This window comes from Paraburkholderia sp. BL9I2N2 (assembly GCF_004339745.1).
Taxonomy (GTDB): Bacteria; Pseudomonadota; Gammaproteobacteria; order Burkholderiales; family Burkholderiaceae; genus Paraburkholderia.
On the sequence record NZ_SMGP01000005.1, the window covers coordinates 402655 to 453078 of the forward strand.

At 61.7% G+C, this 50424-nt stretch carries 35 protein-coding genes, 2 tRNA genes, 3 rRNA genes and 1 riboswitch (1 of these 41 only partly in view); of the genes, 34 read left to right on the top strand and 6 right to left on the bottom strand.

What is annotated here, in order from left to right; all coding sequences use genetic code 11:
- The 3 genes from B0G74_RS43440 to B0G74_RS43450 all read left to right on the top strand — a co-directional run.
- Positions 1-151, top strand: the end of a protein-coding gene (locus B0G74_RS43440) for an MFS transporter (RefSeq protein ID WP_132383913.1). It extends 1208 nt beyond the left edge of the window; 151 of the gene's 1359 nt are visible here — the last part of the coding sequence; the start codon falls outside the window, past its left edge; it ends in the stop codon at positions 149-151.
- Positions 152-170: 19 nt separating this feature from the next.
- A complete protein-coding gene (locus B0G74_RS43445; RefSeq protein ID WP_132383915.1) occupies positions 171-1175 on the top strand; it encodes an alpha/beta hydrolase in 1005 nt (334 codons plus the stop codon).
- A 66-nt stretch (positions 1176-1241) separates the two neighbouring features.
- Positions 1242-1682 (top strand): hypothetical protein, encoded by a 441-nt coding sequence (locus tag B0G74_RS43450; protein WP_132383917.1) that lies wholly within the window; start codon positions 1242-1244, stop codon positions 1680-1682.
- Positions 1683-1700: 18 nt separating this feature from the next.
- Here B0G74_RS43450 and B0G74_RS43455 read toward each other — a convergent pair whose 3' ends face one another.
- Entirely contained in the window at positions 1701-2288 is a 588-nt protein-coding gene (locus B0G74_RS43455) for a histidine phosphatase family protein (RefSeq protein ID WP_132383919.1), read from the bottom strand.
- 63 nt (positions 2289-2351) lie between these two features.
- Positions 2352-2494, top strand: a riboswitch (cobalamin riboswitch).
- 38 nt (positions 2495-2532) lie between these two features.
- Here B0G74_RS43455 and B0G74_RS43460 point away from each other — a divergent pair.
- The 7 genes from B0G74_RS43460 to B0G74_RS43490 all read left to right on the top strand — a co-directional run bounded on the left by B0G74_RS43460 (position 2533) and on the right by B0G74_RS43490 (position 9782).
- Positions 2533-2754 (top strand): CbtB-domain containing protein, encoded by a 222-nt coding sequence (locus B0G74_RS43460; RefSeq protein ID WP_132383921.1) that lies wholly within the window; start codon positions 2533-2535, stop codon positions 2752-2754.
- 11 nt (positions 2755-2765) lie between these two features.
- Complete coding sequence (locus B0G74_RS43465; protein ID WP_132383923.1) at positions 2766-3506, top strand: CbtA family protein; 741 nt, start codon at positions 2766-2768, stop codon at positions 3504-3506.
- Between the two features lie 916 nt (positions 3507-4422).
- On the top strand, positions 4423-7908 hold the full coding sequence (tssI, locus tag B0G74_RS43470) for a type VI secretion system tip protein TssI/VgrG (RefSeq protein ID WP_132383925.1): 3486 nt from the start codon (positions 4423-4425) through the stop codon (positions 7906-7908).
- Positions 7889-8407, top strand: coding sequence for a hypothetical protein (locus B0G74_RS43475; protein WP_132383927.1), 519 nt, complete (start codon positions 7889-7891; stop codon positions 8405-8407). Before tssI ends, B0G74_RS43475 begins: the two co-directional genes overlap by 20 nt.
- A 104-nt stretch (positions 8408-8511) precedes the next feature.
- Complete coding sequence (locus B0G74_RS43480) at positions 8512-8868, top strand: hypothetical protein (protein ID WP_132383929.1); 357 nt, start codon at positions 8512-8514, stop codon at positions 8866-8868.
- A 90-nt stretch (positions 8869-8958) separates the two neighbouring features.
- Entirely contained in the window at positions 8959-9534 is a 576-nt protein-coding gene (locus tag B0G74_RS43485; protein ID WP_132383931.1) for a hypothetical protein, read from the top strand.
- On the top strand, positions 9531-9782 hold the full coding sequence (locus B0G74_RS43490; RefSeq protein WP_132383933.1) for a PAAR domain-containing protein: 252 nt from the start codon (positions 9531-9533) through the stop codon (positions 9780-9782). Before B0G74_RS43485 ends, B0G74_RS43490 begins: the two co-directional genes overlap by 4 nt.
- Positions 9783-9981: 199 nt before the next feature.
- Here the strand turns inward: B0G74_RS43490 and B0G74_RS43495 are convergent, their stop codons facing one another.
- Together B0G74_RS43495 and B0G74_RS43500 are read right to left on the bottom strand one after the other, a co-directional pair.
- The gene (locus tag B0G74_RS43495) at positions 9982-11901 is read right to left on the bottom strand and encodes an FUSC family protein (RefSeq protein WP_132383935.1); all 1920 of its coding nucleotides are present in this window, start codon (positions 11899-11901) and stop codon (positions 9982-9984) included.
- 314 nt (positions 11902-12215) lie between these two features.
- Positions 12216-13034: a 2OG-Fe(II) oxygenase gene (locus B0G74_RS43500; RefSeq protein WP_243658585.1), complete on the bottom strand. Its 819-nt coding sequence runs from the start codon at positions 13032-13034 to the stop codon at positions 12216-12218.
- A gap of 289 nt (positions 13035-13323) precedes the next feature.
- Between B0G74_RS43500 and B0G74_RS43505 the strand changes: the two genes are divergently transcribed.
- The 6 genes from B0G74_RS43505 (at position 13324) to B0G74_RS43530 (ending at position 20446) form a co-directional block, all read left to right on the top strand.
- The gene (locus B0G74_RS43505; protein ID WP_132383939.1) at positions 13324-14166 is read left to right on the top strand and encodes a MaoC family dehydratase N-terminal domain-containing protein; all 843 of its coding nucleotides are present in this window, start codon (positions 13324-13326) and stop codon (positions 14164-14166) included.
- Positions 14167-14196: 30 nt separating this feature from the next.
- Positions 14197-15360 (top strand): acyl-CoA dehydrogenase family protein, encoded by a 1164-nt coding sequence (locus B0G74_RS43510; RefSeq protein WP_132383941.1) that lies wholly within the window; start codon positions 14197-14199, stop codon positions 15358-15360.
- Positions 15361-15378: 18 nt separating this feature from the next.
- Positions 15379-16557 carry a CaiB/BaiF CoA-transferase family protein gene (locus tag B0G74_RS43515; RefSeq protein ID WP_132383943.1) on the top strand — a complete coding sequence of 393 codons (1179 nt, stop codon included), beginning with the start codon at positions 15379-15381 and terminating at the stop codon, positions 16555-16557.
- A 67-nt stretch (positions 16558-16624) separates the two neighbouring features.
- A complete protein-coding gene (locus tag B0G74_RS43520) occupies positions 16625-18013 on the top strand; it encodes an MmgE/PrpD family protein (protein ID WP_132383945.1) in 1389 nt (462 codons plus the stop codon).
- Positions 18010-18822: a CoA ester lyase gene (locus B0G74_RS43525; protein WP_132383947.1), complete on the top strand. Its 813-nt coding sequence runs from the start codon at positions 18010-18012 to the stop codon at positions 18820-18822. The genes B0G74_RS43520 and B0G74_RS43525 overlap by 4 nt, the downstream gene beginning before the upstream one ends.
- Before the next feature lie 244 nt (positions 18823-19066).
- Entirely contained in the window at positions 19067-20446 is a 1380-nt protein-coding gene (locus B0G74_RS43530; RefSeq protein ID WP_132383949.1) for an MFS transporter, read from the top strand.
- Positions 20447-20623: 177 nt separating this feature from the next.
- Here B0G74_RS43530 and B0G74_RS43535 read toward each other — a convergent pair whose 3' ends face one another.
- Positions 20624-20992 carry a response regulator gene (locus B0G74_RS43535; protein WP_132383951.1) on the bottom strand — a complete coding sequence of 123 codons (369 nt, stop codon included), beginning with the start codon at positions 20990-20992 and terminating at the stop codon, positions 20624-20626.
- 448 nt (positions 20993-21440) lie between these two features.
- On the opposite strand from B0G74_RS43535, the gene B0G74_RS43540 reads away from it, so the two are divergent.
- The 12 genes from B0G74_RS43540 to B0G74_RS43595 all read left to right on the top strand — a co-directional run bounded on the left by B0G74_RS43540 (position 21441) and on the right by B0G74_RS43595 (position 40589).
- Positions 21441-22328 carry a LysR family transcriptional regulator gene (locus tag B0G74_RS43540; protein WP_132383953.1) on the top strand — a complete coding sequence of 296 codons (888 nt, stop codon included), beginning with the start codon at positions 21441-21443 and terminating at the stop codon, positions 22326-22328.
- 332 nt (positions 22329-22660) lie between these two features.
- The gene (locus B0G74_RS43545; protein WP_132383955.1) at positions 22661-24160 is read left to right on the top strand and encodes an aldehyde dehydrogenase family protein; all 1500 of its coding nucleotides are present in this window, start codon (positions 22661-22663) and stop codon (positions 24158-24160) included.
- Positions 24161-24289: 129 nt separating this feature from the next.
- Positions 24290-25462, top strand: coding sequence for an FAD-binding oxidoreductase (locus B0G74_RS43550; RefSeq protein WP_132383957.1), 1173 nt, complete (start codon positions 24290-24292; stop codon positions 25460-25462).
- 122 nt (positions 25463-25584) lie between these two features.
- Positions 25585-26781: a PLP-dependent aminotransferase family protein gene (locus B0G74_RS43555; protein ID WP_132383959.1), complete on the top strand. Its 1197-nt coding sequence runs from the start codon at positions 25585-25587 to the stop codon at positions 26779-26781.
- A gap of 456 nt (positions 26782-27237) precedes the next feature.
- Positions 27238-29022: a DUF2138 domain-containing protein gene (locus B0G74_RS43560; protein ID WP_132383961.1), complete on the top strand. Its 1785-nt coding sequence runs from the start codon at positions 27238-27240 to the stop codon at positions 29020-29022.
- Positions 29023-29067: 45 nt separating this feature from the next.
- Positions 29068-29724: a DUF1175 family protein gene (locus B0G74_RS43565; protein WP_243658586.1), complete on the top strand. Its 657-nt coding sequence runs from the start codon at positions 29068-29070 to the stop codon at positions 29722-29724.
- Positions 29721-34538, top strand: a complete 4818-nt coding sequence (locus tag B0G74_RS43570) for an alpha-2-macroglobulin (protein ID WP_132383965.1) — start codon at positions 29721-29723, stop codon at positions 34536-34538. Before B0G74_RS43565 ends, B0G74_RS43570 begins: the two co-directional genes overlap by 4 nt.
- A 16-nt stretch (positions 34539-34554) precedes the next feature.
- Positions 34555-36330 (top strand): DUF2300 domain-containing protein, encoded by a 1776-nt coding sequence (locus B0G74_RS43575; protein ID WP_132383967.1) that lies wholly within the window; start codon positions 34555-34557, stop codon positions 36328-36330.
- The gene (locus B0G74_RS43580) at positions 36327-37217 is read left to right on the top strand and encodes a DUF2135 domain-containing protein (RefSeq protein WP_132383969.1); all 891 of its coding nucleotides are present in this window, start codon (positions 36327-36329) and stop codon (positions 37215-37217) included. The genes B0G74_RS43575 and B0G74_RS43580 overlap by 4 nt, the downstream gene beginning before the upstream one ends.
- A 22-nt stretch (positions 37218-37239) precedes the next feature.
- The gene (locus tag B0G74_RS43585; protein WP_132383971.1) at positions 37240-38055 is read left to right on the top strand and encodes a DUF2135 domain-containing protein; all 816 of its coding nucleotides are present in this window, start codon (positions 37240-37242) and stop codon (positions 38053-38055) included.
- A 292-nt stretch (positions 38056-38347) separates the two neighbouring features.
- Positions 38348-39454, top strand: a complete 1107-nt coding sequence (locus tag B0G74_RS43590; protein WP_132383973.1) for a YjgN family protein — start codon at positions 38348-38350, stop codon at positions 39452-39454.
- A gap of 13 nt (positions 39455-39467) precedes the next feature.
- Positions 39468-40589 (top strand): M48 family metallopeptidase, encoded by a 1122-nt coding sequence (locus tag B0G74_RS43595; RefSeq protein ID WP_132383975.1) that lies wholly within the window; start codon positions 39468-39470, stop codon positions 40587-40589.
- 185 nt (positions 40590-40774) lie between these two features.
- Here the strand turns inward: B0G74_RS43595 and B0G74_RS43600 are convergent, their stop codons facing one another.
- Positions 40775-41251 carry a PRC-barrel domain-containing protein gene (locus B0G74_RS43600; protein WP_132383977.1) on the bottom strand — a complete coding sequence of 159 codons (477 nt, stop codon included), beginning with the start codon at positions 41249-41251 and terminating at the stop codon, positions 40775-40777.
- 514 nt (positions 41252-41765) lie between these two features.
- Here B0G74_RS43600 and B0G74_RS43605 point away from each other — a divergent pair.
- Complete coding sequence (locus B0G74_RS43605; RefSeq protein WP_132383979.1) at positions 41766-42152, top strand: hypothetical protein; 387 nt, start codon at positions 41766-41768, stop codon at positions 42150-42152.
- 57 nt (positions 42153-42209) lie between these two features.
- On the opposite strand, the gene rpoD is transcribed toward B0G74_RS43605, so the two are convergent.
- The gene (rpoD, locus tag B0G74_RS43610; protein ID WP_132383981.1) at positions 42210-44207 is read right to left on the bottom strand and encodes an RNA polymerase sigma factor RpoD; all 1998 of its coding nucleotides are present in this window, start codon (positions 44205-44207) and stop codon (positions 42210-42212) included.
- Positions 44208-44988: 781 nt separating this feature from the next.
- Here rpoD and B0G74_RS43615 point away from each other — a divergent pair.
- From B0G74_RS43615 to rrf, 5 genes are all read left to right on the top strand, one after another.
- A 16S ribosomal RNA gene (locus B0G74_RS43615) occupies positions 44989-46520 on the top strand.
- Between the two features lie 67 nt (positions 46521-46587).
- Positions 46588-46664, top strand: a tRNA-Ile gene (locus B0G74_RS43620).
- A gap of 73 nt (positions 46665-46737) precedes the next feature.
- Positions 46738-46813, top strand: a tRNA-Ala gene (locus B0G74_RS43625).
- A gap of 341 nt (positions 46814-47154) precedes the next feature.
- A 23S ribosomal RNA gene (locus B0G74_RS43630) occupies positions 47155-50040 on the top strand.
- 203 nt (positions 50041-50243) lie between these two features.
- A 5S ribosomal RNA gene (rrf, locus tag B0G74_RS43635) occupies positions 50244-50356 on the top strand.
- The 16S, 23S and 5S rRNA genes sit together here with 2 tRNA genes alongside, the layout of an rRNA operon.
- Positions 50357-50424 lie beyond the last annotated feature (68 nt).

Below are 50424 nucleotides of genomic sequence, written 5' to 3' on the forward strand. Positions count from 1 at the left end.
CACCATCACCGGCTTGACGCGCGTGACCGGCAGCAGTCTCACGCCCGCCTTCTACCTGATTTTTGCCGGCTTCGTGTCGCTCGCGATGGTGTACTTCACGCGCGCCGGACGCATGTCGGGCGGCGCGGCGGCGAGGCCCGCCACCCATTGATCAACCACGAGCCTATTGCATGACCCAGCCTTTCATCACAGACGACGAACGCGCGCCGAATGAGCATCCGGTCGCTGTTGTCGCAAGCCGGCATCTGAGCGTCACGACGCAAGCCGGCAGCGGCACCGTGCCCGTGTTTTCGAACGGCGACTGGCTAGTGCCGACGCGCGAAGTCCAACGCGCCGTGATTCTGATTCATGGCCGCCTGCGCAACGGCGACACGTATTTCGAACTCGCGCAGCGTTCGTGCGCGCTCGCCGGCGGCACTGCGGCCGATACGCTGCTGATCGTGCCGCAGTTTCTCGCGACGGCGGATGTCGAGGCGCACGAGGTGCCGCCGTCCACGTTGCATTGGGACTGGACGAGCTGGATGGGCGGCGAGAACGCCGAAGGTCCCGCGCCGATCAGTTCGTTCGATGTGCTCGACGCCATTCTGCATACGCTTGCTTCGCGCGAGCAGTTCGCGTCGCTTGCCGAAGTGGTGATCGCGGGGCACTCGGGCGGCGCACAAGTCGTGCAGCGCTATGCGGTGGTGGCGCGCGACGAGGCGCCGCTCGCGGCGCGCGGCATCGCGCTGCGCTACGTGGTCGCGAATCCTTCGTCGTATGTGTACTTCGATGCGATGCGGCCGGTTGCGTCCGGCGAATTCGCGGCGTTCGATCGGGCGATGTGTCCGTCGTTCAATCGCTGGAAATATGGGCTCGAGGATTTGCCGGGCTATGCGGGCGACGCGGCTTCTGCCGCAGCGCTCGAAGCGCGTTACGCGCAGCGTGACGTCACCGTGCTGCTCGGCGGCGCGGATTGCGATCCGCAGCATCCGGCGCTCGACCGTTCATGCGCCGCGCTGACGCAAGGGGAACACCGGCTCGGGCGCGGGCTGGCTTATGCGCGCTATATGACGTTGCGGCATCCGGAAGGATTGGCGAAGCACCGGACGTATGTGATCGATGGTGTCGGGCACGATGCCAAGGGGATTTTTGCTTCGGCGCAAGGGCTGGCGGCTTTGTTTGGTACTGGGCTGTGAGTGCGCATGGGCACGAAGCGTGCTACCGCGCTAATACCTGTGAGTGACTTCAAGGACCGCGCCGACATGAACAGAACCCGATTACTTGTCACCTCGCTTGCCGCTGCATCGCTAGGCGCGTTGCCGACCGGCAGCGCATATGCCGACGATGCGCCTAGCCCGTGTACCTCGCTGAAACGGATCGTCGCGGCCGCCCCTAGCGGGCTCGCTTCATTGACGCCGGACGACGGCAAGGGCGTCGCGCAACCTTATGGCGACGACGCGCAATGTTCGGCGAGTCGCGGTGCGTATCAATGCAACTGGACGCCGCATCACGACGCCGGTTCGAATGCAGACGCGCTGCAAGCTGTCGCGGCGGACATCGCATCGTGTCTGCCGGACGCCACCCACGATCAGAATTCGCCGGGACGTCAGCACTTTTATCTGGGTGCGAAGGGCAAGCGGACCGACATCACGCTGACGCCGACCGGTTCGAACAAGCTGCGTCTGGTGGTGTCGGGTAAGTAAACCGCCGCACGAAGGTGGCTAGCGTGAGGCCGGCCACCATGTCCAGCCGCGCGACGAGCGCCGCAACTCGATTATCGAAAGCGGCGCGATTTCAATGCGCGGAAACACGGCGGGCGATGCCCCTAGCGCATGCACGATCGCTGCCCGGAGCACCGGCGCATGGGTGACGGCGATCACGTCGAGCGCATGGTTGGGTGCACGATCCTTCGCGCCGTTTTGCGCGTCGAGCCATTCTCCCACCCGTTTCACGAGTTGACTGAACGACTCGCCGCCGTGCGGCGCGGCATCGGGATCGCGCGCCCATGCGGCGAGGTCTTGCGGCGCTTCGGCAGCGAGGTCGGCCAACCGCCGCCCCTGCCATGCGCCGTAGTTCATATCCGCCAGACCGGCGTCGATCGATGCCGCGAGGCCCAGGGCGGCTGCCGTCTCGCGCGCGCAGACGGCCGGGCTGACGAAAGCGGCCGCGTCGTCCACTGTCGCGAGACGCGTGCGCGCCGCTTGGGCTTCGGCGAGGCCGCGGGCGTCGAGCGGGTCGTCGGCGGGAAAACGGCCTGCGCGCTGGGCGGCGGTCGATGCATGGCTGATCAGTAACAGCCGAGTGTCCATTCTGTTCATGTCCTGTGACGCCGCGCCCCGAAGCCGAACGCGAGCGGGATGAAGCGGATGTTTTGCGTTGCCGGGTGCCGAAGTTTAGCGCGTAGAATAGCGGGACTGCGAAGCGCGGAAGCCGGTGAGAGCCCGGCGCGGTCGCGCCACTGTAATCGGCAGCACAAGCCGAAAGCCAGACCTGAGCTTCGCACCAATCCTCTGCAATGACTATCGGGGCGCGTTACCCCAGGAGATGTCCATCATGAACGAAGCTATTTTCGATCCCGCCAACCAGCCCGTTGCGCAACCCACGCCGATTCCGCTGCGCGAGTTGTTGCCCTGGGTCGTGTTCGGCGGTCTGCTGTTGTTGCTCGCGCTTTACTTCGTGGGTGCGGAACAGGGCGCCACCTCGCTGGTGCCGGGCATGTATGTGCATGAGTTCGTGCACGACGGCCGCCATCTGCTCGGCTTTCCCTGCCACTAACGGAGTCGACCATGGTTGGTAAATTGTTGGTACGCGGGATGCTTGCAGGCATCGCCGCGGGACTGCTCACGTTCGGCTTTGCCCGGGTGGTGGGCGAGCCGCAGGTGAATCAGGCGATTTCATTCGAAGAAAAAGCCGACGCCGCGAAAGGCGAGGCCGCTGAACCCGAGATTGTGAGCCGCGATACGCAGCGGGGTATCGGCCTGTTGACTGGCGTGGTGACTTACGGCGCGGCATTCGGCGGGCTGTTCTCGCTGGTGTTCGCGTACGCCTATGGACGAGTGGGCGCATTGAGCCCGCGCGCGTTGTCCGCGTGGCTTGCGCTTGGCGCGTTCATTGCGCTGGCGGTGGTGCCGAATCTGAAGTATCCGGCGAACCCGCCTTCGGTCGGCGACCCTGAAACGATTGGGACGCGGACGGGTTTGTTCTTCCTGATGATTGCGATATCGCTGGCCGCGATGGTGTTTTCGCTCAAGGTGCGGCGCCGTGCAGCCATGAAGCTTGGCGCGTGGAATGGCTCGATTGTGGGGGCGGTGGTGTTCATCGTGATCATCGCCGCGGTGCAGTTGTCGATGCCCACGATCAACGAAGTGCCGGAGGCTTTCCCGGCGGTGCTGCTGTGGAAATTCCGCGTCGCGGCGCTGGGCATGCAGGCGATTATGTGGGCGACGATCGGGCTGCTGTTCGGGGCGCTGGTTGAGCGGAGTGCGTTTATGCGGGTGGGGCGAAGGTCGGCGGTGAAGTCGGTTTGATGGTTTGGAATTGGTGAGCGCAACCGGTTTGGTGGTTGCGCTCCGCGTCTTGCTCTCGCACTTCGCTCTCCGTGCTTTGCGCGCAGTGGTCAAGAAGGGTTCTGCGTCAAGGAGTTGGGGCGGTTGTGGGGTGGTTATCCACAGGCTTGCGAACAATTTCTGTTGATAACTTTGTGCGCGGGACACCGCGGCCAAATGAACACTTTCAACCAGATGGCGAGAGGATGCTGAACCGGCAGTTTGTCGCGGAGAGCACTTGACCACATCGCCGCCCGGCCGTGGCTCAACTGGACTTTCTTTCATCACGTCAGTAAGGGACGCGTTACACCCGGCACGCACTTGGATTGAAGTCCTTGAGCAGCGACCCACGGAAAATGTCCGCGCGACAGCGCTAGTACCCGCAACCGTATCGCGTGAACCTTCCGGGCGAATCCGGTCGCCCGTTTCTGTCTGCCAGTCACTTGTCTCTGAGGACTATCCAGCTCCCTCAGCAACCCCCGTCGTATCTGCGCGTTCCAAGCATGGCTGCCTTGGCCCGCCTCGTGCGAGTTTTTTTCTGCGCTGACTGGACAGAATATCGCTGGGTGTGATTTCCGGGGCACTGCATGAACCTTTGGGACAACCTGGATTGCCCTTTCCATAGTTGAAAAATTCTGCGTGGCGCACTCCACTCACCTAGCACGGAATCGTCCTCGCCTACCTCAAAAAAAGTTGCCCAAATTTCTGCTTTCCACTAAGCATTTTCCTGGGTTATGCGAAGTACCTATCTATTTTTTTGTTTTGACCAGATTTTACAGTCGTCTTATATACGCCTCATAAAAGTCACTTTGATAATGGAGAACGTGAATTTTTGAACTGGGGCGGCGTATGAAGTCATGCGGAAGCCGGTTGTATCAGGTCAGTCCAGGGAGGGGCCATGTATAGCCCCAGCCAGTCACGTACCCTGAGCGTGTCGTGCAATGCGTTCCCGGTTGATCGCGGTGTGCCGGTCCTGTCTCCCGTGCGGCTGCGTGGCACCGAGGCGCTCGGCAAGCTGTACAGATACACGCTGGACATGGCGACAACGTACACGCCGGGGCTTTCCCAGTACAACACTAAATTTCAGATCGTCCCCGCCAGGCTGGTCGGCAAGGACATCACCATCTCGATCGAGTTCGACGGGAAGGGAACATTCATTCCGGGGATGCCCGGCGATAGCGGCGCCGGTAATGTCGGAGCGGGCGTCAGGACGATTACGGGGATCATCGCCAGAGTCGAGATGACTGGCGTCGATGATCGCCACACGTACTACCGCCTTGTCGTGCGTCCTGCCCTGTGGCTGACCACAAAGACCTCGCGCAGTCGCATATTCCAGAACAGGAGCGTACTGGATATCACGCGGGACGTGCTGCGCGAGCACCCGGTCCTGTTTGATGTGAAGGTGTCGGCACGCGGACTGAAAGACGGCTATCCGGAACGCGACTTCGTCCGCCAGATGTGGGAGTCTGACTTCCATTTCCTGACCAGGCTTTGGCGCGAATGGGGAATTTATTACTTTGAGGATAACAACAGGCTGGTGCTGTGCGACGGGCCCGGTGTCCACGAGCCGCACCGGAATGCCTATGACTCGATCCGTTATCACGCGCCCGACGGTGCGCGTATCGACGAAGAACATATCCACAAGCTGAAGGCGTCGCGCAGGATCACGGCGGCCAGGGTGACTGTTGTCGATTACGACTATACGCGTGGAGCGCAGAAGTTCGTCGAGGAACATGATGCGTTCGGAGAACTGCACAAGGCCGAGGAACGCCACTGGGGTGACTACTCGCAGCCCCTTGCCGGCGCAACGGGTCTGTCGGGCCAGCCGAACAACTATCTGGAGGAGGCACACTATCTCGCGGGTGTGCGCGCCCATGCGCTTTTCTCGCGCAACGAACGTCTCAGGGGGCGGGGCAGCCTCCTTGGCCTGAAGACGGGCAGGACATTCTTTCTCACGGATCACCCGGAGTCGGATGTCAATGCCGAGTACCTGGTGGTGTCGACCACGCTCGATATCCGCAACGTGAGCGAGACGACGATATCGGGCAGAACATCGGCCAGAACGCCAGGCGCAGACCAGTACCAGTGCGTGACCGACTTCGTGCTGCAGTCGCCGAACCGGTTCTTCAGGAACAGGCTGAAGAAAAAGCCGCGCTGTTACGCCGAGACAGCCGTGGTGGTCGGTCCCAAGGACCAGACGACCTGGGTCGATGCGTACGGCCGGGTCAAGATCTGCTATCCGGTCAGCTTCAACCTCGGCTGGCATGGCGGTGTGCATCTGAAGGCACCCACAGACGGTACGCAGCCTGCCTCGGTGCGCGCCATTGCAGACGGCAAGATCGTCTATGTGCGCCGCACTGACACGACTCACAAGGCGACGCTCCAGTATCGCAACGTCCGTACAGATGATGGCTGCGTGGTCATCCGGCACGACACGGAAATCGGCGAAGGCGATCACGCGAAGATTACCTACTACTCGGTATACATGCACATGCAGCAGGTGCTTTCGTCCGTTGCGGTGGGTAAGAAAATTTACCGCAAGGACCTTATCGGCACCCCTGGCCAGATTTACGGACAGTTTCCACAGATCCATTTCGAAATCGTCTGTGACGAGGCAAATCTGAGGAAGATGATCGGGCGCGCCCCTGGATCGCTGGGCAACAGTCCCGCGCGCACGGACGCGGTCTACGGCGACGTGTGGTTCTTCGTTCCTCGCGGCACAAAGCTCTTTGCGAATGAGCCTCACCCGTATCGTGAGGACGATAGCTTTCCGGCGATTGCGACGCTGCATCCTCAGGCGCCTCTCGTTCCGGCTGGAACCAGTCGCGATCTGGTTATCCGCATGCATTACGAGAAGGACTGCACGCTGACGACCTACCAGCAGAATATGGATTTGAGCTGGTCCGTTAGCGGCGCAATGCCTGCGGAAAGCGAGGCAGAATACAACCTGTTCTCGCGGGCAACCGCCCTCAGTCGGCGCTATACGGACAGCAGCCTGGCGAGTATCACCGCTGGGATCGCGGTGCCTTCACCGAGTGCCATCTTCGAGATGATCCGCTTCGGGCGTTGCATCGACGACCACCTCGCGAGCGGTGCGCGCTTCAATCACTGGCGCAAGGTAAGGACGCCGGACGGCGACGGGTGGATCAACCTGTCGAAGGCCGGAGTGCGCGTGTATAGCGATGCCGATTTCCCCGAATGGGCCGGCTGGAGTTTCGTCAATGACGATCCGACGCCCGACAGCCTGTGCGAATCAACAACGGTAAAGCGCTGGCTGGACGTCAATCATTCCGGACATGTGAGCCATGCTGACGCCGTGGGGGCATTGGGCGTGGATGCGATCCGGCAGCGCCTCGCGCGTGCCGTGTGCAAGTTCCCTTCCGAGTGGAGCCGAAGCGGTCTGGAGGCACGCTATAACTGGCTCAAGAGTCCGCATGAGGCATTGTCCAGTCCGTTGTCGGAAGCCGATTTCGGCAAGCTGATGGACCATGCGCGTGATCTGGCTTTCTGGGAGGACATTAGCGATCCTGATCTGCCCCATGCCAATGAGGTTTGGCATTTTCCGCCAGCCGTCTTTATCAGACACATGAGAACTTGCAATTGGCTAGGTGTGGCAGAACTGGCCCAATGTCTGCCGCGTCGTTCGTTGACTGGACAGATTAGCTGGAACGAGGCGCACCAGCGGGCCACCGTGCATTACAAATCGATCAATATGCTCCGTCGCAAGTATCTTGGCGAAAGTACGCCGCGACTAGTGCATTTCCTCGCGCAAGCCTACATTGAGACAGGTATCCTGAGTCTGATAAACGAGGGAGGCACTGGCCACGAGAGACCATATGGCCCGTTCTACGGACGAGGCTACCTCCAGCTTACCTGGCCGAGTAACTACGATGAATATGGAGCCTTCAGACTGCTGCCGAATATCAGTGGGTCGACTTATTCAGACTCGCGGATCAGCGCTACGAGTACACATGAATGGTCAACCGGCGCCCCTCCCCGGCGTTGGTTCCCACGCTACGATCCAGCCCGAATAGCGTCCAATCTAACTGATGCCGCAGATTCTTCTGGCATGTTTTGGGTTTCCAAACATTTTCGAGGGAAGACCAATATTAACCGTGCCGCAGACCTTGGTGTGGGGCCAGCGATTGTCGGCTTTATTAGCTGGCTTATCAATGGCGGAGCTGCGGGATACGCAAATCGCCAGCAATTCGCGGCATTGCTCCGCCGCGTCCTGGCGGACGATACCAGTAATGTCCATGAGGAGACCATTTGCTATCCACCGTTAACCCCTCCAGGCCAGCCAGCGCTATGTCACACTTTTCCCCCTGAGACGGTCGCGGCAACTTCAACCATTCAAGTTAACTATGTTCCGCAAATTCCTTAGCATCGCCGTGATTGCAATCGGGTCCAACGTGATTGCCGCCGAAGTGGTGGTACTTCCGCAAGCGTGGCACGACTCTCACTACGCTTCATGCTATTCGTCGTTGAAGGCGGGAATGTCTGACACCTATGGCATCAGTTTTGAAGAAGATAAAAATATCTTGCGAATTCCTCGGCATATGGGATTACGTTACTTTGTAATTGCAAGCGATACGACTTCCGGAACCAACTCCCAAAAAACGGTTTTCGAGCAACGTAGCTCGACTAATTGGTGTGTAGTTCTAGCCTCACCGCCTGTTGCAGCCTTGGTTCCGGGTCCTGTGTCGGCGACTTTGCGGCGGCCGTTGACGTGGACGTCTGTCACGCAAGCTCCCCCCGGCTTCCCGGAGATGAAAGTTTTGTACAAGTGGAACTCCAAAGATCTGATCTACGTACCAGCAAATTGCTACAAAGGGAATGACGGACGCTGGAAGTCGTTCAACTGCAATGAAGCATATCAATAGTCGTTTGACTCACGGTCAAACGACTAAGGACTAGGTCACGAAAAAGGTAAAAATTGTTTTGGGCAATATGTCTGTCGTTGACCAAGGCAAAGGTGGAAAGAGATTTGAACCAGAACGGGTATCAGCTTACCATCGCCGATTGCCCGAAAGGCGGTGCCTGCTCCTGTCGAATTCCTGTGTCCTTCAAGGTAGACCTGATGACCGAAGACCCTGATTGCCGCGCTCATACCAGTATTAACCTTCACGTTAAATCGGAGCGTGCAGATTCGGCCAACTGGTCCGAGAAGGTGACGTACATATCCCCACAGACTGGCCGCGAGACTGAAATCGCGGTCCATCATGTCGAAACCCATGTGGTGGGGCATCTGCTCAGTTTTCCGGACGAATACTACTGGGACGGGGGTGCGGTTCACAAACAGTACATCAAGTCTGATCGAACCGTCGATGTACCACTGGCATAGAACAATCCGAACAAACAGAGGCAAGGTGAAACTAACAGAACCGCAAGGTTAAGGAAAGTAGTAGACCCGGTGCGGGTTGAGCAGGGTTACGTGGATTTCTACCACTCGCTTAAATACCTTCAACGCTTCTACGATGCAGGCTCAAAAACTGCCAAGTTGGATGTCAAGCCGACGATTGCCCCCAAGAATGGAGGGTTTTTGGTCACACTGGCTTTCCAGAATTCCGGAAAGGAGGAGATTGCGTTTAGCAGTCCGTCTGTATGGGAGGGGCGTTACAACCCAATAGCCAGCAGATCGTGGGCCGTTGTGTCTGGTGTTCGCGACGACAATATCAAAGTACACAACAAAAGCCTGGAGTTCGACACTGGATTTATCGGTGCGTCAGCGCTACTCAATCACAGCGATTTCTCAGGCGAAGTCCTACGTCTTCAACCCGGCCAAACCCGCTATGCACAATATATGGTTTTCCCGAGCAATCCCTTCAAAAAAGGCCGCTACCTGATTGCAGTGAGCGTCGCTATTCAGCAGGTATCGGAGCCGCAGGCATTAAATGGTTATGTCGAGTTCGCTGGCCAAAAGAACTATGTGGAGTTCGCACACGACTACCCAACGACGCCGGAAGAAATCGCAGCGTTTGACGCACACCAGCGCGCTGAGGATCCATGATCGACGTAATCCGACTCGGTGACACCACCGACCACGGCGGCGAAGTCATCACCGCTTCGCAAACCATGCGCTACGCCGGACGGCGCGTGGCCCGCGTGGGCGATCTCGTGAAGTGCCCGCTGCATCCCGAAGTCCAGCCTAATATGATCCTCGAAGGCGACAGGAAAATCACGGATCGCGGCACGCCCGTCGCGCGGCAGGGGCATCACGCCACGTGCGGGTGCAGCCTGATTTCGAGTCTTGTCTGATGCCTTGCTTCGATGCTGGAGAGTCGCTGCCGGAAATGGAAATCACAGGTGTGGTTCATGACCTTGAGTTTCCTGCCGGACATGAGCGCCGGTGCCTTCATCGTGGATAGGCTCGACCGGTAGCGGGAAATACAAACGAAGAAAACTCGCGTATTGGGCCTTCTCCGCTTAAATAGCCAAGCAGTCCTGCCGCGTTGCCCTACACACTCCTCCCCCTCAACGCCCAATTGAACACCCGCCGCGTATCCAAAACCGGCTGCATCAACCGATCGAACAACTGCGCGACCGCGCCATCCAATTGCGCAAGTGCCGATGCCTGGTTCACGTCGAAATCAACGGCGGGCAGCACCGGCACATGCTGATCTGACCGACCACGCGCAGCACCCGCCGCCGCATCGCCATAACGCGCAATCAACGAATCAAGCCGCGCCACGATCGACGCGACATGAGCCGCACCCACTTCCGCCGCATTCAGCGCCGTCTCATCCTCCAACCCACCGCGTCGCGCAAACCCACTCAACACGCGCGCCCAATGCAGGCAACACAGCAACGCACCAGTCGCCAACTCGACGTCCGGATTCCACACCACCACGCGCTGCGTCTGCAGCGGCCGCAGCGCGATCCGCAGATCGTGCCAACCGCGATCGAGCTTACGCACCGCGGCAACCGCATCACCCGCTTGCGCACCCGACCCAGCCAAGCGCACCACCTCCCGCAACGCGCCCAACACCGCGCCTAGTCTCGCCTCGACGTGCCGCGTCGCTGCAAGCGGCATCATCAGAATCGCGACGGCGAACGACACGAGACAACCCACCAGCACTTCTTCGATCCGCAACTCGACCAGCGGCCCCATCGCGAACCCCAGTTCGCCATAGACCAACCCGACGAGCACGGTGATGAAAAACACCCCCGGCGCATACGCGCTCAGGATGTAGTAAGCCCAGCCGAACACGCACAGCGCCATCGCGGCCACCAGCAACACCGGCGAGTCGTGCAGCGGCGCGACCAGCAACACGCTGACGAGCGCGCCGGCCAACGTCCCCACGAGGCGCTGCGCGCCGCGATACACCGTATCGGCGCGCGACCGCGTGCCGAGAAACACGACGAACGTCGTGATGACCGCCCAGAACCAACGCTCCGGCGAAAGCGAGTGGCCGATCAGCATCGCGAGCAACGCAGCGGTCGTGGCGCGCGTGGCGGGAAGCCAGCAGAGCTTGCTGCGCAAGTCGGCAAAGCGCTGTGCCGCAGTCAGCGCAACCGCACCGCTCGCCGGTGCAGACGAAGCGCGTCGCGTGTCGCCTCGATGCGCAATCTCCCCGAGCCGCGCAATCGCGTGACGCAATACATCGGCACTCGCCTTGACGCCGCCATCCGCGGGTCCTGATGCAAACGCATGCTGCCCCGCCGCCACTTCCACTTCGACGATCCGTTCACGAATCGTTTCAGCATCCGACGGATTCAGCAGCGCCAAGTGTTCTTCGAGTGAGAGGGCGGCTTCGTTCAACGCGGAGAGATGCGCGGCGGCAGCCGGAGCGTGAAGCACACGCGACGCGCGCAGCGTCACCGTATGAACGGCGAGTCGAAAGCTCGCCGCCGTCCGCATCGGCACGATCACGCGGCCTACCAGCGCAACCATCAACGGGCCGAACGCAGACAGCACGAGCGACTGCGCGAGATGCGTCGTCGAAGGATGCAGATACAGGCCGAGGTAAAAGCACACCACGCCCAGCATCGCGCAACCCAATGCACGCGACCCGCACGCCTGGCACAGCATGCCGGCGAACATCACGACGAGGAAGCCCGCATCGCCGGCCAGCGGATAACGGCACAGTACGCTCGCCGTAGCGAAGCACACACCAGCGCAGAGATAAAGGTAGAAGAGCGTGCTGAACCAGGCGGTCCGCCGCGTCTCGCGCACGAACAGCGGCGCGACCATCGCAAAGAGAATGCCAGGCGCGGCGAGCGTGATGGGCTGACCGCGGAAGACGGTCCACGCGATGCTGACTACGCCGGTGAGCAGGCAGGCAAGCGCAACGCGCAGCGCGGTATGGAGACGCACGAGTCCCGGATCCGCAACTAGCAGGCGGTCGGCGATGCGCGAAAACGCGGCAGCAATCATGATCGATGATATCCAGGCTAAATGGCCGCCATCGGCTTTTGGCCGATTGCGACAGGGCGGGCACGTGGGCCCGCCACCTTCGTATCGTCGAACTGGGCCGCCATGCCGGGATCACCGGCTGAAAGCCCCATCCGACGATGGGCGATAACACGCGAACAGACACGCCGAATGCGCTGCAAAAGGGTGGCGCAGCGCATCCAGCGGGTTCGGGTTTTCCCGGATGATACCGGGTCAAAATTGCGATTGTCGAATTTTTGCCGCAGCGCAGCAGCAGGCGGCGCAGTAGCGCACGTCAAGCCGAGCTAAGTCAAACCTCAGGCCGCGTCGTGGAAAATCACGCCGAGCGTGTGCCGTTGGCCGGAGCGCAAGCGGCTCACACCATGCCGCAGATTCACGCGGTAAGGGCCGCGCGTTCCCTGAACCGGCCGATGATGGACCGCGAACACCACCGCATCGCCCTTGCCGAGCGGCACCACTTCCGTACGCGATTGCATGCGCGGACGTTGCTCAGTCATCACGAATTCGCCGCCGGTGAAATCCGCGCCGGGCTCGGACAATAGAATCGCGACCTGCAGCGGGAACACGTGTTCGCCGTAGAGATCCTGATGCAGGCAGTTGTAGTCGTCGGTGGCGTATTGAAGCATCAGCGGCGTGGGGCGCGTCTGCCCGGCCGCGTGGCAACGCTCGATAAACTCCGCGTGCGCCGCCGGATAGCGGACATCGATACCCATCACCTCATTCCAGCGATTCGCCACCGGCGCGAGACGCGGATAAAGCGCGGTGCGCAAATCGCCGATCAACGACGGCAGCGGATACGCAAAATACTTGTATTCGCCGCGGCCGAAACCGTGCCGCGCCATCACGACGCGGCTACGAAACAGCGCATCGCACGGATAAAGCGCGGTCAGCGCGTCGCATTCCTCTGAGCTGAACAGATTGCGCAGCATCGCGCAGCCATACGCGTTCAAGCCTTCTTCGACATCGAACCAGTCGATCGCGCCGACGCGCTGCGCAAGCGAGCGGTGCGCTGGCGCCTCAGCGCTTTTCACGTCCGGCTTCCGTCCCGCACCGGGTTTCCAATCCAAATCCAATGCCAGCGAGCGGGACTGCGTACCCTTCGCAACCGTATCCATAAGCCATCTCCGTCAAGCAATCACCAGAACGATGATTGAGTGTAAGCACGCGCGTCATGCCGCGCACTCCGACTCTTGCTTTTCAATTCCGTGCTGTTCACGGCCGGCGCCTCGGCAACGAGCGCATCATGTTCAGAGCGATCCGGCGGCAGCGCCCGCCACACGGCGGCCCAGCGAGCCTTAAGCAAATCCAAACGCCCGCTTCGAAAATGCAAACTTTGCGGGATGTGCCGCGTCGTTCATAGTAGGACCCTATTAAACCCAATGCGCGTATCCGGAGACTGTGCCCATGTCTGCTTCCCCGCAGAAACTCGACGACTGGCTTGACAAGGAGGAGGTCGCCAAAGACGACATCACCGCCTTTCCCCTGAAGGCGATGGCCGCCACGCTCGATCGCGAGGAAAACGGCGACTGCGTGCCGCCGCTTTGGCACTGGCTGTACTTTCTGCCGGTTGCGCCGATGTCCGAAGTTGGCCCGGACGGCCATCCGAAGCGCGGCGGTTTTCTGCCGCCCGTGCCGCTGCCGCGTCGCATGTGGGCCGGCGGCCGGCTGACCTTTCACGCGCCGCTCAAGGTGGGCGAGCATGCCACGCGCACTTCGACGATCGCCAATATCGAAGACAAGACCGGCCGGTCCGGCCGTCTCGTGTTCGTCACGGTGCAGCACACCATCGAAGCAGGTGGCGAACTGAAGCTCGAAGAAGAGCACGACATCGTCTATCGCGACGCGCCGCAGGATGGCGCGCGGCCCCCGCAGCCGCAACTCGCGCCGGAAGGCGAAACCTGGTGCCGCACGATCGACGCCGACGCTGTCATGCTGTTCCGCTACTCGGCGCTGACCTTCAACGGCCACCGTATCCACTACGACTATCCTTACGTCACGGAAGTCGAAGGCTATCCAGGCCTGATCGTTCACGGTCCGTTGATTGCAACGCTGCTAGTCGACCTGGTGCGCCGCGAACAACCGGACGCCACGCTGCAAAGTTTCGCCTTCAAGGCAGTGCGTCCGACCTTCGCAGGCCAGCCTTTCACGGTGTGCGGCAAGCCTTCCGCGGACGGCAAGCTCATCGAGCTATGGGCCAAAGACCACGAAGGCTATCTGACCATGCGCGCCACGGCGGCCATTGCCTGAGCTTCGCCTGACCTACAAGAGATTCGATTAATGCAAACCACGCAGCAGGATTCCTTCCAGGACATTCGCGAAGCCGTACGCGATCTGTGCCAGCAATTTTCCGGCGAGTATTTCCGCAAAATCGACGAAGTACGCGGTTATCCGGAAGAATTCGTCGACGCGCTCACCAAAGCCGGCTGGCTGGCCGCGCTGATTCCGCAGGACTTCGGCGGCTCGGGGCTGGGGCTGACGGAAGCGTCGGTCATCATGGAGGAAATCAATCGCGCCGGCGGCAACTCGGGCGCCTGCCACGGCCAGATGTACAACATGGGCACGCTGCTGCGCCATGGTTCCGAAGAGCAGAAGCAAAAGTATCTGCCGAAGATCGCGTGCGGCGACTTGCGTCTGCAATCCATGGGCGTGACCGAGCCGTCCACCGGCACGGACACCACGAAGATCAAGACCACCGCCGAGCGACGCGGCGACCGCTATGTGATCAACGGCCAGAAGGTGTGGATCTCGCGCGTGCAGCATTCGGACCTGATGATTCTGCTCGCGCGTACCACGCCGCTGTCGGATGTGAAGAAGAAATCGGAAGGCATGTCGATCTTTATCGTCGATCTGCGGGAAGCGATCGGTCACGGCATGACTGTGCAGCCGATTCTGAACATGGTCAATCACGAGACCAACGAACTGTTCTTCGATAACCTTGAAATCCCCGCCGAGAATCTGATCGGCGAAGAAGGGCAGGGCTTCAAGTACATCCTCGACGGCCTGAATGCGGAGCGCACGCTGATCGCCGCCGAATGTATCGGCGACGGCTACTGGTTCGTCGACAAGGTCACCGAATACGCGAAAGAGCGCATCGTGTTCGGCCGTCCGATCGGCCAGAACCAGGGCGTGCAGTTTCCGATCGCGCGCTCGTTCATCAATGTCGAGGCGGCCAGCCTGATGCGCTTCGAGGCGGCGCGCCGTTTCGACGCGCATCAACCGTGTGGTGCCCAGGCCAACATGGCAAAGCTGCTTGCCGCCGACGCTTCGTGGGAAGCGGCCAACGCGTGTCTGCAGTTTCACGGCGGCTTCGGCTTTGCGTGCGAGTACGACGTCGAGCGCAAATTCCGTGAAACGCGTCTTTACCAGGTCGCGCCGATTTCCACCAACCTGATTCTTTCGTACGTGGCCGAGCATATTCTCGGGCTGCCGCGTTCATTCTGACTTTCGGGCGCAAATACCATGAGACCACTCGACGGTATCAAAGTCGTCACGCTCGAACATGCGATCGCCGCACCGTTCTGTACGCGTCAACTGGCGGATCTCGGCGCGCGGGTGATCAAGATCGAGCGACCCGGCGTCGGCGACTTTGCGCGCGGCTACGACGAGCGCGTGCATGGACTGTCGTCGCATTTCGTCTGGACCAATCGCTCGAAGGAGAGTCTTGCGCTCGATCTGAAGCAGCCCGCCGCGACGGAGATTCTCGACGCATTGGTCGCCGACGCGGACGTGCTGGTGCAGAACCTCGCGCCCGGCGCCGCGGACCGGCTCGGTCTCGGTTACGACACGCTGAGCGAGAAGTATCCGAAGCTGATCGTCTGCGATATTTCCGGTTATGGTTCCGACGGCCCGTACCGCGACAAGAAAGCCTACGACCTGCTGATCCAGAGCGAATCCGGTTTTCTGTCGATCACCGGTTCGCCGGGCGAGCCGGCCAAAGCCGGATGCTCGATTGCGGATATCGCAGCGGGCATGTACGCGTATTCGAACATTCTGAGCGCGCTGCTCTTGCGCGGCCGCACGGGAAGCGGTTGCCGCATCGACGTGTCGATGCTGGAAAGCATGGTCGAGTGGATGGGTTATCCGCTCTATTACGCAATCGACGGTCAACCGCCGCCCGCGCTCTCCGGCGCGGCGCACGCCACGATCTATCCATACGGACCGTTCCCCGCCGGCGACGGCAAGACGGTGATGCTCGGTCTGCAAAACGAACGCGAATGGAAGCTCTTCTGCGAGCGCGTGCTGGTGCAGCCGGAACTCGCCACGGACGAGCGCTTCAACTCGAACTCGAAACGCACGTCCGCGCGTGACGCCTTGCGCGAGGTGATCGTCGCGGCCTTTGCGAAACTGAGCGCGGCGCAGGTCATCGAACGGCTCGATGACGCCGGCATCGCCAACGCGCAGATGAACACGCTCGGCGACGTATGGGCGCATCCGCAGTTGAAGGCGCGCGGGCGCTGGCATGAAGTCGGCACGGCGGCGGGCGTGGTGCCCGCCTTGTTGCCGCCAGGTTTGCCGGCGGACTTCGAGCCGCGCATGGACCCGGTTCCCGCGCTCGGCGAGCATACCGACGCGATCCTGCGCGAACTCGGTTACGACAGCGCGCGTATCGACGCGCTGCGAGCCGCCGGCACGATCTGAATGTTTTGCTGTGCCGGCGCGAACGATGCCACGCCGGCGACCTGAACGAATACGACGCGACCTCATCATGAACGACCATCCCAGTCTGACGCTTGCCACCTTCGCCGCTCAACTCGACTTCGACAGCATCCCGCGCGCAGTGGTCGAGCGCACCGTCAACCTCTACGTCGACTGGCTCGGTTCGGCGTTGGCCGGCAAGGGCGCGCGGCCGGTCGAGACGATCGCGCGGTTTGCGCGCCAGGCCGGCGGCGCGTCGAACGACGGCCCGAGCGAAGTGTTGATCGACCGCAGCCGCACCACGCCGTATTTCGCGGCGATGATCAACGGCGCGGCGTCGCACTTCGCCGAACAGGACGACGTGCACAACGGCTCGGTGTTTCATCCCGCGACGGTCGTGTTTCCGGTGGCGCTCGCGCTGGCGCAAGCGCATCGCAAGTCGGGCCGCGATTTGATCGCGGCGGCGGTCGCGGGCTACGAAGTCGGCATCCGCATCGGCGAGTTTCTGGGTCGCTCGCACTACAAGGTGTTTCACACTACTGGCACGGCCGGCACGCTGGCGGCGGCCGCCACGGCGGGACGGCTGCTCGGTTTGTCGCCGGTGCAGATGCTCGACGCGTTCGGCTCGGCGGGCACGCAGGCAAGCGGCCTGTGGGAGTTTCTGCGCGACGCCGCCGACTCGAAGCAACTGCACACGGCCATGGCCGCGGCCAACGGACTGATGGCCGCGCAACTCGCGGCCGACGGTTTCAAGGGCGCGACGCACATTCTCGAAGGCGCGCAAGGCATGGCGGCGGGCATGTCGAGCGACGCGGATCCGGCGCGCCTCGTCGACCGCCTGGGTAGCCGGTGGGCGACGGCGGAGACATCGTTCAAGTATCACGCGGCGTGCCGTCATACACATCCCGCGGCCGACGCGTTGCTCGCCGTGGTGCAGGAACACCGTCTCGCACCGCGTGATATCGCAAAGGTCGTGGCGCACGTCCATCAAGGCGCGATCGACGTGCTCGGCGCGGTCGTCACGCCGCGCACGGTGCATCAGGCGAAGTTCAACATGGGCACGGTGCTGGGACTCGTGGCGCATCACGGTTATGCGGGCGTGACCGAATTCGAGCAGGGTTTCGACGCGGACGCGATCGCCGCCTTCCGCGACAACGTCGAGATGGCCTTCGACGCCGAAGTCGATGCCGCCTATCCCGCGCGCTGGATCGGCAAGGTGACGGTCACGACCACGGACGGCCGCACGTTCACGGGCCGCGTCGACGAACCGAAAGGCGACCCAGGCAATACGCTGTCACGCGATGAGATCGCCACCAAGCTGCATCGACTGGCGGCGTTTGCGGGCGCGGCCACCGAAGGCGAGGCCGCGCGATTGCTCGGCAACGCGTGGCAAATCGCGGGGCAAACGCAGGTTGGGTCGGTCTTCGAAGCAGAGTCCAACGCGACGGTGGCCGCATGAGCGTCGCGCTGCCGCGCTCCTATCTGTTCGTGCCGGGCAATCGCCCTGAGCGCTTCGAAAAAGCGCACGCGGCCGGCGCGGACGCAGTGATTCTCGATCTCGAAGATGCCGTGCAGCCCGATGAAAAACCGGCGGCGCGCGCGGCGGTGCTGGCCGCTGTATCGGGCGATGCATCGCGGCCCGCATGGGTGCGCATCAACGGCTCGGACACGTCGTGGTTCGACGAGGATGTCGCCGCGCTCGCCGGGCAACCGGGGGTCGCCGGGATCGTGCTGCCTAAAGCGGAGACGCGTGAACAGATCGACGCAGTGCTGGCGACGGCGCATTCCGCACTGAGCGTGTTGCCGATCGTCGAAACGGCGCGCGGATTTGCGAGCCTCGCGGTGTTGTGCGCCGCGCCGCGCGTACAGCGCATCGTGTTCGGTACACTGGATTTTCAGATCGATCTCGGTATCGACGGCGACGGCGAGGAACTGCATCTGTTCCGCTCGCAGATCGTGCTGGCCTCGCGGCTTGCCGGGATCGGCGCGCCGGTGGACGGCGTATCGACCACCATCAGCGACACCGACAGTATCGAAGCCGACGCTCGCCGCGGGCGCCGCTTCGGCTTCGGCGGCAAGCTGTGCATTCATCCGAAGCAGATCGATGCGGTGCATCGCGCCTATGCGTGGAGCGAAGCGGACAAGGCCTGGGCGCAACGTGTGCTGGCCGCGGTGGAAACAAGTCACGGCGCGGCGGTGGCGGTGGACGGCAAGATGGTCGATATGCCGGTGATTCTGAAGGCGCGAAGGATCCTGGCGGGCGCATAGGCCGAGGCCAGCGAATCGCCGGCGCATAGGCGCGGCCTGGTCATTAACCGCGACGAAACATCGGCTTCCAATAATGCCAATTCCCTGAAGAAGCGGCGTGACGCAATCTTGACGTCACGCGGAGGGGCGCATTCGCGCCGCGTTACCCAAGACCATGCATAGAGCCGTCGCCATATAAAGACAGCCATGCATAACTGTTTTGCGTGCGCGGTCCAGCCGCGCACGGACCACGAGGAGACACAATTTGGCAACCGTCAATTCCGGCGCGCGGCTCGACCGCCTGCCCATCACCCGTTTCCACTGGAATATTCTCGGCCTGATCGGCGCGGGCGCTTTCCTCGACGCATTCGATATCTATCTGGCCAACGGCGCGTTAGCCGCGATGGTCAAGAGCGGCTTCACCGATCTAAGGCTCGGTTCGTTTTTCATCTCCGCGACCTTCATGGGCATGATGATCGGCGCGGGTCTGTCCGGTTATCTCGGCGACCGGTTCGGCCGGCGTTATTCGTATCAGGCGAACCTGGCGATTTTCGGCCTCGCGTCGATTGCCGCATGTTTTGCTCCGAATATCTACTGGCTGATTCTGCTGCGTTTCATCATGGGCGTGGGGCTCGGCGCGGAACTGGTGGTGGCGGCCGGGACGTTATGCGAATTCGTGCCGCCGGCCACGCGCGGACGCTGGACTTCGCTGCTCGCGTTGATCATCAATTCCGGCCTGCTCGGCGCGACGGCGATCGGCTATTGGGTGATCCCGCATCTGGGCTGGCGCTACATGTTTGCGATTGCCGGGATCGGTGCGCTCGTCGTGTGGTTTCTGCGGCATCGGATGCCGGAATCGCCGCGCTGGCTGGAGACGGTCGGACGGCTCGACGAGGCCGAGGCGACGGTGTCGGCGATCGAGCGGCAAGTCGAAGCGCGTGTCGGCAAGTTGCCGCCGGTGGCGCGCGTGATGAGTCATGAGGTGCCGGCCGCGCCGTTCTCGGCGCTGTTCGCGCGCGGCATGATCGGCCGCACACTGGTGGCGGCGCTGACCTGCATGGCGATCAACATGTCGCTGTATGGGTTCGTCGCGTGGTTGCCGACGTTCTTCGTCAAGGAAGGGCTGACGATCGTGCAGTCGCTGGGATTCGTGCTGTTGATGTCGTTCGGCGCGCCGGCCGGCGCGGTGGTCGGGTATCTGGTCACGGATCGGATCGGCCGGCGCAACGGCATCGTGCTGTTCTCGCTCGTGACGATCGCGCTCGGCTTCGTGTACGTGCAGATGCGGACGCCGGCGGCGATTTCCGTGGTTGGGTTCGCGCTGGTGACGGCGATCTATACGGTCTGCACGCTGGGACTGTTCGGCTACATCCCGGAGTTGTTTCCGACTGCGCATCGGCTGCGGGGAACGGGTGTTGCCGGCACATGCGGACGCGCCGCGTCCATGTCCACGCCATATGTGGCGCTGTTGTTGTACACGCACTTCGGCGTGACCGGCGTGCTGACTATGGTCGGCGGGGTGCTGCTGTTGCTGAGCGTGGCGATCCTCGCGCTGCGGATCGAGACGAGTCAGCAGACGCTCGAGGACATCTCGCCCGATGCCGATCTGACGCCAGCCGGAGAGTTGTTCGAGAAGTCGGTATAGGCAATTGAGCGCATGAGCGCGGTCCGTCGATTCGCTCTTTCAGACGCGATCGCGCTCCAAAGGAACAGCACCTCGATGCCGCACCACTGCGCTCGCGGACCAGCGCGTGCCCCGCTTTTGTGCGCGATTCTGGCTGGCGCGTGTATCGACGACGTTTGCGCCGCGGACGTAAAGCGTTCAGCAGACGGCCGGTGCCGCCGCATCGCTTTCGCATTCGGCCAGCAACGAAAGCAGCTTGTCCAGCGCGAACGGTTTCCTGAGAAAGCCTTTGACGGGTAAGGCAGGCGCTTCGCCGCTGCCGCTCGTCAGAATGACGGGTACGGACGCCAGTTCACTGCGGGCCTGCATCGATTCGATCAGTTCGGCGCCGTCCATGTTGGGCATGCGCCAGTCACACACCACGGCGCTCACGCGCGTGCGTTGCAGTCGTTCAAAAGCTTCGGCGCCGTCCGCCGCCGTGGCGACCGTGTAACCGCGGCCGACCAGCACGGCGCGCAGCGCGGACAATGCCTCGGGTTGGTCGTCGACCAGTAATACGCGACTCATATTGCTTATGCCTGAAATATTCGGTTGGACTGGGCCTCGGGTATTCGTGGCGCCGGCCGTGACAGGGACGTGGGCTAAATTGCCATGTGTTGTTGTCCTGTCGAGCCGCAGGTTAAAGCAAGTGCTGTGCCTGGAGATATGCGGCGGCGCGTAACCGTGGCTTACGGGGAGTCAGAATGCGCCGGCCAGAATCCGTTCAACACAGCGCGGAGGGGGCACGAGAGCGCATTGCAGGGAATCGATAAGGTCGCGCGCGCCGATCCGGGCATGATGGTCGGAGCGCGAGCGGTAAGCGGTTCAACGCTTACCTGTATCGCTGCGTCTAATGCATGAAGTTGCGGGCGAGACCGGCGGCTCTGCCGAAACGGTTTAGCGCTTCCTTCACGCCCGGTTAAGATTGGCCTTTGTCTTGCGAGCGCCCAGCGGCGCTTCAACCCAGGCCTTCATCATGCATTTCGATTTCGTGGACTTGCGCTTGCTCCTCAATATCGCCGACACGCAGAACCTGGCGCGCGCGGCGGAGCGCTCGCATCTGTCGGCGCCGGCGGCAAGCAACCGGGTCAAGAATCTCGAGGAACAACTGGGTTTCAAGCTGCTCTATCGCACCAGCCAGGGCGTGACGCTGACGCCCGCGGGCGAAGCCTTCGTGCATCACGCGCGGCTCGTGCTCGAACGGGTCGAGCATCTGGCCGGCGACATGCAGGAGTACGGCGAAGGCATCAAGGGACACGTGCGCATCTGGGCGAACACCACCGCGATCAGCGAGTTCATGCCGGCCGTGCTGAGCCATTTTTTGCGCGATCATCCGGACGTCAACATCGACCTGCGCGAAGTGTTGAGCGGCGAAATCGTCAAAGGCGTGGCGGACAGCGCGACGGATATCGGCATCGTCGCGGGCAATGTGCATGCGGAGCATCTGGAAATGCTGCCGTATCGCGACGACCGGCTCGTGCTGGTCACGTCGCGCGATCATCCTTTGGCACGTCTGGCGTCGGTCGACTTCGCGCAAGTGCTCACGGCCAATTTCGTCAGCTTGCCGACGTCGAGCGCGATCCACGCGTTCATCACCAGTGCCGCCGATGCGCTCGGCGCGCGGCTGAAACTGCGCATTCAGGTCGGCAATTTCGAAGCCGCTTGCCGGATGATCGAAGCGGGCGTGGGCATCGGCATCGTGCCGGAATCGGTCGCGCTAAGGCACAAGAAGACGATGCAGATCGCCACGGTCGGACTGAACGACCCGTGGGCGGAGCGCAAGCTCAAGATCTGCGTGCGCAGCCTCAAGGACCTGCCGCCGTTCGCGCGTGTGCTGGTCGACAGGCTGATGGCGGGCGTTTGAGGCCGACGTCCGTTGACGTTCACTCCTGCGCGTTGTCGGCCCGGTTGCGCCAAGGCGCCGCCAGCGCGGCCCGTGCGAACGCGTCGAAGTCAGAGGCCTCGTATTTCCAATAAGAAACGAGCGCGGCAGGGCTGGCGTGCTGGCGCGCGGTTCGTGCCGGTGCCGGCAACGTACGGCGCGGTGGGCTCGACGTGCTAGCCAGTCCATGCAGAGCAAGCCTTCCCGAGCTTTCCGCCGACCGGCTCCGGGCAAATACCCTTGCCGCCGCAAAAACCCGCGTGTATAGTTTCCGAACTTACTCTTGTTTCGCATCGGAAATTAAAGGGATTCTCATGGACGCTTCCACCATCCTCGCCGACCTCGGCATCGCCCACGCGGCGCAAGCCGGCGACATCGCGGTTCACTCGCCCATCACCGGTGACCTCATTGGCCGCGTGGCCAGCAATACGGTGGCGGAAGTCGACACGGCCCTCGCCCAGGCGAAAGAGGCGTACACCGCCTGGCGCAACGTCCCCGCGCCGCGGCGCGGCGAACTGGTGCGTTTGCTCGGCAATCGTCTGCGCGAGAAAAAGCAGGCGCTCGGTAGCATCATCACGCTCGAGACCGGCAAGATTCTTCAGGAAGGCTTGGGCGAAGTGCAGGAAATGATCGACATCTGCGATTTCGCGGTCGGTCTGTCGCGTCAGTTGTACGGTCTGACGATCGCCTCGGAGCGTCCGGGGCATCGCATGGCGGAGACGTGGCATCCCATGGGCACCTGCGTCGTGATCTCGGCATTCAATTTTCCGGCCGCGGTGTGGTCGTGGAATGCGGCGCTCGCGCTGGTCTGCGGCAATGCGGTGATCTGGAAGCCGTCGGAAAAGACGCCGCTCACCGCGCTCGCCGTCAATCAGATTCTCAGCGAAGCGCTGCAAGAGTTCGGCGACGCGCCAGCCGGCCTCACCGCCTTGATCAACGGCGGCCGCGATGTAGGCGCGAAGCTGGTGGCCGATCCGCGCGCGTCGATCGTCAGCGCGACGGGCAGCACGGAAATGGGCCGCACGGTCGGCGTGGAAGTGGCGAAGCGCTTCGGCCGCTCGCTGCTCGAACTCGGCGGCAACAACGCGGGCATCGTCACGCAAACCGCGGATCACGAACTCGCCATGCGCGGCATTCTGTTTTCGGCAGTGGGCACGGCGGGCCAGCGTTGCACGTCGCTGCGCCGTCTGTTCGTGCATGAGAGCGTGTACGACAAAACCATCGAGCGTCTGAAGCAGTTGTACAGCAAGGTGCCAATCGGCAATCCGCTCGAAAAGGGCACGCTGATGGGTCCGCTGATCGACAAGCAATCGTATGGCCGCATGCAGGAAGCGCTGCAACAGGCCACGGCCGAAGGCGGCAAAGTGTTCGGCGGCGAACGCGTCGACGTGAAGGGCTATGAAAACGGCTACTACGTGCGTCCGGCGATCGTCGAAATGCCGTCGCAAACGTCGGTGGTGCTGAAGGAAACCTTCGCGCCGATTCTGTACGTGTTGCGCTACACCGATTTCGCCGACGCAGTCGAGGCGAACAACGCGGCGGTGCACGGTCTGTCGTCATGCGTGTTCACGACCGATCTGCGCGAAGCGGAGCGCTTCCTGTCCGACTCGGGCAGCGACTGCGGCATCGCGAACGTCAACATCGGACCGAGCGGCGCGGAAATCGGCGGCGCGTTCGGCGGCGAGAAGGAAACCGGCGGCGGCCGCGAGTCGGGTTCGGATGCGTGGAAGGCCTATATGCGCCGTGCCACCAACACGGTGAACTATTCGTCGGCGCTGCCGCTCGCGCAGGGTATCGACTTCAATATCGGCTGATACCGTTCGCTCCAGCGGCCAAAAAGCAGCGGCGCATTCTTGCGCCGCTGCGGCTTTACACAACCTTCTTCAGCAATCCGTTTGCGCCGCCGGCGTTTACGAGCGGCCACGCTACTCGTGGAGTAAGACGTGAGTTCCAAAGTCGTGATCGTCGGCGGTGGGGTGATCGGCAGCTCGATTGCGTATTTCTTGCGGCTGTCCGATCCGACAGTCAGCGTCACGGTGATCGAACGCGATCCGACTTATGCGCGCTCGTCGTCGGCATTGTCGGCGGCGTCGATTCGCCAGCAATTCTCCACACCGCTGTCCATTCAGATGTCGTTGTTCGGCATCGAGTTTCTGCGCTCGATCGGCGAACGGCTCGAGGTCGACGGCGCCAAGCCGTCGATCGATCTGCACGAAGGCGGCTATCTATTCCTCGCGACGCCCGCCGGCGAGACGACGCTGCGCGAGAACCACGCGCTGCAAACGAGTCTCGGCGCCGATATCAGTCTGCTCGACAGCCACGCGTTGCAAGCGCGCTTTCCCTGGCTCAACACGGAAGACCTCGTGGCCGGCGCATACGGTGAAAGTGGTGAGGGCTGGTTCGACGGCTACGGACTCGTGCAGGCGCTGCGCAAGAAGGCGCAGTCACTCGGTGCCCGCTACGTTGCCGCCGACGTCACCGCCATCCGCCGCGATGGCAAACGCGTCACGCAAGTGCAGACCGCGAACGGCGAGACCTATGCTTGCGATGTGGTGGTCAATGCCGCCGGCGCGTGGTCGCGCAAAGTCGCGCAAATGGTCGGCATCGACATCCCCGTCTACGCGCGGCGCCGCAGTATTTTCAACGTCACGTCGCCGGGGCAGCTCGAACGGTGTCCGTTGCTGATCGATCCGAGCGGCGTGTATTTCCGTCCTGAAGGCAAATCGTTTATCTGCGGCACGTCGCCGTCAGCGGATAACGACCCTGACGATCTGCCACTCGACGAGGTCGATCATGCTCTCTTCGACGAGGTGATCTGGCCGACGCTCGCGCATCGTGTGCCGCAATTCGAGGCGCTGCGTGTGCAGAACTGCTGGTCCGGCTATTACGAATACAACGTGCTGGATCAGAACGCGATCATCGGCTATCACCCGGATGTCGATAACTGCATTTTCGCCAACGGTTTTAGCGGACACGGTTTGCAGCAAGGCCCGGCAACGGGGCGCGGCATCAGCGAACTGATTCTGCATGGCCGCTACGCCACACTCGATCTGGGTTCGTTGAGCTTCACGCGCGTGCTTGAAAACCGGCCCATCGTGGAGAAGAACGTGGTGTAGCCGCGCGCGCCGGGGTCATGCGGAAAACGCAATACGTAGTGCGTAGATATCGTTTGCCGCCCATCCTGACGACGACCACAATCGACGCCGATCTTCCCTCTCGAAACAAGCGGCCCGTCACCATGTTCACGTTCAATCCCGCATTCGAAGCGCCGACCGGTTCGCCGATCCGCGAGCTTTTCAAGTATCTGGCGCAACCCGGCATGATCTCGTTTGCCGGCGGTTATCCGGCGAGCGATCTGTTCGATCGTGAAGGGCTTGACGCCGCTGCGGCACGCGCGTCGCAACACACCACGCTCTGCCTGCAATACGGTCCCACCGACGGCCTCCTCGTTCTCAAGGAACAACTCGCGCAGCTGATGGCGCGCCGTGGCGTGTCGTGCACGCCGCAGGAATTGCTGGTGACGACCGGTTCGCAGCAAGGCTTCGATCTGCTGCTGCGCGTGATGGTCGCGCCCGGCGACGTCGTGCTGGTCGAGCAGCCGGCTTATCCCGCGACCTTGCAGGCGCTCAAGCTGCAAGAGGCCGACGTCGTCACCATCCCCGTCGATCAGGACGGCCTCGATGTCGACGCGCTCGCCGCGCTTCTCGAAGCCGGCACACTGCGCCGCGCACCGAAGCTGTTGTACACGGTGCCCACCTTCGCCAATCCGACCGGCGCGACTTTGTCTCTTGAACGCCGCACGGCTTTGCTGAAACTGGCGGCACGTCACCGCTTTCTGATCGTCGAGGATGATCCCTACGGCGATCTGCGCTTTAGCGGCACAGCGTTGCCTTCGCTGCTCGCCCTGAGCGAGCAGGTGCCAGGTTCGCGCGATTGGGTCGTGCATTTTTCCAGTCTGTCGAAGATCGTCGCGCCGGGTTTGCGTGTCGGCTGGATGCTCGCGCACGCGGAGATTCTTCGGCGCTGCGTCGTCGCCAAGCAGACCGTCGATCTGTGCAGTTCGCCGTGGACCCAGGCGATCGCCGCGGAGTACCTCGCGAGCGGTGCGCTGGAGCGTCATTTGCCGCGCATCGTCGACGCCTACGCCGTGAAATGCCGCACGCTGTGCGATGCGCTCGACGCGCAACTGGCGGAACAGATCGCGTTTCATCGTCCTGCGGGCGGCATGTTCGTGTGGGCGCGATTGAAGGCCGGTCAGAATGCGTCCGATTATCTGCGCGCTTGTATCGAGCGTAATGTCATGTTTGTGCCGGGCGTCGCGTTCTATAAAGACAATATCGATTCGTCGGCATTGCGCTTGTCATTTGCCGCGCCCGGTGTGGCCGATATCGAAATCGGCGTGCAGAGAATGAAGCTGGCGCTCGAGAATTTTTGACGACGGCTAAGGCAGTACTCCCGTAAAGTAGTAATCACGATGCTTGAAATAAACCCGGCGAGCACACAGCGTGCAGCCGGGTTTTTTTACGCGCGCGCTAAATTAAGCGGATTTAGCATAAAGGCTCCGGACGAGTAATGCCATGTATGCCGATGGGCCCTATGCGCAAAGCGTCGGGCCATGTGTCGCGTGTTCCTGTCTATAAGCGCCGCACTGGCTTGCGCCGGTTTAACGAACCGAATCGGCGCATCCAACAAACACATTTCCTAATGGCTTAATCAGGCACATGTCCGATTTTTGTCAAACTCCTTAAGCAAGTCCGACTGTTAAATAGGAAGCGTCGCTGGTGTCCGGTTAAAAATATCGGTTATCATCGCTGCCTTCGGAGATTGATCCCGCTGGCTTAATCCACCGGGCTCCGCGTTAATACCGTCGCATCGAACCAGAAGAAATCAGATGAAGATGTCGCGCAAAAAGATTGCAATCCTGGTAGTCGGTCTTCTGGTCGTGGCCGGCGTGATCATTCAGGCGGTGTGGCGTCCATTTGCGCATCGCAAAGTCGCCGAGAACAGCGAAGTCGTCCTCGATATTCATCACCCTGACGCGGTGATCGACAGCGAAGCGCTCTCGCGTTTGCCGCGCGACATTCTGCGCGTGCCGCTATTGCACGACGTGCTGACGCAAGACTTCGTCGACTACTACGAATCGAGCAATACGCGGCTGTCCGCCGAAGGCGCGCTGCGGCGTCTCGCGTTCGAACATCAACTCGACTGGCGCGACGAACTGATCCGCCGCGTCTTCGACGAACCCGCGCACGTGCTGCTGTGGCGCTCGCCCGACGGCCGCCTCGGCTACTGGGTGATGTCGATGCATCGCAACGGCTTCGCCAAGCTGCTGCAAGGCGTGGGCAACCTCGCCACGAGCGATGCGCAACTGAGCCAGGTGGCGAAGCTCTCCGGCGACGTGCCGGTCTATGCATTGAAACTCGCGGTCGGCCGCACGCTGCTGTTCGCCACCAAAGAGGACCGCCTGGTGGTGCTGTCCGCGCCCGGCGTATTGCTCGACGGCAAGGGCGGTTTGCTGAGCGAGCGTGCCGACGCCGTGTCCGAGATGCTTTCGTCGGGCCGTGACGACGCCGCGCATGCCTATCGGCTCGACGCGTCCGGCGATGCGCCGAAGGGCCATCGGCTGGTGGTGTCGGCGAATTACCTGTCGTTTGGTTATCAGGCGTTTTTCTCAGGCATCGACGCGCTGCGCTTCGACTTCTCGCCGCACGGCAACGCCGCGGCGAACTGGCAAACCTCGGCGCTGATCGAGCCAGGCAAGTTGCCGCAGCAATGGAACGGCGCCGACCTGTGGCGCGCTTTGCCGGCCAATGCGGCGGCCTGCACGAGCTTGCCGGCGGACTGGAAAGAGGCCTCGGGTCTGTTGGGCAAGGTGACCGACGGCGGCGCGGACAACGCCGCCGCGATCGGCGACCAGCTCACCGGTCCCGCGGCGGTGTGCTGGTATGCCAAGTCCACGCTGGTCGCGCCGGTGTTCGTCGCGCGCGTGAAGCAGCAGGACGCGGCCGGCATCGCCGCATTGAAGACCGCGCTCGGCAAGACTTTCGGCAACGTGATCGGCGCCTATGAAGCGAAGGCGGCCAAAGCCGACGGCGCCGATTCGGGCTATCGCCGCTTGCCGGTCACCATGCGTGACCAAGGCGCGGATGTCACCGTGTGGCAGCGTCCGGTTAGCGCGCGTTCGGGCACGGCGGTGAGCAGCAAGGCGTCGTTCGCGTCGCAGTTGTCGGCGGAACGCTATTTCCCGGTTACGCTCGCACTCGCGCACGGCTATCTGATTTTCTCGCCGGACGGCCGGCTCGTCGACGACACGCTCGCGGTGCTCGACAAGCGCTATCCGGCGCTCGCCGATACGCTCGCGCCGCAACGTCTGCCGCGCACGATTCTGACGCTCACGCCGTCGTCGGCTGCCGCGCTGATCGAACGCGAGGCCGGCGCGGCGTTGCCGGCTGATCAGGAAGCGGTGTTCCGCAACGCGTCGCGCACGCACCTGGTGCCGAAGCTGCACGCGCTCGCTCATTACCCGCCGGTTTCGCTGACGCTGCCGCAGGACCTGCCGGGCTCGACGGGCTGGGTGCCGGTGGAGTGGTGGTTCGATCGCGCGAAGGCCGATGCCGGTGCGAATACCACCGCTGCCGATACGCCCGCGGATCAGCCCGGCACTGAGGGCGACTGAGTGCGCCGCCTTCGCGTCTCCCCGCGCCGCGCATGGCTCGCGCGCATGGCTTCACTATGCGCGCTGGCAAGCCTCGCGCCTTACGCACACGCGCTCACCACCACCGCCGCATCCCCTGACCCCGACGCACTCTCACCGCAACAATCCGCGGCGTTTCGCGCGTGGTTCGCGCGCATCGTCGACCAGCAGATGCGGCGCGGACCGACCCCGCGCTGGACGCAACGCGATTGCGCGGGTCTCGTGCGCTTCGCCGTCGGGGAAACGCTCAGGCCGCACGACACCAAATGGCTGCGCGCCAACGGCATGACCAGTCTCGCGGACACCAGCAGCATGCCGCCCGAGCTGCAACTGTCCGCGTCGCAGCGCACGATCGCCAACCGCTGGACCCAACTCGACGGTTCCACCGGCGCGTACGCATCGGCGATCGCACTCATTCAACGCAATAGCCGTTTTGTTTCGAAGGACGTGAACCAGGCGTTGCCCGGTGATCTGCTTTTCTTCGACCAGGGCGACGACCAGCATCTGATGATCTGGCTGGATCGCTACATCGCTTATCACACAGGCACCGTCACGCCGACCGATACCGGTCTGCGCGCCGTCGCCGTTTCCGACCTGATGCAATGGAAAGATTCCCGCTGGCAGCCGCTCGACGGCAATCCGAATTTCGTCGGCGTGTTTCGTTTGGACTTTTTGACACCATGACCCGAATGATTTCCGTCACGCCATCGAGTGCTTGGTTGGGCAATGTGCGCCGTCGCGCGGCATGCACGTTCGCCGCATTGCTCCCGGTCTTGCTCGCGGCCATGATGCTCGCCATCGCACCGGCCGCCCATGCCGACGACGACGCCGCGAGCGCCGCCGCCGCCGATGCCAACATCGCCGGAAATCCGACGCTGCAGACAGCGCCGTCGAGCAACTTCAGTTCGCAGAAGGTCGACGGTCAGCCGTTCTTCCTGCTCTCGGACGCGAGCTTCGGCAGCGATCAACTGGCGCAGGTGCGGCTCGAAGCGCCCGGCCGCGATTTCAAGGACGCGTTGCAGGCTTTTGGCGGCGCGGACATCGTCGTGTATCGCGTGCCGAAGCCGCTGGATTTTCTGAAGGCGCAAAAGAATCTGCATCGCTTGAATGTCGCGCCGAACTATCAGGGCGAAGGGCTGGCGAACACGCTCGCGTATCTGTGGGACCGCTGGTTTACCGAAGCACGCCGCGCATGGCAGCGTGTGTTGTCGTTCGCGACCCGCAGCAAGGCGACCGAAGCGGCGCCGCAATTCAAACTCGGCGAGCAGACGGGCAAGCCGACGCAATTCGAGCCGAACTCGCAATTCGCGCCGCTCAAAGGCTACGACATGGTCGCGCGTTTCCGCTATCCGATCTGGGATGCGAAAGTGATCGAACCGCCCAAGGGCGTGAACCTCGCGGGCAGCAGCAGCAACTTTATCGAAGCCAGTTCGGGCAACGTGATGATTCCGGTCGGCAAGCTGCCGCCGGGGCTGTATATCGTCGAGGCGGTGATCGGCAACTATCGCGCGCACACGCTGTTGTTCGTGTCGGACACGGTGGCGGTCGTGAAAGCGGCATCGAGCGGCATGCTGGTGTGGACCACGCGGCGCGATAACGGCAAGCCCGTGGCGAATACGGAAGTGAACTGGACCGACGGCGTGGGCGTCCTGCAAAGCGGCTCGACCGGCAACGACGGCGCGTTGGTGCTGCAACACGTGAGCCCCGAGCGCAGCTATGTGCTCGGCACCGATCCGCAAGGCGGCGTGTTCGTCTCCGAGAATTTCTACTACGACAGCGAGATCTACAACACGAAGATCTACGCGGTGACCGACCGGCCCATGTACCGGCCGGGTGATCCGGTGCGTGTGAAGTTCATCGGCCGCACGTTCCAGAACGCGACGCAATCGTCGGCGCCGGCAGAGGCCGATATCAAGCTCGACGTGCTCGATCCGAACGGCGCGCCGGTGGCGACCAGCAAGGTGCATTTCGCGTCGGACACGGGCGCGGACACCGCGTTCACGCTGCCCGCCGATGCCACCGCCGGCGGCTACACGCTGCGCTTCGACTACAACGGCGATGTATACGGCAGCGCATTTCGCGTCGCCGAATATGTGAAGCCGCACTTCGACGTGAACCTGTCGATGGACAAAGCCGACTACGCGACCGGCGAGACGCTGAAGGGCAAGATCCAGTTGCGCTATCCGGACGGCAAGCCGGTGCGCGACAGCAAGATCTCGGTCACGCTGCGCGCGCAGAAAGTGACGATCGTCGACGGCGAACTGCGTTATGCGGGACTCTTTCCGGTCAAGCTCGAACAGCAGGAACTGAAGACGGATAGCGACGGCAACGCAAGTCTCACGCTGCCGGCCGCGAAGGAGCCGAGCCGCTATGCGTTGACGCTGTTCGCGCAGGACGGCGCGGCGTACAAGGTGCGCGTGACGCGCGAAGTGCTGATTGCGCGCGGCGCGACGCCGTATCGTTTGACCACCGCCAAATCATTCTCGCAACCGAAGGAAGCCGTCAGCTTCGATCTGCAGGCGCTCGGCGCGATTGATCCGGCGTCGCATGCGCCGTCGAAATGGGAATGGACGCGCCTCGAATCGCAAACGCATGGCGAAGGTGCATTGAAGGGCGCGAGCGCGGGCGGCAAGCTGTCGTTCCCGGTGACGTTCGACGAACCGGGCTCCTACATGTTGTCGGTCAAGGACGACCTGGGCAACCTGCTCGCCGCGTCCAGCCACTGGGTCGCGGGCGATGGCCTGAAGGCGATTCCGGGCAGCGTCGAGATCGTGTTCGATCGCGACAAGTACAAGATCGGCGATACCGCCGAAGCCCTGATCACCTTCCCGATGCCGGTCGACGACGCGTTGCTCACGCTCGAACGCGACAACGTCGAGCGTCGCGCGCTGCTCACGGCGGGCGGCGACTGGCTGCAATTGCAGCGTGTGGCGCCGTCGCAATGGAAAGCGCGCATCAAGGTGGGCGAAGACTTTGCGCCGAACATGACGTTCTCGGTGCTGTACGTGCACGCCGGCGAATACGTGTTCCAGAACGCAGGCATTGTGGTCGCGCAGCCGCAGATCGAACTGAACGTGAAAAGCGACAAGCCGGTGTACGGTCCGGGCGACACGGTCACGCTGAATTTCGACAGCACGTTGAACGGTAAGCCGGAAGCGGCGAATCTGACGGTGAGCGTGGTCGATGAAATGGTCTACGTGTTGCAGCCGGAAATCGCGCCGAATATCGTCGACTTCTTCTATCACCCGCGCCGCAATAACGTGCGGACTTCGTCGAGCCTGTCGTTCATCACTTATGACCTTGCGCGCTCGCCGCTGAAGGGCGCACCGGGTGGACCGCAACGCGCGAACTACAACGAGCGCGGCGTGAAAGTGCTCGAACGGCCGCGCCGTGACGATCAGGACACGGCCGCGTGGCAAGGCAATCTGAAAACCGACGCGAACGGCCATGCCACCATGACATTCAAGATGCCGGATTCGCTGGCGCGCTGGCGCATCACGGTGCGCGCGGCGGCGCCGGACGGCATGGTCGGTCAACGCACCGCTTACGTGCGTTCGGACAAGGCGCTGTATCTGAAGTGGAGCGGACCGTCGCACTTTCGCGCCAACGATCAGCCGGCCATCGACATGATCGCCTTCAATCAGACCGACGCGGACATGGACGCGCAGTGGGTGGTCGAGGGTGGCGGCCTGTCGCTCAATCAGAAGGTCACGCTCAAGCGCGGCGCGAACTATCTGCGTCTGCCGAGCGGCGCGTTGAAAGATGGTGTGATCAATGCGACGCTGCGCAGCGCGGGCAAGGATGTCGATCGTCTGCAAACCACGATTCATCTCGACGCGAGCGGGTGGCTCGATCTGCATCAGAACACGGTGGCGCTCGACGGCTCGAACAAGCCGCTCAATCTGCCGCAAGATGCGCAGGATGTCGGCGTGCGGTTCATCGGCAGCGCGCAAAGCCAGTTCATGCGCGTCGCCGACGATCTGATCAACTATCCATACGGTTGCGCCGAGCAGACCTCGAGCCGTCTGATTCCGCTGGCGCTCGCGCATGATGCGATCGGCCACGGCCGTGGCTACGACGATAGCGCGAGTTCGACGCAAGGGCTCGAAGCGCTGCTGCGCAACCAACGGCAGCGTCTGGCGATGCTTGCGGGCGTCGGCGGCACGTTCGGCTGGTGGGGCGATACCACCGGCGGCAGCGCGCTGATCACGGCCTATGCGTATTACGCGGACTGGCTCGCGAGCCGCAGCCTCGGCATCAGCCTTCCCGCCGACAACTGGCAGCACGCGATGGACGTCTATCGTGATGCCGGGGCGAAAGAGCCGCTGCTGCATCGTGCGCTGGCTTTGTGGTTCATGCAGCAGATGGGCTTGCCGGTTGCGACGCCGGTGTCGGGCGTCGCCGCAGACCTGATGAGCGATGCGGCGGCCACGGCGAATGCGCCCGCGCGCAGCGGCACGTATGGCGCGTCGGACAGCATCGTGTTCGCGCAAGCCGATTCGCCGCGCGGCAAGCAAATGGCGACGCTGCTGATCGCCAGCATGGCGCGCAGCACGAGCGCGCAATTGCCGGATGGCTTCGACGCCGCGGCAAGCGCCGCGCGTACCGCGTTGAGCAACGATCCGGCGCCGCTCGTGCAAAGTCTGCTGGTCATGTCGGGCGGCGACGGCGGCGCGGCGGTCGATGCATCCGCCTTGCTCGCGAAGAGCAGCGCCGATTATCCGACGCTCGATCGCGCGTTGACGCTGTTGTGGTTGCGCAAGGCGCTAGGCGGCGATGTGCCGGCCGCGTCGTTGCCGTCGCTGCAAGGCGCGGGCTGGACACGCGCCGCGACGCCGACCGGCACGCCGCTCTACAAGTGGACCGGCGCGGGACTGCCGACCACACTCGACGCAGGCGCCGCGCGTACCGACGTCAACGCGCTGGTTTCGTTCCGCAGTCATACGAGCGAGGACAGCCGTCTTAACATCACCGTCGAGCGCCGTTTCTACAAGCTCGAACCGGTCGAGATCGCGGTCGATCCGAAGAAGGGAGCAGCAGGCGGCGAGAGCCAGTTGGGCCGCTCGGCATTCACCGCGCGTCTGGTGAAGCAGGGCGACGCGATCGACAGCAACGCGCTGTACGTTGACGAAGTCACGCTCACGCCGCGCTCCGGCAACGCGTACCACTACGGTCTGCTCGACGTGCCGCTGCCGCCGGGCGGCAATGTCGAGGCGACGAGCTGGGGCGTTTCGATCGACGGTCTGCCGGGCGCGAAAGATGGTGCCAGCGGTCCGCAGCCGTTCCAACGCGTTACGTCGTATGAGATGGGCGAGCTGGCTTATCACCAGCCCGTGCCCTTGCTCGACCGGCCGGTCACGCTGCGGCAACTGGTGCGCTTCGCGTTGCCGGGCACGTTCGCGCTGCCGCCCGCGCGCTACTTCCGCATGTATCAGCCGGACGCGAAGGCGTTCGAAGGCGGCAAGAGCGATCGCGTGACGACGTTGCGCATTCAGTAAGCGAGACGAGACCGCCATGTTCCGCACGCTTCGGCCTCTACGCGATCGTCTGGCAGCCAGGCTGCGGATCGCGCTTGCCGTGGGCGTCGGGTTCGGTTGCTGTGTTTGCAACGGCACCCTCGCGTATGCGGCGACTTCATCTCAAACGGTGTCCGGTTCGCAGATGCTGCGCTTCGCCTGGCTGCGCGACGGCCAGAGCCAGCTTTGGCAAGTCGACGGCAGCGGCGCCGCGGTCGGCTTCTCGCCGCAGGGCGCGGGTGTCTTGCCCGCGACGCTGGAGACGCCGCTCGGCAGCGTATGGAAGCTGTTCGTCTACGGCTATCTGGTGGACCGCAACATCGCCACACCGGACTACGCCTGCAACGGCGGCGATCCGGAAGAAGTGTATTGCTGCATGACAGGTAGTCACATCGACCGTGAACATGCGTTGGTGCAGTCATGCGGGCTCTTTTTCGAACCCGCGCGCCTGCAGCTCGATTCCGCCGACTGGCGCAAGTATTGGACGGCCGCTCACGCGCCCGCATGGCTGCACGATCTGCATGCCATGACGCCCACGCGCCGCGTGCCGGTGACCGAACTGCTCGCCGCCTTGCAGGCGATGCCCGTCCGGCCGCGCGAAGCGGCGGCGAGCACGCTGGTGTCGGTGCTGACCAGCGGACGCGGTGAAGGCACGGTGTCGCTTTACGGCAGCGTGCTGCGCGCCAAGACGTGGACGATGCCGGACCCGGCGCGTCCGGGCGCTTCGATCGGCGGCGCGGCGGGCTGGCTCGCCGACGGCACGCCGGTATGGCTGGGCGGTCCGGGCGGCAGCGCGCGCGTGCTGGCCGCCGCCGCGCCGCGCATCGCCCCACTGCTCACGCAGGTCACCGTGCCGGACGACGGCGCTTGCGTGCTGGTCGATTTCTTCAGCCGCTATCCGATTCGCGAAGTGTTCGGCGATAAAGGACCGGCCGCTGCGTCCGAGGGGCCGTTGCGCGGTGATTTCCGGGTCGGCTTCGTCAATGGCAATTTGGCGCGGGTGACGAGCCGCGGCGAGCTGCGACTCGATCGCGATGCCGCCGGCGCGCCGCAAGTGGTCGGCCGATTCGGCATGAACGACTATGTGGCCCGTGTGGTCGAGCGCGAAGGCGACACGAGCCAGGCGGAAGCGGCGAAGGCGTTGGCGGTCGCGGCACGCACCTACGTCGTACAGCACGGCAACCACGATCACGGCTGTTTCCGTATCGACGACAGCAGCAGCACGCAGCGCGTCCTGCCACGCGCGCCGACGGCCGCCGCGCGCCATGCCGCTGATGTGACCGATGCGTTGGTGCTGACCGGTGTGCCGGTTCAGTATCACCACGACAAGGCCGCGCCGGGACAGATGAGCTGGCAGGCCGCGAAGTCCTCCGCGCAAACCGGCCTCACTTTCGACGCGATTCTCGCGCGTACCTGGCCGCAAGCGACGCTGACTTCGTTCCAGAGTCCGCTATCGGGCGACTGCGTCGAGGTGGCCGGCGCGCAAGCATGGCTGCAACGCAACGCGCCGTTGTGGGCGCGGCGCATGGACGGCGCGGCAGGCTACGAAACGCCCGATTTGCCCGCGGTGTGCGCCGTGCGCGAAGGTCGGCCGTATGCGGATGCGCAGCGCAATCGCGTGTACGTGTATCGCTTGCAGACCGAAGAGGACCGTATCGCGTTGGCGCATGAATACATTCACCTCGCGTTCCAGCATCATCCGCGTGGGCTCGATGAGACGTTCGTCGAGCGCACCGCGCGCACGCTGATTCGTACCGACAATCCGATCCAATGAATACCGTCTCGCGCTCGCCGATATCCTTGTTGCGCTGGTCGCCTTCGCGGCTCGCCATCCGTGTTCGCGCCGTCGTAACGCTGGCCGCGGTCGGGGCTGCGCTTGCGCTCTGCACTGCTGCGCCGAATGCCGAAGCCGCCGACGCCGACGGCGCGCTCGCCGATCTGACCGGCGCGTTCGGCGGTTGGCGTCACAGCGGGCTGACGAACGAGGGCGAGCATTTCGTCGCGGCTTATCCGCGGCCACCGGTCGATCGCGGCGCGCAGCGCTATCGCACGCTGATCGAGGGACGCCTGAAGCACATCGACAAACACGCGCGCAAGCCGCCGACGCTGGTCGTCAACGGCAACCCCACGCCGATTTATACCGACGACGAAGGCTCGTTCGCGCGGCCCTGGGCGTTCGGCGCGGGTTCGAACAGCATCGAGCTGATTTCCGCCGACGGCAAGCAGCACCAGCGCATGCAATTTTACGAAGCCGACCGCAGCAAGCCGCAGGCGAAGCTGCGCGCGATGGTCACGTGGGATGATCCGCATGCGCAGGTCGATCTGCATGTGATCACACCGGGCGGCCTGCATGCCTTCTTCGCCAATCCGACGCTTGAGGACGGCAGCGGTTTCGACGTCGATTCGGTGGACGGCGCGGGGCCGGGGATCTTTTCTTCGGCGGCACCCGAGCATGGCACGTGGCTGTTCTTTCTGAATTACTGGGGCAATTTCGATTCGACCGGCTACAACTTCGACGCCGCCGCGCACGATCGCGACGTGATTACGGCGACGTTGACGCTGGTGTTCAACGAAAACACGCCGAACGAACGGCGTGAAACGATGGTCGTGCCGCTGCGCAAGATCGGCGACCTGATGCTCGTGAAAAGCGAGCGACTCTGACAGCGGGATGGGAGCAGTGACGATGAAGGTCGAGACGACGGGTTGGATGATGGCGAGCCGCGGTTGGCTCGCAATGGCCTGCGTGGCTAGTTTGGCCTGCTTGCTGGTAGCGTCGGCGGCGCACGCGAGCGACATCGACTTCGCCGCGCCGTTGAACGGCTGGCGCAACACGAGTGGCGATAGCGAGCGTTATACGCAGGACGTGCACTACCCGGCGGTGGCGGTGTCGACGCCGGAGGGGCAGTCCAAATTCGCGCTGATCGAAGGGCAGATCCGCAACACGCCGAAGAAGAAGGGCACGTCGGTGGGCACGCTGGTGGTCGACGGCACGCCGCTGCCGCAGCGCGTGGAAGAGGACGGCAAGTTCTCGCGGCCGTATGCGTTTCCTGCTGGCAGCAACGGCGTAGAACTGCGCGCGCCGGACGGCAGCCGCAAGCGCGTGCAGTTCTACGACGCCTACAGCGGCAAGACCCAGCCGAAGCTGCGCGTGCTGCTCGCGTGGGACACCGATGGCACCGATCTGGATCTGCACGTCGTCTCGCCCGACGGCGCGCACACCTGGTACGGCGAGCGCGTCGCGCCGAACGGCGGCGCGCTCGACGTCGACGTGACGACGGGCTATGGGCCGGAGATTTACTCGTCCGCGGCGCCGTTGAAGGGCACGTATCTGGTCTATGTGAATTACTACGGCAGCGGTAATAGCGGCGCCGATATGACCGTCGCGCAGGTAACCATCATCACGAACGAGAATACGCCGAACGAAAAGAGCGAAACGATTCGCGTGCCCATGCGCAAGGCCGGTGAATTGACGCTCGTGAAAACGTTTGTCTTGCCGTAAAAGCAGCGGACGCGAGTGGCTTATGATTTTTCTGAGCGCGACGATGCGAAATGGCTTAATTTGTTGATAAACCTTCACTTAATAAAGGCGAGATTTTCATTAAGTAGGAAGAGTGTTTATAAATCAACAAAAGCGTGTAATGATCGCGCTCATCGGCTTGCTTTGTTTCGTCAGCCGGTTTTCAAATGCTTGCGCGAGGTAAGCCAGTTTTGCGCGGGGCCGTCGCCAGCCCGCAACGCATACGCCAGCGCGGGCCAAAAAAACGTCAGTTCGCGAATGGGGCAGAAGAAAAATGAATTCACTCGACCAGAAGCAGCCGCTCTTGACCTATGACGGCAAGATTGGGGAGTTGTACGGGATCTTCATCAAAAATCTGCTGCTGCAGATCATCACGCTAGGTATTTATCGATTTTGGGCGACCACCAATACTCGCCGATATATCTGGTCGCGCATGCGCTTTCAAGGTGAGCGGTTTGAATACACGGGCACCGGCGGTGAATTGTTCAAAGGTTTTTTGCTGGCGATCGCGATTATGATCGGCGCGGTTATCGGCGCGGGCATTCTCAGCGCGGTTCTGCGCGCCGTTACGGGAAGTGCGTTGCTGGGTGCGTTGCCGTTTCTTGCGCTTTACGTCGTGATCGCAGTGGTCGCGGCGGGCGCGTATTTCAGCGCGCAGCGTTATCGCCTGAGTCGCACGCAGTGGTGCGGGATTCGCGGCGGCATGACCGGTTCGTCCTTCGTCTACGGCGTGTATGTGTTGCTGTATGGCCTGCTTTGCATCGTCACGCTCGGTCAGATGGTGCCGTGGGTGTCGATGCGCCTCGCGGAACGCCGCATCAACGCAAGCAGTTTCGGCAGCTTGCCGTTTCACTTTGAAGGCCGCGCCCGCGCGTTGTATGCCGCGTTCGTCGGTACGTTTGTCGGTGTGGTCGCGCTGCTGGTCGTACTCGGGGCGATCTTCTTCAAGAGCTTCATGGCGCTGCTGCCGATTGGCCACGCTCCGCTGAAGGGAAACGATCCCGCGGCGCTCGCCGCTGTCGGCTCGGTGTTTCTGTTTTACGTGCTGTTCATCGTCGGCGCGTTGCTGATTCAGTGCTTCTACCTGGCGCTGCTCACGCGCCATGTCATGGGCAATACGACGCTGGGCTCGCAACTGCGCTTCGGCAGCAGCATCACCGCGGGGCGTCTGCTCGGCATGATCCTCGGCAATCTGGCCATCGTCGTGTTCACGCTGGGCTTGGGTTTGCCGATCGTGCTGCATCGCGTGATGCGACTCGCGGCGGATACGCTGCAAGTGTCCGGTCAGCTCGATCCGCAGACGCTGGCTCAAAGCGATCAGGCGGCGCCGCGTACCGGCGAGGGTATGCTGAACCTGCTCGATCACGGCGGCGCGTTCTGATTCTGAGGCGGCATTGACCTTCTCCGATTCAGAGGGCGCGCACTCGACGGGCACGCGCTTTTACGACGGTCGCAGTGCCGCTGCTCATGCGGTGACGCTGCGCTGGAGCGACGCGTTTCTCTCCATCGACGGCGAAGCGGGTGAGCTGGCGGTGTGGCCGCGAGCGCGACTGGTCGTCGGCGAACGCGATCCGGAAGGACGAGTCGCGTTGTCGTGCAAAGGCGAGCCGGGCCGCGTGTCGACCGATGCTGCTACGTTGCCGGCGCAGATAATGCCGCGGCGCATGAAGCGGCGGCATTATCTCGGCTGGCTGGTGGTCGGCGTGGTGGCGCTGGTGCTCGCGTTCGTGCTCGTCGTGCGACTGCCGGCGGTGGGCGCGGCGCTGGTGCCGCGCAGCGCCGAAAACCAGCTCGGCGAGATGGTGGAGGCGGTCGTCGTCGGCAAGCACAAAGTGTGTCGCGGTGAAGAGGGACAGCGCGCGCTCGAGCAACTCGAAGCGCGGCTCGCTCATGCTGCGGGTATCGCGCAACCGGTCCACCTGGAGGTGGTCGACCGCAAGATGGTCAATGCGCTGACGCTGCCTGGCGCACGCATGGTGATCATGCGCGGTTTGATCGAGCGAGTCGGCAATGCAGATCAACTCGCCGGCGTGATGGCGCACGAGACCGGACATATCGCGCGACGGGATCCGATGGTCGCGTTGTTTCGCGGCGCTGGTATCGGCGTGATCAGCGCAACGCTCGGCATCAATCTCGGCTTTGCCGATGTGTCGTCGCTGGCTGGGCGACTCGTGGGTTTGTCGTATAGCCGCGATATGGAGCGCCTCGCCGATGCGAACGGCGTCGCCTATCTGCAAGCAAGCGGCTTGCGCAGCGACGGGCTCGCCGGTTTTTTTGCGCTGACTGACACGCGCAACGACACGCGCAACGACACGCGCAACGATACGCGCAACGATACGCGCAACGATACGCGCAACGATACGCGCAACGACAATGCCGGCGCTGCGGTGGAATTCCTTTCGGATCATCCGCGGACGAGCGATCGGCAAAAGCAAAGCCAAGGGTCACCGCTCGGCGACAGCGCGTTGACGCCGAGCGAATGGGCCGCTGTCCGCTCGATGTGCGGCAAGCCGTGAGCCACGCGACTCATTGAGAGCGCAGCGGTGAAAGCCAATGCGTTCAAGGAGTTGGATGAGTCATGCGCAGGTTGTCCACAGGCTTGCGAACAATTTCTGTGGACAAATGCTGTGGACAAATTCGACCGCAAGCACGCCTTCAGCAAGAAGGCGTCTCGTGAGGCTCGATGCACGTCGTTTGACGATTAAAGGTCGGAGTCCAATCTCCGCTCTTCGACGGCGTCACGCGTGGCCGCCCAATACGGCGGACGGTTGTAGTACTCGTGCACGGACGTGCCCCATTGCATGTCCACCATCGAAGGCCAGTTATCCTTATCGAAGCCAGGCGCGTTTTTTATGCGTTCGGCGCTTGCGTCGAGCACGAAGCACTTGTCGTCCGTGTCGAGCGTGAGCGCGCTCCAGGGAATCGCGTGAAGCGTGTCGCCTATGCCTAGAAAGCCGCCGGTGGATAGCACCGCATAAGCGATTCGGCCGCCGCGTACGTCGAGCATGATGTCGGAGATCTTGCCGACATGTTCGCCGTCGGACGACATCACCTTGTTTCCGTCTAGCGTCGATGCCGCCATGACATCCGGTCCGGGTCCGTCACCGATGCCGACTCCAACAATATTTGCGCCCTGTGCGCCGGCGGATGCCGGGACTTGGGGATCGAACGTGGTCATGATGTGCTCCTCGTAAAAAGCGTACATGGGAAGCGCGCAACGACTATGCCTGTTACCTGGGAATGGTTGGCGCGGGAGCGCCTTCTGACGGTTGCCGCCGCCCGTTGCCGCCCGGCAGGCGTGGGTTGCTCGGCCATGCGGCGGTGCGCACCTGGAATCGCGCAATTGTGGGAGGCGTGACCGGCGAACGTTGCGCGACCGCGGCGGGTGACGCCACGGCTCGACGCAATGGGCCAAGCCGCGTTTCGCCGCGTAGCTTGCGCAAACGGATCTTGTCGGGCTGTTCAACGCGAGGTGGTGGGCCGAGCCCGGCGGCGTGAGGACGCAGCGATTCAAAGGAAAGCGCTTACCCTTTCTTACCGGAGCTCAAGTTTCGGCGCACTGGGGTCGATAGGTGTTGTAGCCGGCCGTGCGTCGTCCACAAGCTGTTTGCGGCGCTATTGCATAGGTGCTCGATTCGCCGCTAGCGGACGGCGGCCGGCGCATCGAATAAGCGAAATCAACGGTGGTTGCTATGCAAATCGACAGTGCGTTGTCGTCGACACTGCCGGGACCGGACCGCGCGACGACGAAAAGCCCGTCCGCGGCGGACGACGCCGTCATGCAGACATCGACGGTGGATGCACCCACGCAGGATGACGCCGTCCATATCTCCGCGGAAGGCGCGGCGACGGCGACGGCGGCTCAAGAAGGCAATACGGGCCAGGGCGACGCAGTCAGCGATTCTGCAAGCGAGGGCACACCGGCATCCGGCGTCTCAGCGGTGAAATCGTTTGCGTACGGCACGCTCGGGCTCGAGCGTCCGGATCAGCCTCAGGAAGCACACAACGCGTTCTATACGGCGGGGCGGTGGCTGGCAGCGGGCATCACGATCGGCGGGATCATTTCGCTGCTTGCTTGAGAGAGGGAGAAAGAATGCGCTTGCCGTGCGTGATGCACGACAAGCGCTATTGCTGGCTTAGCGGTCGAGGAACGACTTCAGGCGATCAGCGCGGCTCGGATGCATCAGCTTGCGCATGGCCTTGCTCTCGATCTGACGAATCCGCTCACGCGTCACGTCGAACTGTTTGCCGACTTCTTCGAGCGTGTGGTCCGACTTCGTGTTGATACCGTAGCGCATACGAAGCACCTTGGCTTCGCGCGGCGACAGCGAGTCGAGCGCGTCGTCGATGGCGGCGCGCAAGTCGGCTTGCATCGCTGCGTCGGCCGGCGAGGACGCTGCCGAGTCTTCGATCATGTCGCCGAGCGTGGCATCGCCGTCGTCACCGACCGGCGTTTCCATCGACACCGGCTGCTTCGCGATCTTCAGAATGCCGCGCACCTTCTCTTCCGAGAGTTCCATGCGTTCCGCGAGCACGGACGGATGCGCTTCCTGACCGGTCTGCTGCAGGATTTCGCGCGAGATGCGGTTCAGCTTGTTGATCGTTTCGATCATGTGCACCGGCACGCGGATCGTGCGAGCCTGGTCGGCGAGCGAACGCGTCACGGCCTGGCGGACCCACCACGTTGCGTACGTGGAAAACTTCCAGCCGCGACGGTATTCGAACTTGTCCACCGCCTTCATCAAGCCGATGTTGCCTTCCTGGATCAGGTCGAGGAACAGCATGCCGCGGTTCACGTACTTCTTCGCGATCGAGATCACGAGACGCAGGTTCGCCTCGATCATCTCGCTCTTCGCCTTGCGCATCTTCGATTCGGCCGCGACCATCTGGCGGTTGATCTCTTTCAGATGCTTCAGCGGCAGCGAAACCGTTGCTTCGATTTCGATCAGCTTTTGCTGTTCGGACTGAATTGCCGGCAGATGGCGCTCCAGCGCCGCGCCGTACGACGATGACGGGCGCGCGGCGCGTTCCGTCCAGCCGAGGTCGGCCTCATGACCGGCAAACGACTCGATGAACTTCTCACGCGGCATGCCGCTCTTCGAAACGACGATTTGCAGAATGTTGCGCTCGATCGCGCGGACTTGCGCAACCTGTTGCTGCACGTCGCCGCACAGGCGATCGATCGTGCGCGCCGTGAAGCGGATCTTCGCGAGGTGCTGCTGGATCTCTTCGCGCGCGCGCTGATACGCCTTCGAGGTGACGTCGCCGCGCGTGTGCGACGCGTTCATCTGGTCGGACAGCATGCCGACCTGGGCGAAGATTTCGAGGCAGTCGCTCGTGAGTTGCTTCAGGCGCGCTTCGTCTGCTGCCGAGGAGTCGGCCGGGCCGACGTCGTCGTCGCTGTCTTCTTCGTCGTCGCTGTCGGTGTCCGCGTCGACATCGGCGGACGCGTCTGCGCTTGCGCTGTCTTCTTCGGCGGCGAGCGTGTCTTCATTCAGACCGTCGACCAGTTCGTCGATGCGCAGCTCGCCGTCGGCAACCTGCTGGGCGCTCGCCAGAATGGCCGAGATCGCGAGCGGGCAAGCGGCAATCGCCTGCACCATTTCATGCAGGCCGTCTTCGATGCGCTTCGCAATTGCGATTTCGCCCGCGCGCGTCAGCAGCTCGGTCGCGCCCATCTCGCGCATGTACATGCGCACCGGGTCGGTCGTGCGGCCGAATTCAGAATCGACGGTCGACAGGGCGACTTCGGTTTCCTCGTCCGCCTGATCGTCCGACACCACGGCGGGGGCGTTCGAGTTCAGCAGCAGCGTTTCGGCGTCCGGGGCCTGTTCGTAGACCTGCACGCCCATGTCGTTGAACGCGCTGACAATGCTGTCGATCGCGGCCGTTTGCGCGAAGTTGTCGGGCAGATGGTCGTTGATCTGCGCGTGGGTCAGGTAGCCTTGCTCCTTACCCAGCTGGATCAGCGCACGCATCTGGCGCTGACGTTCTTCGGCTTGCTGCGGCGGCAGTTCGGCCGCCACGGGGATCGCTTTACCGGCGCCCTTGCCCTTGGCCGTACGGCCCGAGGGCGCTTTGGCGGTGTAGGCGGCGGTTTCGTGTTGCGAATCTTCGCGATCAAAAGGGTTCACGTATTCTCCTCTAGAGGCTTCGCTATGAGACGCAAGACGCGACCGTCAGGCGTTTCGAGCATGGCTCAACATCACCTGAGTGACTCAACGCGGTTGTTTGGCTGTGCTCTGGGGAGCAAAAAAGATGAGCCCGCTCGAAGCGGGCCGATAGAAATGTGCGAAATTCGCGCGGCTCGCATTATATACGAGCTTGGGGCTTCGCGCTCATCCTGTGCACATCATTTCATCATGCGCGTTTGTCGCAGGTTCGTCCTTGGGCCGCTGGTCGGGCGTAGAGCGGTCGCCGGTTCGATGCATCTAGGTGCGTGCACATTCGCTGATTTCAAGCTTCTCACTATAGAGGAGTTCGGTCGTCCTGACACGACGGGGTCGCGTTTGCACCACTCTCCCTATATATAGGGGACGCCTGTTTCTGGCGTCGATTGGCGTCTGGTCAAAAGAAAATTCACAAAAGGGGGTTGACGACGTGTCAGTCGTTCTTCATAATCTCGTTTCTCTGCTGCTGATGCAGCGACGCAGAACGAAGCGGTGCCGGGTGGTTGTGAGGTTGACGACGCGCGGCGCTGGTCCGGTGGTGAATGCGTAACCGATCTTTAAAAATTAACAGCCGATAAGTGTGGGCGCTTGATGCGCGACGCGAGGTGGATCTTTCGGGATCTGCTGAACAAGCGAAAGTATCAAGTCTCACACAGTATTAGAGGAAGGTTTGAGCAATCAAATCATCGTCAGTACGTTGAGTGAGCGACCGGTTCTTAAATGAACCGAAAACAGTAACAGGTTTGAACTGAAGAGTTTGATCCTGGCTCAGATTGAACGCTGGCGGCATGCCTTACACATGCAAGTCGAACGGCAGCACGGGAGCAATCCTGGTGGCGAGTGGCGAACGGGTGAGTAATACATCGGAACGTGTCCTGTAGTGGGGGATAGCCCGGCGAAAGCCGGATTAATACCGCATACGATCTGTGGATGAAAGCGGGGGATCTTCGGACCTCGCGCTACAGGGGCGGCCGATGGCAGATTAGCTAGTTGGTGGGGTAAAGGCCTACCAAGGCGACGATCTGTAGCTGGTCTGAGAGGACGACCAGCCACACTGGGACTGAGACACGGCCCAGACTCCTACGGGAGGCAGCAGTGGGGAATTTTGGACAATGGGCGAAAGCCTGATCCAGCAATGCCGCGTGTGTGAAGAAGGCCTTCGGGTTGTAAAGCACTTTTGTCCGGAAAGAAAACCTCGTGGTTAATACCCGTGGGGGATGACGGTACCGGAAGAATAAGCACCGGCTAACTACGTGCCAGCAGCCGCGGTAATACGTAGGGTGCAAGCGTTAATCGGAATTACTGGGCGTAAAGCGTGCGCAGGCGGTTCGCTAAGACAGATGTGAAATCCCCGGGCTTAACCTGGGAACTGCATTTGTGACTGGCGGGCTAGAGTATGGCAGAGGGGGGTAGAATTCCACGTGTAGCAGTGAAATGCGTAGAGATGTGGAGGAATACCGATGGCGAAGGCAGCCCCCTGGGCCAATACTGACGCTCATGCACGAAAGCGTGGGGAGCAAACAGGATTAGATACCCTGGTAGTCCACGCCCTAAACGATGTCAACTAGTTGTTGGGGATTCATTTCCTTAGTAACGTAGCTAACGCGTGAAGTTGACCGCCTGGGGAGTACGGTCGCAAGATTAAAACTCAAAGGAATTGACGGGGACCCGCACAAGCGGTGGATGATGTGGATTAATTCGATGCAACGCGAAAAACCTTACCTACCCTTGACATGTATGGAACCTGGCTGAGAGGCCGGGGTGCCCGAAAGGGAGCCATAACACAGGTGCTGCATGGCTGTCGTCAGCTCGTGTCGTGAGATGTTGGGTTAAGTCCCGCAACGAGCGCAACCCTTGTCCCTAGTTGCTACGCAAGAGCACTCTAGGGAGACTGCCGGTGACAAACCGGAGGAAGGTGGGGATGACGTCAAGTCCTCATGGCCCTTATGGGTAGGGCTTCACACGTCATACAATGGTCGGAACAGAGGGTCGCCAACCCGCGAGGGGGAGCCAATCCCAGAAAACCGATCGTAGTCCGGATCGCACTCTGCAAACTCGAGTGCGTGAAGCTGGAATCGCTAGTAATCGCGGATCAGCATGCCGCGGTGAATACGTTCCCGGGTCTTGTACACACCGCCCGTCACACCATGGGAGTGGGTTTTACCAGAAGTGGCTAGTCTAACCGCAAGGAGGACGGTCACCACGGTAGGATTCATGACTGGGGTGAAGTCGTAACAAGGTAGCCGTATCGGAAGGTGCGGCTGGATCACCTCCTTTCTCGAGCTGACGTGTCAACCGCGTTGAGCGCTCACGCTTATCGGCTGTGAAATCAGGACAGACTCAGGGGTCTGTAGCTCAGTCGGTTAGAGCACCGTCTTGATAAGGCGGGGGTCGATGGTTCGAATCCATCCAGACCCACCAAAGTCTTGTCTGGTGTGCTGATCGATGATCCCGGGGTATGCCGTGCGCATAGAGAGTTTATCTGCGTATGACTGGGGGATTAGCTCAGCTGGGAGAGCACCTGCTTTGCAAGCAGGGGGTCGTCGGTTCGATCCCGTCATCCTCCACCAATCCTCAATGCCGGTTTTACTGCGGCGGACCCTGAAAGGGGTTTGCGGTGTAGTGAAACAGGCATTGGCGATTGAGCCAGTCAGAGTGATACGCGGTTATAGCAACTGCGATATCGGCTGTCGTTCTTTAACAATCAGGAAGAAGTAGTAAAGAGATTCACGAAAGCATACTTAGAGATGGGTGTGTGAGTAGGTGAATCAGGGTTGTGATTGTATCAATGTATTTTAAAGGTGATCGAAAGATTGCTTTGGAATACGGCGCAACACGAATACTCAACCTGTAGCGATTGTGGCGAGCACATGATTCCCCGTGGATCATGCACGAGACACACCCGTTATAGGGTCAAGCGAACAAGTGCATGTGGTGGATGCCTTGGCGATCACAGGCGATGAAGGACGCGGTAGCCTGCGAAAAGCGGTGGGGAGCTGGCAAACGAGCTTTGATCCACCGATATCCGAATGGGGAAACCCGGCCCGTATGGGTCATCCATGACTGAATACATAGGTCATGCGAAGCGAACGCGGTGAACTGAAACATCTAAGTAACCGCAGGAAAAGAAATCAACCGAGATTCCCAGAGTAGTGGCGAGCGAAATGGGACCAGCCTGTACTCTTTATCTTCATTGTTAGTCGAACGCTCTGGAAAGTGCGGCCATAGCAGGTGATAGCCCTGTAGACGAAAACAGCGAGGAAGAACTGGGTGTACGACAAGTAGGGCGGGACACGTGAAATCCTGTCTGAAGATGGGGGGACCATCCTCCAAGGCTAAATACTCGTGATCGACCGATAGTGAACCAGTACCGTGAGGGAAAGGCGAAAAGAACCCCGGGAGGGGAGTGAAATAGATCCTGAAACCGCATGCATACAAACAGTCGGAGCCTTCGCAAGGGGGTGACGGCGTACCTTTTGTAATAATGGGTCAGCGACTTACATTCAGTGGCAAGCTTAACCGATTAGGGCAGGCGTAGCGAAAGCGAGTCCGAACAGGGCGTTCAGTCGCTGGGTGTAGACCCGAAACCAGGTGATCTATCCATGGCCAGGATGAAGGTGCGGTAACACGTACTGGAGGTCCGAACCCACTAACGTTGAAAAGTTAGGGGATGAGCTGTGGATAGGGGTGAAAGGCTAAACAAACCTGGAAATAGCTGGTTCTCTCCGAAAACTATTTAGGTAGTGCCTCGTGTATCACCTTCGGGGGTAGAGCACTGTCATGGTTGTGGGGTCCATTGCGGATTACTACGCCATAGCAAACTCCGAATACCGAAGAGTGCAATCACGGGAGACAGACATCGGGTGCTAACGTCCGGTGTCAAGAGGGAAACAACCCAGACCGCCAGCTAAGGTCCCCAAATATTGCTAAGTGGGAAACGAAGTGGGAAGGCTAAAACAGTCAGGAGGTTGGCTTAGAAGCAGCCATCCTTTAAAGAAAGCGTAATAGCTCACTGATCGAGTCGTCCTGCGCGGAAGATGTAACGGGGCTAAGCAATATACCGAAGCTGCGGATGCATATTTATATGCATGGTAGGAGAGCGTTCCGTAAGCCTGCGAAGGTGCATTGAAAAGTGCGCTGGAGGTATCGGAAGTGCGAATGCTGACATGAGTAGCGATAAAGGGGGTGAAAGGCCCCTCGCCGTAAGCCCAAGGTTTCCTACGCAACGTTCATCGGCGTAGGGTGAGTCGGCCCCTAAGGCGAGGCAAGAAATGCGTAGCTGAATGGGAAGCAGGTTAATATTCCTGCACCATTGTTAAATGCGATGGGGGGACGGATCGCGGAAGGTTGTCCGGGTGTTGGAAGTCCCGGTCGCTGCGTTGGAGAAGGCACTCAGGCAAATCCGGGTGCGCAATTCAAGGGCGTGGCGCCATTCACTTCGGTGAAGAAGCAACTGGAAGTGGTTCCAAGAAAAGCCTCTAAGCTCAGTTTAACAAGACCGTACCGCAAACCGACACAGGTGGGCGAGATGAGTATTCTAAGGCGCTTGAGAGAACTCGGGAGAAGGAACTCGGCAAATTGGTACCGTAACTTCGGGATAAGGTACGCCCCTGTAGCTTGACTGGCCTGCGCCAGAAGGGTGAAGGGGTTGCAATAAACTGGTGGCTGCGACTGTTTAATAAAAACACAGCACTCTGCAAACACGAAAGTGGACGTATAGGGTGTGACGCCTGCCCGGTGCCGGAAGATTAAATGATGGGGTGCAAGCTCTTGATTGAAGTCCCGGTAAACGGCGGCCGTAACTATAACGGTCCTAAGGTAGCGAAATTCCTTGTCGGGTAAGTTCCGACCTGCACGAATGGCGTAACGATGGCCACACTGTCTCCTCCCGAGACTCAGCGAAGTTGAAGTGTTTGTGATGATGCAATCTCCCCGCGGCTAGACGGAAAAGACCCCATGAACCTTTACTGTAGCTTTGCATTGGACTTTGAACCGATCTGTGTAGGATAGGTGGGAGGCTTTGAAGCGTGGACGCCAGTCTGCGTGGAGCCGACCTTGAAATACCACCCTGGTTTGTTTGAGGTTCTAACCTTGGTCCGTTATCCGGACTGGGGACAGTGCATGGTAGGCAGTTTGACTGGGGCGGTCTCCTCCCAAAGTGTAACGGAGGAGTACGAAGGTACGCTAGGTACGGTCGGAAATCGTGCTGATAGTGCAATGGCATAAGCGTGCTTAACTGCGAGACCGACAAGTCGAGCAGGTGCGAAAGCAGGTCATAGTGATCCGGTGGTTCTGTATGGAAGGGCCATCGCTCAACGGATAAAAGGTACTCTGGGGATAACAGGCTGATACCGCCCAAGAGTTCATATCGACGGCGGTGTTTGGCACCTCGATGTCGGCTCATCTCATCCTGGGGCTGTAGCCGGTCCCAAGGGTATGGCTGTTCGCCATTTAAAGAGGTACGTGAGGCTGGGTTTAAAACGTCGTGAGACAGTTTGGTCCCTAATCTGCCGTGGGCGCTGGATATTTGAAGGGGGCTGCTCCTAGTACGAGAAGGAACCGGAGTGGACGAACCTCTGGTGTACCGGTTGTCACGCCAGTGGCATCGCCGGGTAGCTATGTTCGGAAGAGATAACCGCTGAAAGCATCTAAGCGGGAAACTCGCCTTAAGATGAGATATCCCGGGGCTTCGAGCCCCTTGAAGGGTCGTTCAAGACCAGGACGTTGATAGGTCAGGTGTGGAAGCGCAGTAATGCGTTAAGCTAACTGATACTAATTGCCCGTAAGGCTTGATCCTATAACCGGTGTGTTTTGCGATGACCGTCAGTGCTTCAGCACTTGCGCGGCATCCCACCCCCGAAAAGGGGAGCACACAGGTTGAGATCGATGTTGTGCCAGAAACAGCACAGCCCAACGCTTTACCCCTGGTGAGCATCACCAGAAACTACTTCTTCCAGATTGGCTGTACTGGCTCCACGGGCAGTGCGGCAACCAGTCATGCCTGATGACCATAGCGAGTCGGTCCCACCCCTTCCATCCCGAACAGGACCGTGAAACGACTCCACGCCGATGATAGTGCGGATTACCCGTGTGAAAGTAGGTAATCGTCAGGCTCCCCCGCAGCAAACAGAAACCCCACCCCGAAAAGGTGGGGTTTCTGCGTTTACGGCGACGGAAAAAC

Excerpts from the sequence above, each read along its gene's own strand:
- B0G74_RS43605 (WP_132383979.1), top strand. The coding sequence starts at position 41,766 with ATGCAAATCGACAGTGCGTTGTCGTCGACACTGCCGGGACCGGACCGC.
- B0G74_RS43460 (WP_132383921.1), top strand. The coding sequence starts at position 2,533 with ATGAACGAAGCTATTTTCGATCCCGCCAACCAGCCCGTTGCGCAACCC.
- B0G74_RS43555 (WP_132383959.1), top strand. The coding sequence starts at position 25,585 with ATGTTCACGTTCAATCCCGCATTCGAAGCGCCGACCGGTTCGCCGATC.
- B0G74_RS43585 (WP_132383971.1), top strand. The coding sequence starts at position 37,240 with ATGAAGGTCGAGACGACGGGTTGGATGATGGCGAGCCGCGGTTGGCTC.
- B0G74_RS43575 (WP_132383967.1), top strand. The coding sequence starts at position 34,555 with ATGTTCCGCACGCTTCGGCCTCTACGCGATCGTCTGGCAGCCAGGCTG.
- B0G74_RS43490 (WP_132383933.1), top strand. The coding sequence starts at position 9,531 with ATGATCGACGTAATCCGACTCGGTGACACCACCGACCACGGCGGCGAA.
- B0G74_RS43545 (WP_132383955.1), top strand. The coding sequence starts at position 22,661 with ATGGACGCTTCCACCATCCTCGCCGACCTCGGCATCGCCCACGCGGCG.
- B0G74_RS43570 (WP_132383965.1), top strand. The coding sequence starts at position 29,721 with ATGACCCGAATGATTTCCGTCACGCCATCGAGTGCTTGGTTGGGCAAT.
- B0G74_RS43495 (WP_132383935.1), bottom strand. The coding sequence starts at position 11,901 with ATGATTGCTGCCGCGTTTTCGCGCATCGCCGACCGCCTGCTAGTTGCG.
- B0G74_RS43590 (WP_132383973.1), top strand. The coding sequence starts at position 38,348 with ATGAATTCACTCGACCAGAAGCAGCCGCTCTTGACCTATGACGGCAAG.
- B0G74_RS43505 (WP_132383939.1), top strand. The coding sequence starts at position 13,324 with ATGTCTGCTTCCCCGCAGAAACTCGACGACTGGCTTGACAAGGAGGAG.
- B0G74_RS43600 (WP_132383977.1), bottom strand. The coding sequence starts at position 41,251 with ATGACCACGTTCGATCCCCAAGTCCCGGCATCCGCCGGCGCACAGGGC.
- B0G74_RS43445 (WP_132383915.1), top strand. The coding sequence starts at position 171 with ATGACCCAGCCTTTCATCACAGACGACGAACGCGCGCCGAATGAGCAT.
- B0G74_RS43580 (WP_132383969.1), top strand. The coding sequence starts at position 36,327 with ATGAATACCGTCTCGCGCTCGCCGATATCCTTGTTGCGCTGGTCGCCT.
- B0G74_RS43540 (WP_132383953.1), top strand. The coding sequence starts at position 21,441 with ATGCATTTCGATTTCGTGGACTTGCGCTTGCTCCTCAATATCGCCGAC.
- B0G74_RS43535 (WP_132383951.1), bottom strand. The coding sequence starts at position 20,992 with ATGAGTCGCGTATTACTGGTCGACGACCAACCCGAGGCATTGTCCGCG.
- B0G74_RS43465 (WP_132383923.1), top strand. The coding sequence starts at position 2,766 with ATGGTTGGTAAATTGTTGGTACGCGGGATGCTTGCAGGCATCGCCGCG.
- B0G74_RS43520 (WP_132383945.1), top strand. The coding sequence starts at position 16,625 with ATGAACGACCATCCCAGTCTGACGCTTGCCACCTTCGCCGCTCAACTC.
- B0G74_RS43560 (WP_132383961.1), top strand. The coding sequence starts at position 27,238 with ATGAAGATGTCGCGCAAAAAGATTGCAATCCTGGTAGTCGGTCTTCTG.
- B0G74_RS43510 (WP_132383941.1), top strand. The coding sequence starts at position 14,197 with ATGCAAACCACGCAGCAGGATTCCTTCCAGGACATTCGCGAAGCCGTA.
- B0G74_RS43565 (WP_243658586.1), top strand. The coding sequence starts at position 29,068 with ATGGCTTCACTATGCGCGCTGGCAAGCCTCGCGCCTTACGCACACGCG.
- tssI (WP_132383925.1), top strand. The coding sequence starts at position 4,423 with ATGTATAGCCCCAGCCAGTCACGTACCCTGAGCGTGTCGTGCAATGCG.
- B0G74_RS43450 (WP_132383917.1), top strand. The coding sequence starts at position 1,242 with ATGAACAGAACCCGATTACTTGTCACCTCGCTTGCCGCTGCATCGCTA.
- B0G74_RS43455 (WP_132383919.1), bottom strand. The coding sequence starts at position 2,288 with ATGGACACTCGGCTGTTACTGATCAGCCATGCATCGACCGCCGCCCAG.
- B0G74_RS43475 (WP_132383927.1), top strand. The coding sequence starts at position 7,889 with ATGTTCCGCAAATTCCTTAGCATCGCCGTGATTGCAATCGGGTCCAAC.
- B0G74_RS43525 (WP_132383947.1), top strand. The coding sequence starts at position 18,010 with ATGAGCGTCGCGCTGCCGCGCTCCTATCTGTTCGTGCCGGGCAATCGC.
- B0G74_RS43500 (WP_243658585.1), bottom strand. The coding sequence starts at position 13,034 with ATGGATACGGTTGCGAAGGGTACGCAGTCCCGCTCGCTGGCATTGGAT.
- B0G74_RS43515 (WP_132383943.1), top strand. The coding sequence starts at position 15,379 with ATGAGACCACTCGACGGTATCAAAGTCGTCACGCTCGAACATGCGATC.